The 57,671-nt window shown below is 75.6% G+C and carries 24 protein-coding genes and 1 pseudogene (1 of these 25 running past the window's edge); 21 read left to right on the top strand and 4 right to left on the bottom strand.

Going from position 1 to position 57,671, the window contains the following annotated elements; translation table 11 throughout:
• From Srubr_RS00130 to Srubr_RS00105, 5 genes are all read left to right on the top strand, one after another.
• Positions 1–367, top strand: partial view of a 5-carboxymethyl-2-hydroxymuconate Delta-isomerase gene (locus Srubr_RS00130; RefSeq protein WP_189991583.1) — the 3' portion only. Its footprint begins 2 nt before the window's first position; 367 of the gene's 369 nt are visible here — the last part of the coding sequence; only part of the start codon is in view: it crosses the left edge, with 1 base visible at position 1; the stop codon is at positions 365–367.
• A gap of 200 nt (positions 368–567) precedes the next feature.
• Positions 568–6,003 (top strand): type I polyketide synthase, encoded by a 5,436-nt coding sequence (locus Srubr_RS00125; protein ID WP_189991581.1) that lies wholly within the window; start codon positions 568–570, stop codon positions 6,001–6,003.
• Positions 6,003–10,754, top strand: a complete 4,752-nt coding sequence (locus tag Srubr_RS00120; protein WP_189991579.1) for a type I polyketide synthase — start codon at positions 6,003–6,005, stop codon at positions 10,752–10,754. The genes Srubr_RS00125 and Srubr_RS00120 overlap by 1 nt, the downstream gene beginning before the upstream one ends.
• A 69-nt stretch (positions 10,755–10,823) precedes the next feature.
• A complete protein-coding gene (locus Srubr_RS40085) occupies positions 10,824–26,591 on the top strand; it encodes a type I polyketide synthase (RefSeq protein ID WP_229926524.1) in 15,768 nt (5,255 codons plus the stop codon).
• A complete protein-coding gene (locus Srubr_RS00105) occupies positions 26,588–30,478 on the top strand; it encodes a type I polyketide synthase (RefSeq protein WP_461792053.1) in 3,891 nt (1,296 codons plus the stop codon). The genes Srubr_RS40085 and Srubr_RS00105 overlap by 4 nt, the downstream gene beginning before the upstream one ends.
• Positions 30,479–30,572: 94 nt before the next feature.
• Here Srubr_RS00105 and Srubr_RS00100 read toward each other — a convergent pair whose 3' ends face one another.
• Positions 30,573–30,827, bottom strand: a complete 255-nt coding sequence (locus Srubr_RS00100; RefSeq protein ID WP_189991575.1) for a hypothetical protein — start codon at positions 30,825–30,827, stop codon at positions 30,573–30,575.
• Positions 30,828–31,160: 333 nt separating this feature from the next.
• Here Srubr_RS00100 and Srubr_RS00095 point away from each other — a divergent pair, with 333 nt between their 5' ends.
• The 6 genes from Srubr_RS00095 (at position 31,161) to Srubr_RS00070 (ending at position 38,212) form a co-directional block, all read left to right on the top strand.
• Complete coding sequence (locus Srubr_RS00095; protein WP_189991573.1) at positions 31,161–31,964, top strand: ABC transporter ATP-binding protein; 804 nt, start codon at positions 31,161–31,163, stop codon at positions 31,962–31,964.
• Positions 31,964–34,474, top strand: coding sequence for an FtsX-like permease family protein (locus Srubr_RS00090; RefSeq protein WP_189991571.1), 2,511 nt, complete (start codon positions 31,964–31,966; stop codon positions 34,472–34,474). The genes Srubr_RS00095 and Srubr_RS00090 overlap by 1 nt, the downstream gene beginning before the upstream one ends.
• An 86-nt stretch (positions 34,475–34,560) precedes the next feature.
• Positions 34,561–35,859, top strand: a complete 1,299-nt coding sequence (locus Srubr_RS00085; RefSeq protein WP_189991569.1) for a sensor histidine kinase — start codon at positions 34,561–34,563, stop codon at positions 35,857–35,859.
• Positions 35,823–36,467 carry a response regulator gene (locus tag Srubr_RS00080; RefSeq protein WP_030613371.1) on the top strand — a complete coding sequence of 215 codons (645 nt, stop codon included), beginning with the start codon at positions 35,823–35,825 and terminating at the stop codon, positions 36,465–36,467. The genes Srubr_RS00085 and Srubr_RS00080 overlap by 37 nt, the downstream gene beginning before the upstream one ends.
• 123 nt (positions 36,468–36,590) lie before the next feature.
• Positions 36,591–37,346, top strand: coding sequence for a thioesterase II family protein (locus tag Srubr_RS00075; protein ID WP_189991567.1), 756 nt, complete (start codon positions 36,591–36,593; stop codon positions 37,344–37,346).
• The gene (locus Srubr_RS00070; protein ID WP_189991565.1) at positions 37,343–38,212 is read left to right on the top strand and encodes an SDR family oxidoreductase; all 870 of its coding nucleotides are present in this window, start codon (positions 37,343–37,345) and stop codon (positions 38,210–38,212) included. The genes Srubr_RS00075 and Srubr_RS00070 overlap by 4 nt, the downstream gene beginning before the upstream one ends.
• Before the next feature lie 54 nt (positions 38,213–38,266).
• On the opposite strand, the gene Srubr_RS00065 is transcribed toward Srubr_RS00070, so the two are convergent.
• The 3 genes from Srubr_RS00065 to Srubr_RS00055 are packed head-to-tail and all read right to left on the bottom strand — an operon-like array spanning position 38,267 to position 41,003.
• Positions 38,267–38,488, bottom strand: a complete 222-nt coding sequence (locus Srubr_RS00065; protein WP_373313386.1) for a ferredoxin — start codon at positions 38,486–38,488, stop codon at positions 38,267–38,269.
• Positions 38,485–39,720, bottom strand: a complete 1,236-nt coding sequence (locus Srubr_RS00060; protein ID WP_189991563.1) for a cytochrome P450 — start codon at positions 39,718–39,720, stop codon at positions 38,485–38,487. The genes Srubr_RS00065 and Srubr_RS00060 overlap by 4 nt, the downstream gene beginning before the upstream one ends.
• Before the next feature lie 50 nt (positions 39,721–39,770).
• Positions 39,771–41,003, bottom strand: coding sequence for a cytochrome P450 (locus Srubr_RS00055; RefSeq protein WP_189991561.1), 1,233 nt, complete (start codon positions 41,001–41,003; stop codon positions 39,771–39,773).
• Between the two features lie 298 nt (positions 41,004–41,301).
• On the opposite strand from Srubr_RS00055, the pseudogene Srubr_RS00050 reads away from it, so the two are divergent.
• The 10 genes and pseudogenes from Srubr_RS00050 to Srubr_RS00005 all read left to right on the top strand — a co-directional run.
• A pseudogene (locus tag Srubr_RS00050) lies at positions 41,302–41,472 on the top strand (MmyB family transcriptional regulator); the annotation flags it as partial.
• Between the two features lie 192 nt (positions 41,473–41,664).
• On the top strand, positions 41,665–42,561 hold the full coding sequence (locus Srubr_RS00045) for a proline iminopeptidase-family hydrolase (RefSeq protein WP_189991559.1): 897 nt from the start codon (positions 41,665–41,667) through the stop codon (positions 42,559–42,561).
• Positions 42,562–42,596: 35 nt separating this feature from the next.
• On the top strand, positions 42,597–43,535 hold the full coding sequence (locus tag Srubr_RS00040) for an ACP S-malonyltransferase (RefSeq protein ID WP_189991557.1): 939 nt from the start codon (positions 42,597–42,599) through the stop codon (positions 43,533–43,535).
• A gap of 79 nt (positions 43,536–43,614) precedes the next feature.
• The gene (locus tag Srubr_RS00035) at positions 43,615–43,866 is read left to right on the top strand and encodes a phosphopantetheine-binding protein (RefSeq protein WP_189991555.1); all 252 of its coding nucleotides are present in this window, start codon (positions 43,615–43,617) and stop codon (positions 43,864–43,866) included.
• A gap of 13 nt (positions 43,867–43,879) precedes the next feature.
• Positions 43,880–45,448: an AMP-binding protein gene (locus Srubr_RS00030; protein WP_373313384.1), complete on the top strand. Its 1,569-nt coding sequence runs from the start codon at positions 43,880–43,882 to the stop codon at positions 45,446–45,448.
• A complete protein-coding gene (locus Srubr_RS00025; protein ID WP_189991553.1) occupies positions 45,445–46,971 on the top strand; it encodes a class I adenylate-forming enzyme family protein in 1,527 nt (508 codons plus the stop codon). Before Srubr_RS00030 ends, Srubr_RS00025 begins: the two co-directional genes overlap by 4 nt.
• Positions 46,972–47,258: 287 nt before the next feature.
• The gene (locus tag Srubr_RS00020; protein ID WP_189991854.1) at positions 47,259–48,485 is read left to right on the top strand and encodes a type III PLP-dependent enzyme domain-containing protein; all 1,227 of its coding nucleotides are present in this window, start codon (positions 47,259–47,261) and stop codon (positions 48,483–48,485) included.
• Entirely contained in the window at positions 48,485–48,937 is a 453-nt protein-coding gene (locus Srubr_RS00015) for a cobalamin B12-binding domain-containing protein (protein ID WP_189991551.1), read from the top strand. The genes Srubr_RS00020 and Srubr_RS00015 overlap by 1 nt, the downstream gene beginning before the upstream one ends.
• On the top strand, positions 48,934–50,214 hold the full coding sequence (locus Srubr_RS00010; protein ID WP_189991549.1) for a methylaspartate mutase: 1,281 nt from the start codon (positions 48,934–48,936) through the stop codon (positions 50,212–50,214). The genes Srubr_RS00015 and Srubr_RS00010 overlap by 4 nt, the downstream gene beginning before the upstream one ends.
• A 92-nt stretch (positions 50,215–50,306) precedes the next feature.
• On the top strand, positions 50,307–57,671 hold a 7,365-nt coding region (locus Srubr_RS00005), incomplete at its 3' end, for a type I polyketide synthase (RefSeq protein WP_203854899.1).

The raw sequence follows: 57,671 nt of genomic DNA, 5'->3' as shown, positions 1-57,671 counted from the left end.
GCCGCACCTCACCATCGACTACTCCTCCCGTCTGGCCGGAGTCCTCGACGCGGGCGTCCTCGTGAAGGAGCTGCATCCGCTGGTCCTGGAGGAATCCGGATCCACGGGCGTGTGCAAGACGCTCGTCCGGCCGGTGGACACGTATGTCGGGGACACGTCGGGCGGGGAGACCGCGTTCCTGCACATCGAGGTGGGCCTCCTGGCCGGCCGTCCCGCGCACCAGCGGGCCCGCCTGTCGGAGCGCGTACTGGCCCTGGCCGAGGCACATCTGCGCGCGGCCGGCGTGCCCGAGGCGGTCGTCTCAACGGAGGTCAGGGAACTGGCCGGCAGCTACCGGCTGGCCACCGTGACCACGGCCGGCGGATGACCCCGCCGCGGCCCCGCGCCGGCCGTCGCCACCGGGGGACCCCTTAGCCGTCGCGGGGGCCCCTGGGGGCCCTAGGGGTGTCCCGCGTCACCACCCCCTGCCTAGCCTCCGACAGCGAAAGGGGAAGCGGACCGGCAACCGTCCGGAGGCGATCCGCACGGCCCAGGCCCTCACTTCGATCCCGATCGGATGGCGCGCTGGTGAACAACGAAGAGCAACTGCTCGACTATCTCAGGCGGACGACGGCGGACCTGCGGGAGGCGCGGCGACGGCTGCGCGAGAACGAGCGACGCGCACACGGCCCCGTCGCCGTCGTCGGCATCGGCTGCCGCTACCCCGGCGGCGTCACCACCCCCGAGGACCTGTGGGACCTCGTCGCGACCGGCACCGACGCGGTGACCGGCTTCCCCGCCGACCGCGGCTGGGACGTGGACGCCCTGTACGACCCCGACCCGGGCCGACCCGGCAAGACCTACGCCCGCACCGGCGGATTCCTGCACGACGCCGCCGACTTCGACCCCGGCTTCTTCGGCATCAGCCCCCGCGAGGCCCTCGCCATGGACCCGCAGCAGCGGCTGCTGCTGGAGATCTCCTACGAGGCATGCGAACGGGCCGGCATCGACCCCGCCTCCCTGCGCGGCGGCCGCACCGGCGTGTTCGCCGGCGTCATGTACAACGACTACGCCACCCGCCTCGGCTCCGTACCCGACGACCTCGACGGCTACCTGGCCAACGGAAGCGCCGCCAGCATCGCCTCCGGCCGCGTCGCCTACACCTTCGGGCTCGAAGGGCCCGTCGTCACCGTCGACACCGCCTGCTCCTCCTCCCTGGTCGCCCTGCACTGGGCGGTACGGGCACTGCAGTCCGACGAGTGCTCCCTCGCCCTGGCCGGCGGGGTCACCGTGATGTCCACCCCGGAGACCTTCGTCGACTTCAGCCGGCAGCGCGGGCTCGCCCCGGACGGCCGCTGCAAGGCGTTCGCCGCCGCGGCCGACGGCACCGGCTGGGGCGAGGGCGCGGGCATCCTGCTGCTGGAACGGCTCGCCGACGCCCGCCGCAACGGCCACCCGGTGCTCGCCGTCATCCGGGGCAGCGCGGTCAACTCCGACGGCGCCAGCAGCCGGCTGACCGCGCCCAACGGCCCCTCCCAGCAGCGGGTCATCCGACAGGCCCTGGCCGGCGCCGGGCTCACCCCCGCCGACGTCGACGTGGTCGAGGCCCACGGCACCGGCACCGCCCTCGGCGACCCCATCGAGGCCCAGGCGCTGCTCGCCACCTACGGCCAGGACCGCGACCGGCCGCTGCTGCTGGGCTCGGTCAAGTCCAACCTCGGGCACACCCAGGCCGCCGCGGGCGTCGCCGGCGTCATCAAGACGGTGCTGGCCATGCGGCACGGCGAGGTCCCGCCCACCCTCCACGTCGACGCGCCCACCGACCAGGTGGACTGGAGCGCCGGAGCCGTCGAACTGGCCCTCCGGCGGCGTCCCTGGCCCGCCACCGGACGGCCCCGCCGCGCCGCCGTCTCCTCCTTCGGCATCAGCGGCACCAACGCCCACGTGGTCCTGGAACAGGCGCCCGCCGACCCCGAACCGGCCGAGGACACCCCCGACTCGCCCGCGCGGGAAGGCGGTTGCGTCCCCTGGATCGTCTCCGGCCGCACCCCCCAGGCCCTCACCGCGCAGATCGCCCGGCTGCGCGACCACCTCGCCGCCCACCCCGGCGCCCGCCCGGCCGACCTCGCCCTGTCGCTCGCCACCACCCGCGCCCGCCACGAACACCGCGCCGTCGCCGCCGGCCGGGACACCGCCGAACTGCTCGCCGCGCTCACCGCCGCCACCCCGCTCACCCGGACCGGCGGCCGGACCGCGTTCCTGTTCACCGGGCAGGGAGCCCAGCGCACCGGCATGGGCCGCGCCCTGTACCGGGCCTTCCCGGTGTACGCCGACACCTTCGACGCGGTGTGCGCCCTCGCCGACCCGGGCCTGGACCGGCCCCTCGCCGACGTGCTCGACGACGACACCGGCCCGCTGAACCGCACCGACTACGCCCAACTCGCCCTCTTCGCCACCGAAGTGGCCCTCTACCGCCTCCTGGAGTCCTGGGGCGTCACCCCCGACTACCTGGCCGGGCACTCCGTCGGCGAGATCGCCGCCGCCCACGCCGCCGGGGTGCTGTCCCTGCCCGACGCCGTACGGCTCGTCCTCGCCCGCGGCACCCTGATGGCGGCCCTGCCCCAAGGCGGCGCCATGGCCGCGCTGCGCGCCACCGAGGAGGAGATCGCCCCCCACCTGGACGCGACGGTCGGCCTCGCCGCCGTCAACGGCCCGCGCTCGGTGGTGATCTCCGGCGCCGAGGACGCCGTCACCGCCCTCGCCGCCCGCTTCGGCACCGGAAAGCGGCTGACCGTCTCGCACGCCTTCCACTCGCCGCTGATGGAGCCGATGCTCGCCGGCTTCGCCGAGGCCGCCGCCCGCTGCTCCTACGCCGAGCCCCGCATCCCCCTCGTGTCCACGCTCACCGGCGCCCTCGCCGACCCCGCGCACCTCGCCACCCCCGGCTACTGGGTCGACCACGTCCGCCGGACCGTACGCTTCGCCCCCGCCCTGACCACCCTGCACGAGCTGGGCGTCCGCACCTTCCTCGAAGTCGGCCCGGACGCCGCCCTCACCGCGCTCGCCGCCGACTGCCTGCCCGAGGACAGCGTGACCATCGCCGCGCTGCGCCGCGCCGGCGACGAGGAACGCGACCTGGTCACGGCCGTGGCCCGGCTGCACGCGGCCGGCACCGACGTCGACTGGGCGGCCTTCTTCGCCCCGCACCGGGCCCGGCCCACCGCCCTGCCCACCTACGCCTTCCAGCGCAGCCGCCTCTGGCTGGACGCCGGCACCGGCGGCAGCGGCGACGCCGACGGGCTCGGGCAGAGCGCCACCGGCCACCCCCTGCTGACCGCCGTGACCGACCTGCCCGACAGCGGGGGAGCGGTCCTGACCGGACGGCTCTCCCGCGCCTCGCACCCCTGGCTCGCCGACCACGCCGTGCACGGCACCGTACTGCTGCCCGGCACCGCCTTCGTGGAACTGGCGCTCCAGGCCGCGGAGCGCACCGGCTGCGACACCGTCGGCGAACTCACCCTGCACGCCCCGCTGATCCTGCCCGAGCAGGGCGCCCTCGCCGTCCAGGCCGCCGTCGGCCCCGACCGGGACGGACAGCGGGAGCTGACCATCTGGTCCCGCCGCGCCGACACCCCCGACGCCCCCTGGACCCGCCACGCCGCCGGCGTCCTCACCTCCGCCGACGGCACGGACCCGGCCGGGCTCACCGACTGGCCGCCCCCGGACGCCGAACCCGTCGACCTGGCCGGCCTCTACCCCGCGCTGGCCCGCACCGGCTACGGCTACGGCGAGGTCTTCCAGGGCCTGCGCGCCATGTGGCGGCGCGGGGACGAGCTGTTCGCCGAGGCGGCCCTGCCCGACAGCGCCCGCGCCACCGCCGCCGGGTACGGGATACACCCGGCCCTGCTGGACGCCGTGCTGCACGTCAACCTGCTGGACCTGCCCGGCGGCCAGGCGGTCCTGCCGTTCGCCTGGGGCGGCGTCACCCTCCACGCGCCGGGCACCGACACCCTGCGCCTGCGCCTGACCCCGTCCGGCCCCGACTCCGTCGCCCTCACCCTGGCCGACGCCGCCGGCGCGCCCGTCGCCACTGTGCGCGGCCTCGTGGCCCGCCCCGTCACCGCCGACCAGCTCGCCGGGGACGGCGACGACCCGCTGTACCGGGTGGAACTCCTCCCGGCGCCCGCCGCGACGGCCCCGGCCCTGCCCGCGACGGCCGTGTGCGGCCTCGGACCCGACAACCCCGGCCCCGGGGACGCCGGTCCGGACCGTGTTCCCCTGACCGGCGCCGACGTCCCGCACCACCCCGGTCTCGCCGCGCTCACCGCCGCCGGTCCCGTCCCCGACCTGGTCCTGCTGGCCGTACCGCCCGCCCCCGACGCCGTACCGGACCTGCCCGCCCTGGTGCGGGCGCGGGTGCACGCGGTCCTGGACGTGCTGCGCTCCTGGCCCGCCGACGAGCGGTACGCCGGGCGCCGGCTCGCCGTGCTGCTGCGCACCGGCGACCTCGCGCACGCCGCCCTGTACGGGCTGGTCCGCGCGGCGCAGGCCGAGCATCCCGGGCGGTTCCTGCTTCTCGACAGCGACGGCAGCGCCGGCCCCGGACCGGCCCTCGCCACCGCGCTCGCCGCCGGGGAACCGGAGGTCGCGGTGCGGGACGGCGAGGTGCGGCTGCCCCGGCTGGCCCGCGCCAAGCCCGGCGGCCCGCCCGCCTGGGACCCGGACGGCACCGTCCTGATCACCGGCGGCACCGGCGGCCTCGGCGCGCTGATCGCCCGTCACCTGGTCACCGCGCACGGCGTACGGCACCTGCTGCTCGCCGGGCGGCGCGGCGCGGACGCCCCCGGGGCCGCCGAACTCGCCGACGCCCTGCACGACTCGGGCGCGGAGGTGACCCTCGCTCGGTGCGACGCCGCCGACCGGACCCAACTGGCCGCGCTGCTCGCCGGACACGACGTACGGGCCGTGGTGCACGCCGCCGGCGTCGTCGACAACGGCGTACTGGCCGGCCTGGACGAGGGCCAGGTGGACCGGGTGCTGCGGCCCAAGGTGGACGCCGCCTGGAACCTGCACGAACTGACCCGCGAGCAGGACCTGTCGGCGTTCGTGCTGCTGTCCTCCACCGCCGGGCTGCTGGTCGGCGGCGGCCAGGCCAACTACGCCGCCGCCAACACCTTCCTCGACGGCCTCGCCGCCCACCGCCGCTCGCTCGGCCTGCCCGCCGTCTCCCTCGCCTACGGCCTGTGGTCCGGCGCCGGCGGCCTCGGCTCCGGCATCGACGTCGCCGACCTGGAACGGCTGCGCCGGCTCGGCCTGCCGCCCCTGCCCCCCGCCCAGGGCCTGCGCGCCCTCGACGCGGGCCCCGGCGGCGAGGACGCCGTGCTGGTGCCCGTACGCCTGGACACCGCCGCGCTGCGCGCCCGGACCGACGGCGTGCCCGCGCTGCTGCGCGGCCTGGTCCGGCCCGCCCGGCGGCGCGGCTCCGAGGGCGGCACCCCGGCGGGGTCCTGGCGCGACCGGCTGGCCCCGCTGGCCGACTCCGAACGCGACCGTGCCCTGCTGGAACTGGTGCGCACCCATGTCGCCGCCGTGCTCGGGCACCCCTCGCCCGAGTCGGTGGACCCGGGGCGCGCCTTCCAGGAGATGGGCTTCGACTCGCTCGCCGCCGTGGAACTGCGCAACCTCCTTGCGGGCGCCACCGGGCTGACCCTGCCCGCCACGCTCGTCTTCGACCAGCCCACGCCCGCCACCCTCGCCGCCCACCTCAAGACCGCGCTGGTGCCCGGCCCCGCGGACCGGGCCCGGTCCGCGCTGGCCGAGCTGGACCGACTGGAAGCCGCGCTGCACGCCCTGCCCGACGAGGACGGCAGCCACGCCCGGGTCACCGCCCGCCTCGAAGCGCTGCTGCGTGACTGGCAGGACACCCACACCCGGCACTCCGCGCCCGCTGCGCCCGAGGACTTCGGCGACGCCAGCGACGACGAACTCTTCGCCAGGATCGACAACGAACTGGGAGCCCTGTGATGGAAGACTCGGCCACGGCCGGCAAGCTCCGTGACTACCTCAAGCGGGCCACGACCGAGCTGGAGCGCAGCCGCCGCCGCGTACGCGAGCTGGAGGACCGCGAGCGCGAGCCCGTCGCCGTCATCGGCATGGGCTGCCGCTACCCGGGCGGTGTGCGCACCCCCGAGGACCTGTGGCGGATCGTCGACGAGGGCATCGACGTCGTCACCGGCTTCCCCACCGACCGGGGCTGGGACACCGAGGCGATCTACGACCCCGAGCCCGGCGCCCCCGGCAAGACCTACGTCCGCCAGGGCGGCTTCCTGCACGACGCCGCCGAGTGCGACCCCGCCTTCTTCGGCATCAGCCCCAAGGACGCGCCCGGCACCGACCCGCAGCAGCGGCTGCTGCTGGAGGTCACCTGGGAGGCCTTCGAACGGGCCGGCATCGACCCCACCACCGTCAAGGGCACCCCGACCGGCGTCTTCGTCGGCCTGATGCACCACGACTACCTCGGCGGCACCATCTCCGGCAGCATCGTCTCCGGCCGCATCGCCTACACCCTGGGCCTGGAGGGCCCCGCGGTCACCATGGACACCGCCTGCTCCTCCTCCCTGGTGGCGCTGCACCAGGCCATCCAGTCGCTGCGCAAGGGCGAGTGCTCCCTGGCGCTCGCGGGCGGTGCCGCCGTCATGGCCAGCCCCGAGATGTTCATCGAGTTCAGCGAGCGCCGCGCGCTGTCCCCCGACGGCCGCTGCCACTCCTTCTCCGATGACGCCGCCGGCGCCGCCTGGGCCGAGGGCGCCGGCATGCTGCTGGTGGAGCGGCTGTCCGACGCGCTGCGCAACGGCCACGAGGTGCTCGCCGTGGTCCGTGGCTCGGCCGTCAACCAGGACGGCGCCTCCAACGGCCTGACCGCGCCCAGCGGACCCGCGCAGATCCGCGTCATCCGGCAGGCCCTTGCCGACGCCCGGCTCGCCCCGCACCACATCGACGCGGTCGAGGCGCACGGCACCGGTACCACCCTCGGCGACCCCATCGAGGCCCAGGCCGTCATCGCCGCCTACGGGCAGGACCGGCCGGAGAACCGGCCGGTGTGGCTCGGCTCCCTGAAGTCCAACATGGGCCACCCGCAGGCCGCGGCCGGGGTCGGCGCCGTCATCAAGATGGTCATGGCGATGCGCCACGGCACCCTGCCCCGCACCCTGCACGTCGAGCAGCCCTCCACCGCCGTCGACTGGAGCGCCGGAGACGTCCGGCTGCTCACCGAGGCCCGCCCCTGGGACACCCCCGACGGCCGCCCGCGCCGGGCCGGCGTGTCCTCCTTCGGCATCTCCGGCACCAACGCCCACACCATCCTGGAGGAGGCGCCGCCCGCCGCCGCGGAACCGGCCGCGTCCGAGCGCACCGCGCTGCCCGTGATCCCCTGGGTGCTGTCCGGCAAGGGCCCCGACGCGGTGCGCCGGCAGGCGGAGCGGCTGCTCGCCGCGGCCGGCGGCCTCGACCCGTACGACGTCGGCTACTCGCTGGCCACCACCCGGACCGTGTTCACCCACCGGGCCGCCGTCACCGGCCGCGACCGGGACGAGCTGCTGGCCGGCCTGCGCGCCGTCGCCGACGGCAGCCGCCCCGCCGAGACGGCCCCGGAACCCGGCCGGCTCGCCGTGCTGTTCTCCGGGCAGGGCTCCCAGCGGCCCGGCATGGGCCGCACCCTGCACGCCGCGTTCCCGGTGTTCGCCGCCGCCCTCGACGAGATCTGCGCCGCGTTCGACACCCACCTGGACCGGCCGCTGCGCGAGGTGATGTGGGAGCAGGACACCGACCCCGCGCCCCTGCACCGGACCGTGTACACCCAGGCGGCCCTGTTCACCTTCGAAACCGCCCTGTACCGGCTGCTGGAGCACTGGGGCGTCCGCCCCGACCTGCTCGCCGGGCACTCCGTCGGCGAGGTCGTCGCCGCGCACGTCGCCGGCGTGCTGGACCTGAAGGACGCCGTCGCCCTGGTCGCCGCCCGCGGCCGGCTCATGCAGGAACTGCCCGCCGGCGGCGCGATGGTGTCCCTGCTCGCCACCGAGGCGGAGGTCGCCGGGCTGCTCACCGACGGCGTCGGCATCGCCGCCGTCAACGGCCCGCGCGCCGTGGTGGTCTCCGGCGACGAGGACGCCGTACTCGCCGTCGCCGCCCGGGTGGAGAAGTCCACCCGGCTGAAGGTGTCGCACGCCTTCCACTCCCACCGCATGGACCCCATGCTGGAGGCGTTCCGCGAGGTGCTGGCGGGACTGACCTTCCGCGAGCCCGCCCTGCCGGTCGTCTCCAACGTCACCGGCCGCCTCGCCGACCGGCTCGACTCGCCCGAGTACTGGGTCCGGCACGTCCGCGAGGCGGTCCGCTTCCACGACGGGGTCACCACCCTGGCCGCCGAGGGCGCCACCCGCTTCCTGGAGGTCGGCCCCGACGCGGTGCTCAGCAACCTGGCCCAGGACTCGGCGCCCGTCGTCATCGCCGCCCAGCGCCGCGACCGCGCCGAGGACGCCGCCCTCCTCGACGCCGTCTGCCGGCTGCACCTGACCGGCACCGGCCCCGACTGGACGGCGCTGTTCGCCGGCGGCCGCAGGGTCGGCCTGCCCACCTACCCCTTCCGCCGCGACCGGCACTGGGAGGACGCCCCCATCCTCCAGGCCGAGCGCTCGGCGGCGGCCCGCGGGGGCGACGCCGCCGACCCGTTCTGGGACCTGGTCCGCGACCAGGACGTCACCGCCGTGGCCGCCACCCTCGGCGTCGCCGACGAGACCTCCGTCGCCGCCGTCGTACCGGCCCTCGCCGCCTGGCACGAGCGGCGGCAGGCCGACGCCGCGGCCGACGGCTGGCGCTACCGCGTCGCCTGGGAGCCGCTGGCCCCCGCCGCCACCCCGGCGCGCGGCGGCCACTGGCTCGCCGTCGTCCCCGCCGCCGACGACCCGTGGACCACCGCCGTCCTGACCGGGCTCACCGAACGGGGCCTCACCCTCGACACCCTCACCGTGCCCGCCACGGCCGACCGCGCCGAACTCGCCGCGCTGCTCGCCGGGCGGAACGGCGCCGACGGCGTGCTGTCCCTGCTGGCGCCCGCCACCGCGCCGGCCGTCACCGCCGCCCTTGTCCAGGCCCTCGGGGACGCGCGGGTCACCGCCCCGCTGTGGTGCGTCACCCGCGACGCCGTCGCCCACGGGCCGGGCGCCGCCGTCACCGGCCTCGACCAGGCCCCGGTGTGGGGCCTCGGCCGGGTCGCCGCGCTGGAACACCCCGAACGCTGGGGCGGACTGGCCGACCTGCCCGCCGAACCCGGCCCCGACACCCTCGCCCGGCTGGCCGCCCTGCTCGGCGACCCCGGCGGTGAGGACCAGCTCGTGCTGCGCGACACCGGCGCCTACGGCCGGCGCCTGGAGCCCGCCCCCGCCCGCACCGGCGCCCCCTGGACGCCGTCCGGCACCGTGCTGGTCACCGGGGCCACCGGCGCCATAGGCGGCGCCGTCGCCCGCCGGCTCGCCGCCGAGGGCGCCGACCACCTGCTGCTGACCTCCCGCCGCGGCATGGACGCCCCCGGTGCCGCCGACCTGGTCCGCGAACTCACCGACGCCGGCACCCGGGTCACCCTCACCGCCTGCGACGTCAGCGACCGCCGGTCCGTGGCCGCCCTGCTGGACTCCGTACCGGCCGAACACCCCCTGACCGCCGTGCTGCACCTGGCCGGCGTCCTCGACGACGGCGTCCTGGACGCCCTCACCCCCCAGCGCTTCGACCGCGTCCTCGCCGCGAAGGCCGACGCCGCCCGCCACCTGCACGAACTCACCGCGGACCGGGACCTGACGGCATTCGTGCTGTTCTCCTCCCTGACCGCCACCGTCGGCGGCGCCGGCCAGGCCAACTACGCCGCCGCCAACGCCTACCTCGACGCCCTCGCCGAACACCGCCGCGCCGCCGGACTGCCCGCCACCTCGATCGCCTGGGGACCCTGGGGCGGCGACGGCATGGCCGCCCACGGCACCGTCCGCTCCGCCGCCCGCGCCATGGGCATGTCCCTCCTCGACCCCGGCCGCGCGCTCACCGCGCTGCACCGCGCCCTGGCCGGCGGCGACACCACCGTCACCGTCGCCGACGTCGACTGGGCGGTGTTCGCGCCCGCCTTCACCGCGACCCGGCCCAGCCCCCTGCTGTCCACGCTGCCCGGGGCCCGCCCCGGCACCGGCGGACCCGGACAGGCCGGTGCCGCCGACGGCTTCGCCGCGAAACTCGCCGGCCTCACCGGCGGCGAACGCGACCGCGCCCTGCGGGAGCTGGTGTGCGGCCAGGCCGCCGCCGTCCTCGGCTACGCCGACGCCGACGCGGTCGAGCCGACCACCGCCTTCCGCGACCTCGGCTTCGACTCCCTCACCTCCGTCGACCTGCGCAACCGGATCAGCGCCGCCGCCGGGGTGCCGCTGCCCGCCACGCTCATCTTCGACTACGCCACCCCCGCCGCCCTCGCCCAGCACCTGGGCACCGAGATCGCCGGCGCCGACACCTCCTCCGTGGACTCCGTCCTCGCCGACCTCGACCGGCTCGCCGCCCGGCTCGGCGGCCTGAGCGCCGAGGACATCGAAGAGGGCCGGATCGCCGGCCGCCTGCGGTCGCTGCTCGGCGACCTGGACCAGGCCCTCGGCCAGGAGGGGGCCGACGCCGTCGCCGGACGGCTTCAGGACGCCTCCGCCGACGATGTCTTCGCGTTCATCGACAACGAACTCGGCTCGGCCTGAGGCGACCCCTCCCCCGACACCCCGGCCGCACCGCGGTCCCCCCTCTTCGCACAGGAGTGGCGACACCCGATGACCAACGACGAAAAGCTGCTCTCCTACCTCAAGCGGGTCTCCGCCGACCTGGCCCAGACCCGCCGGCGGCTGCGCGAGGTGGAGACCCAGGACCGGGAACCCATCGCCATCGTCGGGATGAGCTGCCGCTTCCCCGGCGGCGTGACCACCCCGGAGGAGTTCTGGCGGCTCGTCCACGACGGCACCGACGCCATCGGCGACTTCCCCGACGACCGGGGCTGGGACCTCGACGCGCTCTACGACCCCGACCCGGACGCCACCGGCAAGAGCTACGTCACCCGCGGCGGCTTCCTCGACGGCGCGGCCGGGTTCGAGCCGGACTTCTTCGGCATCAGCCCCCGCGAGGCGCTCGCGATGGACCCCCAGCAGCGGCTGCTGCTGGAGGTGTCCTGGGAGGCCCTGGAACGCGCCCGGATCGCCCCCGACGCGGTGCACGGCACCCGCGTCGGGGTGTTCGCCGGCACCAACGGCCAGGACTACAAGGACCTGCTGGCCAAGATGCCCGACGACAGCGAGGCCGCGCTCGGCACCGGCGTGCTGGCCGCCGTCATCTCCGGCCGCATCTCCTACACGCTCGGCCTGGAGGGTCCGGCCGTCACCATCGACACCGCCTGCTCCTCTGCGCTCGTCGCCGTGCACCTCGCCGTACAGGCCCTGCGCAACAAGGAGTGCACCCTCGCCCTGGCGGGCGGCGCCACCGTGATGTCCACCCCGGGCAACTTCATCGCCTTCAGCCGGCAGCGCGGCCTCGCCGCCGACGGCCGCTGCAAGTCCTTCGCCGACGGCGCCGACGGCACCGGCTGGAGCGAGGGCGCCGGCATGCTGGTGCTGGAACGGCTCTCCGACGCCCGGCGTAACGGCCACGAGGTACTGGCCGTGGTCCGCGGCTCGGCCGTCAACCAGGACGGCGCCTCCAACGGCCTGACCGCCCCCAACGGCCCCTCCCAGCAGCGCGTCATCCGCGCCGCCCTGGCCTCCGCGGACCTCGGCCCGGCCGACGTGGACCTGCTGGAGGCACACGGCACCGGCACCACCCTCGGCGACCCCATCGAGGCCCAGGCGCTGCTCGCCACCTACGGACAGGGCCGCGAACAGCCGCTGTGGCTGGGCTCGGTGAAGTCCAACATCGGACACACCCAGGCCGCGGCCGGCGTCGCCGGCATCATCAAGGCGGTCATGGCGATGCGGCACCGGGTCCTGCCCCGGACCCTGCACGCCGAGCGGCCCTCCACCAAGGTCGACTGGGCACAGGGCGACATCCGGCTGCTGACCGAGAACCGGCCCTGGACCGACCCGGGCCGCCCCCGTCGGGCCGCGGTGTCCTCCTTCGGCGCCAGCGGCACCAACGCGCACACCATCCTGGAGGAGGCCCCCGCCGCGGAGACCGGGGAAGCCGGGGAAGCGGGTGAACCGGGGGAGGCGGAGCCGCGTACGGCACTGCCGCTGGTGCCCTGGGTGGTCTCCGGCCGCACCGAACGCGCCCTGCGCGAGCAGGCCGCCCGGCTCGCCGCCGCCGTCGGCGAACTGGACCCGGTGGACGTGGCGCACTCCCTGGCCGCCACCCGCACCGCCCACCCGTACCGGGCCGTGGTTCTCGGCGCCGGCCGCGACGCACTGCTGACCGCCCTGACCGGCGTGGCCGAGGGCGGCCGGGGCGCCGCCTCGGGCCGGGTCCGCAAGGGCCAGACCGCCTTCCTGTTCACCGGCCAGGGCGCCCAGCGCGCCGGCATGGGCCGCGAACTGCACGCCCGTTTCCCGGTGTTCGCCCGCGCCTTCGACGAGATCTGCGCGCTCACCGGGGACGACGCGCTGCGCGACCTCGTCCTCGGCGACGACCCCGCGCCGTTGCACCGCACCGCCCGCACCCAGACCGCGCTGTTCGCCTTCGAAGTCGCCCTGTACCGGCTGCTGGAGTCCTGGGGAGTCACCCCCGACTACCTGGCCGGGCACTCCGTCGGCGAGATCGCCGCCGCCCACGTGGCGGGCGTCCTCGACCTGAGGGACGCGACCGCCCTGGTGGCCGCGCGCGGCCGGCTCATGCAGGCGCTGCCCGAAGGCGGCGCCATGATCGCCGTACGCGCCACCGAGGAGGAGGTCCGCCCGCTGCTCACCGGCCGGGTCGGCATCGCCGCCGTCAACGGCCCCCGCTCCGTGGTGATCTCCGGCGACGCCGCCGAGGCCGAGGCGGTGGCCGCCCGCTTCGGCAAGAGCCGCCGGCTGACGGTCTCGCACGCCTTCCACTCGCCCCTGATGGAACCGATGCTGGCCGCCTTCCGGACGGTCGCCGAGTCCCTGACCTACCACCGGGCCGCCCTCCCCGTCGTCTCCAACGTCACCGGCGCGCTCGCCACCCAGGACATCGCCTCCCCCGGCTACTGGGTGCGGCACGTGCGCGAGGCGGTCCGCTTCCACGAAGGCATCCGCGCCCTCGCCGCCGAGGGCGTCACCCGTTACCTCGAGGTCGGCCCGGACGCCGTGCTGACCGCCATGGCCCGCGACTGCCTGACCGCCGACGACACCGGCACCGGCACCGACACCGGCACCGGCACCGACACGGACACCGACACGGACACCGACACGGACACCGGCACCGGTCAGGACACCGACGCCGTCCTGGCCGCCGCCTCCCGCCGCGACCGCGACGAGACCGAGACCCTGCTCACCGCCGTCGCCCGGCTGTACACCGGCGGCGCCGCCGTGGACTGGACCGCGCTGTTCACCGGCGCCCGCACCGTCGACCTGCCCACCACCGCCTTCCAGCGCGAGAGGTTCTGGCCCGAGACCACCGCGACCGCCGGCGACGTCGGCTCCGCCGGACTCGACTCCGCCGACCACCCGCTGCTCGGCGCCGCCACCGTCCTCGCCGACACCGACGGCGCCGTGCTCACCGGCCGACTGTCGGCCCGCACCCACCCCTGGCTCGCCGACCACGTCGTCGCCGGCCGGATCGTCGTCCCCGGCACTGCCATGGTCGAACTCGCCGTCCGCGCCGGCGACCAGGTCGGCTGCGCCCACCTGGACGAACTCGCCCTGGAGACCCCGCTGGTGCTGCCCTGGGACGACGGGGTACGGGTCCAGGTCGCCGTCGGCGCGCCCGACGCCTTGGGCGCCCGTACGGTGCACGTGTACGCCCGCGCCGAGAGCCTGCCCGCCGACGCCCCGTGGACCGCGCACGCCTCCGGCCTCCTCACCGCCGGCCCCGCCGCCCCCGGCACCCGCCTGGACGACTGGCCCCCCGAGGACGCCGAAGCGCTCGACACCAGCGGCCTGTACGAGCGGCACGCCGCCGCCGGACTGGAGTACGGACCCGTCTTCCGGGCGCTGACGGCCGCCTGGCGACGCGACGGGGAGGTGTTCGCCGAGGTACGGCTGCCCGAGCGGCCCGCCGCCGACGCGCCCCGCTTCGGGCTGCACCCGGCCGCGTTCGACGCCGCCCTGCACTCCCTCGCCCTGCTCGGCGACGGCTCCGCCGATGACACCGCCCGGCTGCCGTTCGCGTTCGCGGGCGTCACCCTGCACGCCACCGGCGCCTCGGTGCTGCGTGCCCGGCTCACCCCCGCCGGTGACCACGTCTTCACCGTCGACCTGGCCGACGCCGACGGCGCCCCCGTCGCCACGGTCGCCTCGCTGACCTCCCGCCCGCTCACCCACCTCGCCGGCCACGACCCGGCCGCCGACGCCCTGTTCACCCTCGACTGGCAGCCCCTGCCCCTGGACACCGACGCCCCCGAACCCGGCCACCGGGTGCTGCACAGCGCCCCCGGGTCCACCCCCGACGCCGTCCGCCAGGCCCTGCGCACCGCGCTCGCCGCCCTCCAGGACGACGACCCCCGCCCGCTCGCCGTGGTCACCCGGGGCGCGGTGAGCACCGCAGGCGAGGACGTGCCCGACCTGGCCGGCGCCGCCGTATGGGGCCTGGTGCGGTCCGCGCAGTCCGAGCACCCCGACCGGTTCACCCTGCTCGACCTCGAACCCGGCGCGGACGCCGCCACCGTCCTGCCCGGCGCCCTCGCCACCGGTGAACCCCAGCTCGCCGTGCGCGCGGGCACCGCCCGCGCCGCCCGCCTGGTACGCGCCGAACTCCCCGCCGAACCAACCGACTTCACCTTCGACCCGGAGGGCACCGTCCTGCTGACCGGCGCCACCGGCGGCCTCGGCCGGGTCCTCGCCCGCCATCTGGTCACCGCGCACGGCGTACGGCACCTCGCGCTGCTCAGCCGCTCCGGCACCGCCGACGACCTGATCGCCGAACTGGCCGCTCTCGGCGCCACCGCGACCGCCCACGCCTGCGACGTGGCGGACCGCGAGCGCCTCGCCGCCGTCCTGGCCGGCCTCCCCGCCGACCGCCCCCTCACCGCGGTCGTGCACGCCGCCGGCGTCCTGGACGACGGCGTGGTCTCCTCCCTCACCCCCGAACGCGTCGACACCGTCCTCGCCCCGAAGGCCCTCGGCGCCCTCCACCTCCACGAACTGACCGGCGAGCGCGTCAAGCTGGTGCTGTTCTCCTCCGTCGCCGGCACCGTCGGCGCCCCCGGCCAGGGCAACTACGCCGCCGCCAACGCCCTCCTTGACGCCCTCGCCGCGCACCGCCACACCCACGGCGCCCCCGCCCTCTCGCTGGCCTGGGGCCCCTGGGCCCCGGCCGGCGGCATGACCGGCACCCTCGACGAGACCGACCGGGCCCGGATGACCCGCGGCGGCATGACCGCCCTGACCGCCGCGGAAGGCACCGCGCTGTTCGACCGGGCCCTGCGCGCGGGCCGCCCCGCCCTGGCACCGGTACGGCTCGCGTTGCCCGCGCTGCGCGCCCAGGGCCCCGGCCTCGCGCCCGTCTTCCGCGCCCTCGCGGGCCGCCCGGTACGCCGGGAGGCCGCCGCCGAGGGCACCGGCGCCGGACTCGTCGAGCGGCTGGCCGCCCTGGGCGCCGAGGAGCGCGCCGAGGCGCTGCTGCACACGGTCCGCGCCCATGTCGCCGCCGTCCTCGGGCACGCCGACCCCGGCGGCGTGGAGACCGACCGGGCCTTCAAGGACCTCGGCTTCGACTCGCTCGCCGCCATCGAACTGCGCAACTCCCTCTCCGCCGAACTGGGCCGGCGGCTGAGCGCCACCCTGGTCTTCGACCACCCCTCGCCCGACGCCCTCGCCGCCCACCTCGGCACCCTGGTCGGCGACGCCCCGGCCGCGGCCCGCGGCGCCCGGCGCAACCGCGCCGCCCACGCCGGCGAGCCGCTGGCGATCGTCGGCCTTGCCTGCCGCTACCCGGGCGACGTACGCACCCCTGAGGACCTGTGGCGTCTCGTCGCCGACGGCACCGACGCCATCACCGCCTTCCCCGCCGACCGCGGCTGGGACGTGGACCGGATCGTCGACCCCACCCGCAGCCGCCCCGACACCTCCTACGTCGGCGAGGGCGGATTCCTGCACGACGCGGGCGACTTCGACGCCGCCTTCTTCGGCATCAGCCCCAAGGAGGCCCTCGTCATGGACCCCCAGCAGCGGCTGCTGCTGGAGACGTCCTGGGAGGCGCTGGAGAGCGCCGGCATCGACCCGCACACCCTCAAGGGCAGCCGCACCGGCGTGTTCGCCGGCGTCCAGTACCACGACTACTTCGGCAGCTTCGGCTCCGGCAGCATCATCTCCGGCCGCGTCGCCTACACCCTCGGCCTGGAGGGGCCCTCCCTGTCCGTCGACACCGCCTGCTCCTCGTCCCTGGTGGCGCTGCACCTGGCCGCCCAGTCGCTCAGGCAGGGGGAGTCCAGCCTGGCACTGGTCGGCGGGGTCGCCGTCATGGCCACCCCGGAGACGTTCGTCGAGTTCAGCCGGCAGGGCGCGCTCGCCCCCGACGCCCGCACCCGCGCCTTCGCCGACGCGGCGGGCGGCACGGTGTGGGGCGAGGGCGTCGGCGTCCTCGTCGTGGAACGCCTCTCCGACGCCCGGCGCAACGGCCATCCGGTGCTGGCCCTGGTCCGCGGCACCGCCGTCAACCAGGACGGTGCCTCCAACGGCCTGACCGCCCCCAACGGCCCCGCCCAGGAACGCGTCATCCGCGAGGCCCTGGACAACGCCCGCCTCACCACCGCCGATGTGGACGTGGTGGAGGCGCACGGTACGGGGACGACGCTGGGTGACCCGATCGAGGCGCAGGCGCTGCTGGCCACCTACGGGCAGGACCGGGAGCGGCCGTTGTGGCTGGGGTCGGTGAAGTCGAACATCGGGCACACCCAGGCAGCGGCAGGCGTCGCCGGTGTCATCAAGATGGTGATGGCGATGCGGCACGGGGTGTTGCCCAGGACGCTGCACGTGGACAAGCCGTCCACGAAGGTCGACTGGGGCGCGGGGGACGTACGGCTGCTCACCGAGGAGCGGGACTGGCCGGCCACCGGCCGGCCGCGCCGGGCGGGGGTGTCCTCCTTCGGGATCAGCGGCACCAACGCCCACGTCATCCTCGAACAGGCCCCGCCCGCTCCCGCCGAGCCCGCACCCCCCGCACCCGAGGGTCTCGCCGTGCCGTGGCTGCTCACCGCCAAGACCCCCGCCGCGCTCGCCGGACAGGCCGCCGCCCTCCTCGGCCACCTCGACACCCACCCCGGCCTCGACCCGTCCGACATCGGCTGGTCGCTCGCCACCACCCGCGCCCGCTTCCCCCACCGCGCCTCGATCACCGGCCCCGACCCGGCCGCACTGCGCGCCACGCTGGCCGCGCTGGCCGACGGCACCACCGCCCGCACCCTCGTCCAGGGCACCGCCCCCGGCCGCGCCCGCCCCGTGTTCGTCTTCCCCGGCCAGGGCTCCCAGTGGTCCGGCATGGCCACCGAACTCCTCGAACAGTCACCGGTGTTCGCCGCCCGCATGGCCGAGTGCGCCACCGCCCTGGCCCCCTGGACCGACTGGGACTTCGCCACCGAGCTGCGCGGCACCCTGGACCGGGTGGACGTCGTCCAGCCGCTGCTGTGGGCCGTGATGGTGTCCCTCGCGCACACCTGGAGCGCCTACGGCGTCACCCCGGCCGCCGTCATCGGCCACTCCCAGGGCGAGATCGCCGCCGCCTGCGCCACCGGCGCGCTGTCCCTCGCCGACGGCGCCCGCGTCGTCGCCCTGCGCTCCCAGGCCATCGCCGAGCTGCTGTCCGGCACCGGCGGCATGATGTCGGTCGGCGAGGGCGCCGACGCGGTCCGCGCCCGGCTCGCCGCCTTCGACGGCCGGCTGTCGGTCGCCGCCGTCAACGGCGCCGCCTCCACCGTGGTCTCCGGCGACCCCGGAGCCCTCGACGAACTCCTCACCCTGCTGCGCGCCGAGAAGGTCCGCGCCAAGCGCCTGCCCGTGGACTACGCCTCGCACAGCGCCCACGTCGAGACCCTGCGCGCCCGCCTCGCCGAGGTCCTCGACGGCATCGAGCCGCGCTCCACCCGGGTGCCGTTCTACTCCACCGTCACCGGCGGGCCCCTCGACACCACCGAGCTCGGCGCCGAGTACTGGTACACCAACCTGCGCGGTACCGTGCTGTTCGAACAGGCGGTACGGGCCGCCGTGGCCGACGGACACCAGCTGTTCATCGAGGCCAGCGCGCACCCGGTGCTCACCGTCGGCATCCAGGAGACCGACGACGCCGTGGCCGCCGTCGGCTCCCTGCGCCGCGACGAGGGCGGCCGGGACCGGCTGCTGGCCGCGCTGGGCGAGGCGTTCACCCACGGCGCCGCCGTCGACTGGGCCGCCGTCGCCGAGGGCCGCCGGCCCCGCCGGGTGCCGCTGCCCGGCTACGCCTTCCAGCGCGAACGGTACTGGCTCGACAGCACCGCCGGCGGCGCCGACGTCACCTCCGCCGGCCTCGCCCCTACCGACCACGCCCTGCTCGGCGCCGCGATGGTACGCGCCGACACCGAGGGCGCCGTGCTCACCGGCCGGCTGTCCGAGGCGACCCAGCCCTGGCTGGCGGACCACCGGGTGGGCGGCCGGCTGCTCTTCCCCGGCACCGGGCACCTGGAACTCGCGCTGCGCGCCGGCGACCAGGTCGGCTGCGGGGACCTCGCCGAACTCACCCTGCACGCGCCGCTCGTCCTGCCCGACCACGGCGCCGTACAGCTCCAGGTCACCGTCGGCGCGCCCGAGGGCGACACCCGGCCGGTCACCATCTGGTCGCGCCCGGAGAGCCCGGACGAGGAACTGCCCTGGACCCGGCACGCCGACGGCCTGCTCGCCCCCACCGGCACCCTGCCCGGCCCCGCCGAGCCGCTCACCGACTGGCCGCCCCGGGACGCCGAACCCGTCCCGCTCGACGGCCTCTACGACGACCTGGCCGGCCTCGGCCTCGGCTACGGGCCGCTGTTCCAGGGCCTGCGCGCCGCCTGGCGCACCGCCGACGGCCTGTACGCGGAGGTCGCCACCGACGCCGCGCCCGACGGGTTCGCCCTGCACCCGGCGCTCTCGGACGCCACGCTGCACACCGTCGGCCTCACCGACGCGGCCGGCGAGGAGGCCCTGCTGCCGTTCGCCTGGTCCGGGGTACGGCTGCACGCCACCGGCGCGACCGCGCTGCGCGTCCGCGTCCGGCCCACCGGAGAGGGCACCGTCGCCCTCGCGCTCGCCGATCCCACGGGCGCCCCCGTCGCCACCGTCGACGCCCTCACCCTGCGGCCCCTGCGCACCGAGGCGCCGGCCGCCGGGTCCGGGACGCCCCGCGCGGGCGCGCTGTACCGGGTCGAGTGGGTCCCGGCCCCGTCGGTCACGGCGGCCACCGGCCCGGTGGAGGTGGTGCGGGCCCCGGCCGGGGTGAGCGCCGCCGACACCCGGGCGGCGGTCGGCGCGATTCTGGACGGGCTGCGTGCCGGGCTGGCCGACGACCGCCTCGCCGACACCCCGCTCGTCGTCGTCACCGGCACCGACCCGGCGGGCGCCGCGGCCGGCGGCCTGGTCCGCTCGGCCCAGTCGGAGAACCCCGGCCGGATCGTCCTGGTCGAGTCCGACACGCCCCCGGCCCCCGAACGCCTCCCCGAGGCGGCGTCCCTCGGCGAACCCCACGTGGCATTCCACGAGGACACGTGGAAACTGCCGCGCCTGGTCCGGGTCACCACGGGAACCCCGGCCGCCGACGGCCCGGCGGTGGCTGACGGCGGACCCGTTCCGGCCGCCACCGGGCCTCGGGCCGCCGACGGGTCGCCTGTGGTCCGGGCTGCTGCCGGGTCTCGGGTCGTCGGCGGGTCGCCTGTGGTTCGGGCTGCTGCCGGGTCTCGGGTCGTCGGCGGGTCGCCCGCGGTTCCGGTTGCCGCCGGGTCCACTTCGGCCACCGAGGGTTCCGCCGGGGACGCCGACGCTCTTCCCCCGGCGACCACCGACCCCACGCCGGCCGAGGGCGAGACCGCCGTCCCGGGCGGTGGTTTCGGCGGCGGTACCGTCCTGCTCACCGGTGCCACCGGTGCGCTCGGGCGGATCGTGGCCCGGCACCTGGTCGCCGAGCGGGGGGTGCGGAGTCTGCTGCTGGTGAGCCGGAGCGGCGGCGCCGAGGACCTGGTCGGTGAACTCACCGCGCTCGGTGCCGAGGTGACGAGCGTCGCCTGCGATGTCGCCGACCGCGCCGCGCTCGCCGCCGTACTGGACGCCGTACCCGCCGGCCGGCCGCTGACCGCCGTGATCCACGCGGCCGGTGTCCTCGCCGACGGGGTGCTCTCCTCGCTCACCCCGGAGCGGCTCGACACCGTCTTCCGGCCCAAGGTCGACGCCGCCTGGAACCTGCACGAACTCACCGCCGGCCTGGACCTGTCGGCGTTCGTGCTGTTCTCCTCCTCCGCCGCCACGCTCGGTTCGCCCGGCCAGGCCAACTACGCCGCCGCCAACGCCTACCTCGACGCCCTCGCCGTACACCGCAGGGCTCTCGGGCTGCCCGCGCACTCCCTGGCCTGGGGCCTGTGGGCGCGGGCCGGCGGCATGACCGGCACCCTCGGCGACAGCGACCTCGGCCGGATCGCCCGCGGCGGTGTCGCCCCGCTGGAGACCGAGGAGGGCGTCGCCCTGTTCGACGCGGCCGTGCGCGGCGCCGGCCCCGCCGTGCTGCCGGTCCGGCTGGACCTGGCCGCGCTGCGCGCCCAGGGCCCCGAGGCGGCCCCGCTGTTCCGCGCCCTGGTGCCCGTACGCCGGGCCCGAGCGGCAGGTGCGCGGGGCGCGGCCGGCGGCGCCGACGCGCTGCGCGAGAGGCTCGCCGCACTGCCGGCGGCCGAACGCGAGCCGTTCCTCACCGACCTCGTGCGCGACCACGTGGCCACCATCCTCGGCTACCGCTCCGCCCAGGACGTCGGCCGCGCCCTGGCCTTCCGGGAACTCGGCTTCGACTCCCTGGCCGCCGTCGAACTGCGCAACCGGCTCACCACGGCGACCGGCCTGAAGCTGCCCGCGACCCTGGTCTTCGACCACCCCACCCCGGCCGTCCTCGCCGGCCACCTGCTCGGCGAACTCACCGGCACCCTCGCCCCGGCACCCGCCCGCACCGCCCCGCGCGCCGCCGCCGACGAGCCGATCGCCGTCGTCGGCATGGCCTGCCGCTTCCCCGGCGGCATCGCCTCCCCGGAGGACCTGTGGCGGCTGGTCGCCGAAGGCCGGGACACGATCGGCGAGTTCCCCACCGACCGCGGCTGGGACCTCGACCGCCTCTACGACCCCACCCTGGACCGCCCCGGCACCAGCTACACCCGGCACGGCGCCTTCCTGTACGACGCGGCCGGCTTCGACCCCGCGTTCTTCGCCATGGACGACGAGGAGGCCCTGGTCACCGACCCCCAGCAGCGGCTGCTGCTGGAGACCTCCTGGGAGGCGCTGGAGCGCGCCTCCATCGACCCCGCGACCCTGCGCGGTTCCGACACCGGTGTGTTCGCGGGCGTCATGTACCACGACTACTTCGGCAGTTACGGCTCCGGCAGCGTGGTCTCCGGCCGGGTCGCCTACACCCTCGGCCTGGAGGGGCCCACGCTCAGCGTCGACACCGCCTGCTCTTCCTCCCTGGTCGCGCTGCACCTGGCCGCGCAGGCGCTGCGGCAGGGCGACTGCTCGCTGGCGCTGGCCGGGGGAGTGACCGTCATGGCCACCCCGGGCACCTTCGTGGAGTTCAGCCGGCACCGGGGCCTGTCCCGGGACGGCCGCTGCAAGCCGTTCGCGGACGCCGCCGACGGCACCGGCTTCGGCGAGGGCGTCGGCGTGCTGCTGCTGGAGCGGCTCTCCGACGCCCGCCGCAACGGCCGCCGTGTTCTCGCGGTGCTGCGCGGCACCGCCGTCAACCAGGACGGCGCCTCCAACGGCATCAGCGCCCCCAACGGGCCCGCCCAGCAGCGCGTCATCCGGCGCGCCCTCGAAGCGGCCGGTGTCTCCGCGGCCGACGTCGACGTGGTCGAGGCGCACGGCACCGGCACCGCCCTCGGCGACCCCATCGAGGCCCAGGCGCTGATCGCCACCTACGGCGGCGAACACACCGACGACCGCCCGCTGTGGCTCGGCTCGGTCAAGTCCAACCTGGGCCACACCCAGGCCGCCGCCGGAGTCGCCGGCGTCATCAAGATGATCGAGGCGCTGCGCCACGAGACCCTGCCCGCCAGCCTCGGAGTGGACCGGCCCACCCGGCACGTGGAGTGGGAGGGAAGCAACGTCCGGCTGCTCACCGAGAACCGTCCCTGGCCGGACCCGGGCCGCCCGCGCCGCGCGGGCGTCTCCTCCTTCGGCATCTCCGGCACCAACGCCCACGTCATCATCGAGGCCGCACCCGCCGGGGCAGCCGCCGCAGAGGCCGCCGGAGCGCCCGCGGCCCCGGCCGGCGGCACCGTGCCGTGGCTGCTGTCCGGACACACCCCCGACGCCCTGCGCGCCCAGGCCGCCCGGCTGCTGGACCACCTCTCCGCCGCCCCGGACACCGACCCGCACCGGCTCGCCGGAGCGCTCGCCCACGCCCGGACCCGGCTCGGCCACCGGGCCGCGGTCCTCGGCCGCACCCGGGACGAACTGACCGCCGGACTGCGGGCCGTGGCCGAAGGCCGCACGCCCCCGGCCGGGGTGCTCGGCACCGCCACCGACGGCCGGCTCGCCTTCCTCTTCTGTGGCCAGGGCTCGCAACTGCCCGGCATGGGCACCCGCCTCGCCGCGGCCTTCCCCGCCTTCGCCACCGCCTTCGACGAGGTCCGCGCCCACCTCGACCCGCTGCTGGACCGGCCGCTCGCCGAGGTGCTCGACTCCGCCGGGCTGCTGGAGCGCACCGAGTACACCCAGCCCGCCCTGTTCGCCGTCGAAGTGGCCCTGTACCGGCTGCTGGAGTCCTTCGGCGTGCGGCCCGACCTGCTCGCCGGGCACTCCGTCGGCGAGTTCGCCGCCGCCCACGTGGCGGGCGTGCTCGGCCTGAAGGACGCCTGCGTGCTCGTCGCCGCCCGGGGCCGCCTGATGCAGGCCCTGCCCGAAGGCGGCGCGATGATCGCCGTACGCGCCACCGAGGAGGAGGTTCTGCCGCTGCTCGGCGACGGCGTCGGCATCGCCGCCGTCAACGGGCCCGCCTCCCTCGTCCTCTCCGGGCCCGCCGGACCGGCCCGCGCGCTCGCCGCCCGCTTCGCCCGCACCAGGGAACTCGCCGTCAGCCACGCCTTCCACTCGGCCCTGATGGAGCCGATGCTGGACGAGTTCCGCGAGATCGCCGCCACCGTGTCGTACGGCACCGCGCGCATCCCGCTGGTGTCCACCCTCACCGGCGCCCCCGCCGCCCCCGACGAGCTGTCCGGCCCCGACTACTGGGTGCGGCACGCCCGCGAGGCCGTCCGCTTCGCCGACGCCGTCACCGCCCTGCACGACGCCGGGGTGCGGCACTTCGCCGAGATCGGCCCCGGCGGCGCGCTGACCGCCGCGGCCGGCGAGTGCCTGCCCGACCAGGCGGCCGTCGTACCGCTGCTGCGCAAGGACCGCGAGGAGACCGACGCGCTGATCACCGGGCTCGCCGCGCTGCACGCGCACGGCACGGCCGTCGACTGGACGGGCCTGCTGCCCCACCGCGACGGCTCGGACCTGCCCACCTACGCCTTCCAGCGCACCCGCTACTGGATGACCGGCGACCCGATCCCGGCGCGCCCGGCCGACGGGCACCCGCTGCTCGGCACCGCCGTCGAACTCGCCGGCGCCGACGGCATCCTGTACACCGGGCACCTGTCCCTGGCCGGACAGCCCTGGCTGGCCGGCCACCGCGTGGGCGGGGCGGCGCTGCTGCCGGGCACCGCCTTCGTCGAGATGGCCCTGGCCGCCGGGGCCCGCGCCGGCTGCCCCGCGGTGGAGGAACTGACCGTCACCGAACCGCTGATCCTGCCCGAGGACGGCGCCGTCCGCCTCCAGTGCACGGTCGGCGAACCCGACGCCGGCGGCGACCGCGCCTTCCGGGTGTACGCCGCCCACGGCGACGGCGACCCCTGGACCACCCACGCCACCGGTGTGCTGCGGCCCGCCGGGCAACGGCCCGCACCCGGCACCGCCGCCTGGCCGCCGCCCGGCGCCGAACCCGTCGGCCTGGACGGCGTGTACGAGCGGCTGGCCGAGCTGGGCGCCGAGTACGGGCCCGGCTTCCAGGGACTCAAGGCGGCCTGGCGGCTCGGCGAGGAGGTCTGCGCCGAAGTCGCCGTGCCCGGCGGCGCCGAGGGGTTCGGTCTGCACCCGGCGCTGACCGACGCCGCCCTGCACGCCATCGCGCTGCGCGCGGGCACCGAGGAGCGCATGACGCTGCCGTTCGCCTGGAGCGGCGTGGAACTGTACGCGCCGGGCGCGACCGCCCTCCGGGTGCGGATCGCCCCGGCCGGCGCGGGCGCGGTACGCGTCGAGGCCGCCGACGCCGCCGGACGGCCGGTGCTGCGGGTGGCATCGCTGGCGCTGCGGGCGGTGGACCCGGAGCGGATCGCGGCCGCCGCCGCGGGCGGCCACGACGACCTGTTCGCCCCGGACTGGGCGCCCGTCACCGTGCCCGCGGCCCCGCAGGCCGGGCGGTGGACCGTCTGCGGCGAAGGCCGCGAGGACCTGGCCGCCGCCCTGGCGGGCGAGGTCGCCGAAGTCACCGTCGCCGCCGATCCGGCCGAGGCCGCCGCCCACCGCCCCGACACCCTGCTCCTCGTCCACCCCGGCGGCGCGGACCCGGACGCGGTCCGGGCCGGCCTGCGCCGCCTGCTCACCCAGGTGCGCGACTGGCTGGCCGACCCCCGGACAGCCGACGCCACCCTGGTCGTGGCGACGCACGGGGCGACGGGCCCCGGGGACGTCACCGACCCCGGTGCCGGCGGCGTGTGGGGCCTGGTCCGCTCCGCCCAGTCCGAGCACCCCGGCCGCCTCGTCCTCGCCGACCTGGACGGCACCGACGGCTCCCGCCGGCTGCTGCCCGCCGCCGTCGCCTCCGGCGAACCCCAACTGGCCCTGCGCGACGGCACGGTGCACGTCCCCCGGCTGGTGCGCGCCCCGCGCCTGCCCGAGACCGCCCCGGCCGGCTTCTCCGGCGGCGTCCTGGTCACCGGCGGCACCGGCGCCCTGGGCCGGCTGGTCGCCCGGCACCTGGTCACCGCGCACGGCGCCGACCGGCTGGTGCTGCTCAGCCGCAGCGGGCCCGAGGCGCCCGGCGCGCCCGGGCTGCACCGGGAACTGACCGCGCTCGGCGCCCGGGTGACGCTCGTCGCCTGCGACGCCGCCGACCGCGCCGCCCTCGCCCGGGTCCTGGACGAGCACCCGGTCACCGCGGTCGTGCACACCGCGGGCGTCCTCGCCGACGCCGTGCTGACCTCGCTCACCCCCGAACGGCTGGACACGGTGCTGCGGCCCAAGCTGGACGCCGCCTGGCACCTGCACGAACTCACCCGCGAACGGCCCCTGACGGCGTTCGTGCTGTTCTCCTCCGCGGCCGGTCTGCTCGGCAGCCCCGGCCAGTCCGGGTACGCCGCCGGCAACGCCTTCCTCGACGCCCTCGCCGCCCACCGCAGGGCGCTCGGCCTGCCCGCCGTCTCGCTCGCCTGGGGCGCCTGGGCGGGCAGCGGCGGCATGGCCGACCGGCTCACCGGCACCGACGCCCGGCGCGTCGCCGCCGGCGGGGTGCTCGCCCTGGACGCGGAGAGCGGGCTCGCCCTGTTCGACACGGCGACCGGCCGCCCGGAACCGGTGCTGCTGCCGGCCCGCCTGGACCTCGCCCCGCGCGAGCCCGACCGCGTCGCCCCGCTGCTGCGCTCCCTGGTGCGGGCGCCCCGCCAGGGAGGCCCGGCCGCGCCGGCCGCCGCGACGGGACTGCGCCGCGAACTGGCCGCCCTCGCCCCCGAGGACCGCGCCGAACGGCTGCTGCGGCTGGTCCGGGACGAGGCCCGTACGGTCCTCGGCACCGAGGAGTTCGAGGACGGACTGCCCTTCAAGGACCTGGGGTTCGACTCGCTGACCGCGGTGGAGTTCCGCAACCGGCTCAACGAGGCCACCGGCCTCAGGCTGACCGCCACCCTCGTCTTCGACCACCCCACCCCGGCCGCGCTCGCCGCCCACCTGGACGCCGGACTGGCCCCGGCCGCCCAGGACGGCCCGCGCGCCGAGGAGGACACGGTACGGGCCGCGCTCGCCGCGATCCCGGTGGCCCGGCTGCGGGAGGCCGGTCTGCTGGACGGCCTGCTCGAACTGGCCGGACTGCGGCCCGCGCCGCACCCGGACGGCGAGGACGCGGCCGGCCCCGCCCCGATCGACGCGATGGACGCCGAGAGCCTGATCAGCATGGCGCTCGACGGCCTCGGCGGGGACGACGACGCCCTGTGACGACGCCCGCGACAAGGAAGAGGACCATGGCCGAGTCCGAGATGCCGGACACCAGGATGGTCGAGGCGCTGCGCGCCTCGCTGAAGGAGATCGAACGGCTGCGGGAACGCAACCGCGCGCTGACCGCGGCGGCCCGGGAACCGGTCGCGATCGTCGGTATGGCCTGCCGCTACCCGGGCGGTGTCCGCTCCCCGCAGGACCTGTGGCGGCTGGTCGCGGACGGCGGCGAGGGCATCACCGCCTTCCCCGCCGACCGGGGCTGGGACCCCGGCCTGTACGACCCGGCCCCGGGCACACCGGGCCGCTCGTACACCCGGCAGGGCGGATTCCTGCACGACGCGGGCGACTTCGACGCCGCCTTCTTCGGCATCGCCCCGAACGAGGCCCTCGTGATGGACCCGCAGCAGCGGCTGCTGCTCGAAGGTTCCTGGGAGGCCCTGGAGGACGCGGGGATCGACCCCGCGACCCTGCGCGGCTCCCGCACCGGCGTGTTCGCCGGCGTCATGTACCACGACTACTTCGGCAGCTTCGGCTCCGGCAGCATCGTCTCCGGCCGGGTCGCCTACACCCTCGGCCTGGAGGGGCCCACCCTCAGCGTCGACACCGCCTGCTCCTCCTCCCTGGTCACGCTGCACCTGGCCGCGCAGGCGCTCAGGCAGGGGGAGTGCGCGCTGGCGCTGGCCGGGGGAGTGACGGTGATGGCCTCGCCGGGCACGTACGTGGAGTTCAGCCGGCAGGGCGCGCTCTCCCCGGACGGGCGGTGCCGCTCCTTCGCCGACGACGCGGCCGGCACCGGGTTCTCCGAGGGCCTCGGCGTCCTCGTGCTGGAACGGCTGAGCGACGCCCGGCGCAACGGCCACGAGGTACTGGCCGTCCTGCGTGGTTCGGCGGTGAACCAGGACGGTGCCTCCAACGGGCTGACGGCGCCGAACGGTCCGTCGCAGCAGCGGGTGATCCGGCAGGCGCTGGCCGCCGCCCGGCTGAGCACGGCCGATGTGGACATGGTGGAGGCGCACGGTACGGGGACGACGCTGGGTGACCCGATCGAGGCGCAGGCGCTGCTGGCCACCTACGGGCAGGAGCGGGAGCGGCCGTTGTGGCTGGGCTCGGTGAAGTCGAACCTCGGGCACACGCAGGCCGCGGCCGGGGTCGCGGGTGTCATCAAGATGGTGATGGCGATGCGGCACGGGGTGCTGCCCAGGACGCTGCACGTGGACAAGCCGTCCACGAAGGTGGACTGGGAGGCGGGGAACGTACGGCTGCTCACCGAGGAACAACAGTGGCCGGCCACCGGCCGGCCGCGCCGGGCCGGGGTGTCCTCCTTCGGGATCAGCGGCACCAACGCCCACGTGATCATCGAGGACGTGCCCGCCGAGGACCCGGCGGACGACGAACCGGACGCCCCCGTCGTCGTCTGGCCGCTGTCCGCCCGCTCCGCACCGGCCCTGCCCGCCCAGGCCGAACGGCTGCACGCCTTCCTCGCCGGCCGGCCCGGACTGCACCCGGCGGCCGTCGCCCGCGCCCTCGGCACTCGGCGCACCGCCTTCGACCACCGGGCGGCCGTCACCGGCACCGGCCGGGAGGAACTGCTGGCCGGGCTGCGCGCCCTCGCCACCGGGACGCCTGCGCCCGGCGCCGTCACCGGCCGGGCGCGCTCCGGCACCCGCACCGCGTTCCTGTTCACCGGGCAGGGCGCCCAGCGCCCCGGCATGGGCCTGGAACTCCGCGCCCACTACCCGGTGTTCGCCGACGCCTTCGACGCGGCCGAGACCCGGCTCGGCCTGGACCTGACCGGAGTGCTCGCGGGCGACGACCCCGACGCCGTCCACCGCACCGAGTACGCGCAGCCCGCCCTGTTCGCGTTCGAGGTCGCCCTGTTCCGGCTGCTGGAGTCCCTCGGCGTCAGGCCCGACCTGCTCGCCGGGCACTCCGTCGGGGAGATCGCCGCCGCCCATGTGGCCGGCGTCCTCGACCTGGACGACGCCTGCGCCCTGGTCGCCGCGCGCGGCCGGCTGATGCAGGCCCTGCCGGAGGGCGGCGCGATGGTCGCCGTACGCGCCACCGAACAGGACGTACGGCCGCTGCTGGACGACCGGGTCGCCCTCGCCGCGGTCAACGGCCCTGACTCGGTGGTCCTCTCGGGCGAGGAGGACGCGGTGCTCGCCGCCGCCGGGACCTTCCCCAGGGCCAGGCGGCTCACCGTCTCGCACGCCTTCCACTCGCCCCTGATGGACGGCATGCTCGACGAGTTCCGGGCCGTGGCCGGGAAACTCACCTTCCACCCGGCGCGCATCCCGCTGGTGTCCACCCTCACCGGCCGCCTCGCCGAGGACGAGGGCCTGCGCGACCCCGGCTACTGGGTGCGGCACGCCCGGGAGACCGTCCGGTTCGCCGACGCCGTCACCGCCCTCGCCGCCGCGGGCGCCGGCCGCTTCGTGGAACTCGGCCCCGACGCCCACCTCACCGGCCTCGCCCGCGCCTGCCCGGCGGCCGACGGAGCCGTCCTCGTCGCGCTCGGCCGCCGTCACGGCGGCGAACCCGCCGCGCTGGCCTCCGGCCTGGCCCGCCTGCACACCGACGGCCTCGCCCCCGACTGGGCCGCCCTGTTCCCCGGCACGGCCCGCGCCGAACTGCCCACCTACGCCTTCCGGCACGCGCGCTACTGGCTGAACGCCGACGTGCCCCTCACCGCCGGCCCCCTGGCCGAACCCGCCCCGCCCGCCCAGGTCACCGCGCCCGGGGACACCGCGCCGGTGCGGCGACGGCTGGCCGGTGCCGGGCCGGCCGAACAGGAGGCCCTGCTCACCGACCTGGTCCGGGCCCAGACCGCCGCCGTCCTCGGCCACACCGGGCCGGAGGCCGTCGAGCCCGACGCCGTCTTCCTGGAGATCGGCCTGGACTCCGTCACCGCCGCCGAACTCCGCGCCGCCCTCGCCGCCGCCCTGGGCGCCACCGTGCCCGCCGGGGCCGTCTTCGACCACCGCACCCCGGCCGCCCTCGCCGCCGCCCTGCGCGCCCACCTGGCCGGACCACCGGCGGCCGCGGACGGCACCGGCGACGACCTCGAATCGGTCGGCGGCCTGGTGCGGCGGGCGGCGGCCGGCGGACACATGGACCAGGCCATCGAGCTGCTGCGCACCGTCGCCGGAATCCTCCCCGGCTTCTCCCGCCTGGCCGAACTCGGCGACCTCACCGACCCGGTGCGGCTGGCCACCGGCCCTGCCCCCCACCGGCTGGTCTGCCTGCCCTCGCCGATGGCCCTGGGCGGCGCCCACCAGTACGCCCGCCTCGCCCGGCACTTCGAGGGCCGCCGCGACCTGCTGGTGCCCGCGATGCCCGGCTTCGGCCCCGGCGAACCGCTGCCGCGCTCGGTGGACGCGGTGCTGGAAGCCGTCGTCGAGGGCGTCCGCCGGGCCTGCCCGGACGAGCGGCCGTACGTGCTCGTCGGCTACTCCTCCGGCGGCCAGTTCGCCCACGCGGCGGCCGAGATCATGGAGAAGGCCGGACGGCCGGCCGCGGGCGTGGTGCTGCTGGACACCTATCTGCCCGGGGACGACGGCAAGGACGAGCTGTGGCGGCAGATGTTCGACGGCATGCTGGCCCGCGAGTCCGCCCTCGGCGGTTTCGGCACCGCCCGCCTCGCCGCGATGAGCCGCTACAGCGACCTCATCCAGCACTGCGAGCCGGGCGTGCTGACGGCGCCGGTGCTGTTCGTGCGGCCCACCGAGTCCTTCGCCACCGGACCCGGCACCGGGGACTGGCGGGCGCTCTGGCCCGCCGAGCACCGGCCGGCCGACGTGCCCGGCACCCACTTCACGATCCTGGAGGACCACGCGCGGACCACCGCCGATGCGGTCGAGGCATGGCTGACCGCCGAGTTGTGCTGAGCCCGCGCCGCCGCGAAAGCGGCGGACGGCGGACGAGGTGGGTACATCGTCCCGCGCGGGCGGCCGAAAGGCCGCCCGCGCCCGCATATCTCCCTTATTCGGCGACCTCGCGGAAATGCGACGCCCATGCCTCGATATCGCAGCGGATACTGTCCGGGTCGACCCCTGATCGCGCGGCGATTTCGTCCGCCGCCAATTCCGGCTGCCAGTCGCCGCGCTGAAGCGCGAGCCACATCGTCGTACCGCGCGGACCGCACCGGTGGCGCTTCCCGGTGCGCCGGCAGAACAGCTCCAGATAACCATCGGGCCGGACGCTCGCGGTCAGCTCATGATCAGGCCTCCTGGCCATGGGACGTCCCATCTATCGTGGATTTATCCGGTCGGTTCCGACCGTACCCGCAGTCACGCCCCGGGACACGGGTGGCAATCGGCCCTTTCCCGGGGGAGCCAGATATGCGGGCAAGGTGGTGACAGCTCTGCACAAAAATGGCGTCACCCCTGCACAAAAATGGAGAGACCGCCGTACACAGGTCACCGGAATCCTGATGAAACCTGGACCGGGAAGGTAGAGAAACCTCTACCTCGAACCGGGCGGACAATGCCAATGTGCCGCGGCCTCGCCGTTCCTAATCTGGTCCCCAGACAACGCGTGAGAGACGCGTCATCCCCCGAGGGAGCCCCAGTGCACACTTCACACGACCTCCGCCGGACGGAGGCGGTACGGCTGGACGCCGTGTCGAAGACCTACGGCCGGGGAGACGGCCAGGTGGCCGCGCTGCGCGGGCTCACCATGAGCTTCGCCGACGGCACCTTCACCGCCGTGATGGGCCCCTCCGGATCGGGCAAGTCCACCTTCCTGCACTGCGCCGCGGGACTGGTCCGGCCCAGCTCCGGCACGGTCACCGTCGGCGGCACCGACCTCGCCGGACTGGACGACACCCACCTGACCAAGCTGCGCCGGGACCGGATCGGCTTCATCTTCCAGTCCTTCAACCTGCTGCCCGCGCTGACGGTGATGCAGAACATCACGCTGCCGCTGCAACTGGCCGGACAGCGGCCCGACAGGGCCCTGATCCGCACCGTCGTCCAGCGCGTGGGCCTCGCCGAACGGCTCGGTCACCTGCCGGCCCAGCTGTCCGGCGGCCAGCAGCAGCGCGTCGCCATCGCCCGCGCCCTGGTGACCCGCCCCGCCGTCGTCTTCGCCGACGAGCCCACCGGCGCCCTGGACACCCGCACCGCCGCCGCCGTGCTCGGCCTGCTGCGCGAATCCGTCGACACCGCCCGCCAGACCCTGGTCATGGTCACCCACGACCCGGTCGCCGCCTCCTACGCCGACCGCGTGGTCTTCCTCGCCGACGGCGCCTTCGCCGGCGAACTGCACCGGCCCACGGCCGACGCCGTCGCCGCCCGGATGACCAGGCTCGGCGCCTGGGAGGACGACACCCAGCGGCAGAGCGCGCCGCAGCACTCGGGAGGACGGTACTGATGTGGCGCCTGGCACTGCGCACCCTGAAGTTCCGCCGGACGAGCTTCGTCGCGACCTTCCTCGCCATGTTCCTCGGCGCCGCCATCGTCATCGGCTGCGGCGGCCTGATGGAGACCGGCGTCCGCATGGCCGCGGCGCCGCAGCGCCTGCGCGAGGCCCCGGTCGTCGTCACCGGTGAACAGACCTACGAATCCGGCGCGCTGACCGAACGGCACCGCATCGACGCCGCCCTGACCGGCGAGGTGGCCCGGGCCGACGGAGTGCGCGCGGCCGTGCCCGACGTGACGTTCCCGGCCACCGTCCTCAAGGACGGCAAGCCGCTGACGGAGAGGTCCGCGTCGTACGGCCACGGCTGGGCGAGCGCCCGGCTCACCCCCTATACCCTCGCCGCCGGGAGATCCCCCGTCACCGGCGGCGAGGCCGTACTCGACGCCGGACTGGCCCGGCGGGCCGGCGTGCGACCCGGCTCCCAGGTGGACATCGTCGTCCAGGGCACCGCCCGCACGTTCCGGGTCAGCGGCATCGCCGAACAGCGCGGCGACCACAACCCCGACGCGGCCGTGTTCTTCACGGACGACCGGGCCCGCGCCCTCGCGGGCGGCCGGATCGACTCCGTCGCCGTGCTGCCCGAGTCCGGCACGAGCGCCGCCGCCGTCGCGGACGCGGTGCGCGCCGAGGTCGGCGACCGCGCCGAGGTCCTCACCGGCGAGCGCCGCGGACTGGCCGAGCTGCCCGGCACCCTCTCCAGCCGGCGCACCGTCGTCATCCTCTCGGCGGTCTTCGGCTCCTCGGTCGTCCTGATCGTCATGTTCGGCGTCGCCTCCACCCTCGGCCTCTCCCTCCAGCAGCGCGCCCGCGAGATGGCCCTGCTGCGTGCCGTCGGCTCCACCCCGAAGCAACTGCGCCGCATGATCCTCACCGAGACGGCTGTGCTGTCGGTGGCCTCCGTCCTGCTCGCCCTGGCGCCCGGATACGCCATCGGGCGGCTGCTGTTCAAGGTGCTGACCTCCAGCGGCGTGGTGGCACCCGCCATCACCTACCACGCCGGCCCGCTGCCGATGGCCGTCGGCGCCGCCGTCACCGTGCTCGCCGCGGCCGGCGCCACCCGGTTCGCCGGCCGGCGCGCCGCCCGCACCGAACCGGTCGCCGCCCTCGCCGAAGCCACCGCCGCCGGCCGCTGGTTCAGCCTGCCCCGGCTGCTGCTCGCGCTGTTCTTCCTCGCCAACGGCATCGGCCTGGCCATCGCCACCGCCACCGTGATGGAGGACGGCCCCACCCTCGCCAGTACCGCCGGACCCGCCTCCGTGCTGTTCTGCGTCGGCCTCGCCCTGCTCGCGCCCGGCCTCACCAAGGCCATGGTGGCGCTGCTGCGACCGCCCGTACGGGCCCTGTCCGGGCTCTCCGGCCAACTGGCGCTGCGCAACGCCGCCACCGCCCACGTCCGCATGGCGGGCGCCGTCGCACCGATCGTCCTGCTCATCGGCATCGCCACGGGCACCCTGTACATGCAGTCCACCGAGAACCACGTCTCGCGGACCTCCTACGACGCGAACATCCTCGCCGACTACGTCCTCGACTCCACCACCGGCGGCTTCGCGCCCGGCGTCGTCGCCACGGTACGGGCCACGCCCGGGGTGGCAGCGGCCTCCGAGTTCGTCACCAGCCGGGGCTTCGTGGACCGCCCCGGCGGCCCGGTGGACACCGATCTGCGCGGAGTCTCCGCGGAAGGGGTGCGCCAGAGCCTCGACCTGCCCGTCGTCGCCGGCTCCCTGGGCGGCTTGCGCGGCGACACCGTGGCCCTGTCCGAGAAGAAGGCCCGGGAGTACGGGGTACGGGTCGGCGACCGGCTGCCGCTGCGCCTCGGCGACGGCACTCCGCTACGGCCCACCGTCGTGGCCCTCTACACCGACAATCCCAAGCAGCAGTACCTGACCCTGCCCGCGGCCACCCTCGCCCCGCACACCGGTGACGGGCTGCCGCACCAGATCCTGGTCCGTGCCGCGCGGGGCACCGGCACCGAGGTCCACGACCGGCTGGCCGCGCTGGCCGCCCGGGTGCCCGGCACCGAACTGGACGACAGCTCCTCCCTGGCCGGCCGGAACAACCAGATCCAGCAGATCCTGGTGTCCGCCAACTACACCATCGTCGCCATGATCGTCGGCTACGCGGCCATCACCGTCGTCAACACCCTGGTGTCCGTCACCCGTAAACGGCGCGCGGAGTTCGGCCTCCAGCGGCTCACCGGCGCCACCCGCGCCCAGGTGATCGGCATGCTGACCGTGGAGGGCGTACTGATCGGTGTCGTCGCCACCGTCCTCGGCACCCTCGCCTCCGCGACGACCATCGTCCCCTACAGCCTCGTCAAGAGCGGCTCGTACCTGCCCTCCGGATCCCTCGGCATCTACCTCGCCATCGTCGGCGGGTCCCTGCTGCTGGTGTTCGGCGCCACGCTGCTGCCCTCCTGGCGCGGCATGCGCAGCCCCGCCGTGGACACGGTGAAGGCCGCGTGAGCCACGCCCACGCCGGGCCGTCCCCGCTCCCCCCGGGCGGGGACGGCCCCGGCACGACCGGCGGCCGGGGATGGGAACATGAGCGCATGAAGACTGTGCCGGTCGCGTGGCGCGGCCGTCTCGGCCGGGCCGCCCTGGACACCCTGGTCGGCGTGGCCATCGCCACCGGAGCCCTGCTGTCGGTCGTCCTCTTCGTCACCACCACCTACTTCGTCATCATCTGCGTGATCGGCATCGGGTTCCTCGCGCTGCCGTACCTCACCCGGGCCGTGCGGTGGCTGTGCGACCTCAACCGGCGCGCCGCCGCCCGCTCCGGCGTCCCGGTGGAGCGGCCCTACCGGCCCGAACCCCAGGAGATCGAGCGGGACATCGTCGGTTGGACGCGCCGCTGCAAGTGGATCCTGGCCGACCCCGCGACCTGGCGGGACCTGCTGTGGCTGCTGCTCAACTCCGTCGTCGGGCTCGCCGGTTTCGTACCGGCCGCCCTGCTCTACTACGCGGGGGAGGGGCTGTTCCTGGCCTGCGGGCTGTGGCGGCCGCTCGCGGACGGGGGAACGGCCCGCTGGTACGCCTTCGTCACCGTCGGCAGCCAGCCGGCCGCGCTCGCCGCCGGCCTGCTCGCGCTCGTCGTGCTCACCGGCTGGCTGCTGCTCTCCCCGCTGGTGCTCAAGGGGTACGCCTACTTCGTCAAGTTCCTGCTCGGCCCGACCCGGGGCTCGCAACTGGCCTTACGCGTGCGGCACTTGTCGGAGACCCGGTCGGGCGCGCTGGACATCCAGGCCGCCGAACTGCGCCGCATCGAACGCGACCTGCACGACGGTGCACAGGCCCGGCTCGTCAGCCTCGGGCTCCAACTCGGCGCCGTCGACCGGAAGCTGGGCCAGGACCCGGAGGAGGCCCGCCGGCTGCTGCGGCAGGCCCGCAGCTCCTCCGTGCAGGCCCTGCGCGAACTGCGCGACCTGGTCCACGGCATCCACCCGCCGGTCCTCGCCGAACGCGGCCTGGCCGACGCCCTGCGCGCCCTGGGCCTGGCCAGCCCGCTGGAGGTGACCGTGGTGGTGGACCTGCCGGGCCGGCTGCCCGACCCGGTCGAGTCCGCCGTCTACTTCGCCGTGTCCGAACTGCTCACCAACGCCCTCAAACACGCCGACGCCCAGCGGGTCGAGGTCGTCGCCTGGCGCGCGGACGACACCCTGCACGCCCGGGTCACCGACGACGGCCGCGGTGGCGCCGACGCCTCGGCCGGGAGCGGTCTGGAGGGCATCCGCAGGCGGCTGGCATCCTTTGACGGCGTCCTGGAGATCAACAGCCCTCCGGGCGGACCGACCGTGATCAAGCTGGAGCTGCCGTGCGCGTTGTCCTCGCCGAAGACCTCTTCCTCCTGAGGCAGGGAATCATCCAATTACTGGAGGCGTACGGCTTCGAGGTCGCCGCCGCCGTCGACAACGGCACGGACCTCGCCGCCGCGATCGCCGACCACCGGCCCGACGTGGCCATCGTGGACGTACGCCTGCCGCCCACCTTCACCACCGAGGGCCTCCAGGCCGCCCTGCGGGCCCGGCGCGAACGCCCCGGCCTGCCGATCCTCGTCCTGTCCCAGCACGTGGAGCAGATGTACGCCCGCGAACTGCTGGCCGACGGCACCGGCGGCATCGGCTATCTGCTCAAGGACAGCGTCCTGGACGACGAGCAGTTCATCGACGCCGTACGCCGGGTCGCGGCCGGCGGCACCGCCATGGACCCCGCCGTCGTCGCCCAGCTGATGACCAGTCACTCCCGGGACGAACCGCTGGCCGCCCTCACCGCCCGCGAACGCGAGGTGCTGGAACTCATGGCCGAGGGCTGCTCCAACACCGCGATCGCCCAGCGGCTCACCATCACCGAGGGCGCGGCGGCGAAACACATCTCGAACATCTTCACCAAGCTGATGCTCCCGCCGTCCAGCGACAGCAACCGCCGGGTCCTCGCGGTGCTCGCCTATCTCAACGCCTGAGCGGGAGCGGGGAGGTGGGGCGGGTAGGGGTGGCCGGGGGTGCCCCGCCCGCGTGAGACTGCTGGGGCCCGTCCGCGCCCCTCGCGCGGCGCAGCCGCCCCCCAGGAAGGGAACGCCCGCCCCATGACCACGCTCGCCGAGCAGGACCGTCTCTGGATACGCCGCTACCATCCCCGCCCGGACGCGGCGGCCAGGCTGGTGTGCCTGCCGCACGCGGGTGGCTCGGCGACCTTCTACCACCCCGTCTCGGCGGGCATGCCGGAATCCGTGGACGTGCTCGCCGTGCAGTACCCCGGCCGCCAGGACCGCCGCCAGGAGCCCTGCGCGACGAGCATCCAGGAACTGGCCGACCGCCTCACCCCCGTACTGCTGCCGTGGACCGACCGCCCCCTGGTCCTGTTCGGCCACAGCATGGGCGCCACCCTCGGCTTCGAGGTCGCCCGCCGGCTGGAAGGCGACCACGGCGTGGTGGCGCGGGCGCTGGTCGTCTCCGCCCGCCGCGCCCCCTCCTGCCCGCGCGCCGAGTCCGTCCACCTGCGCGACGACGACGGGCTCATCGAGGAGATGCGGCTGCTCAGCGGCACGGACTCGGCCATCCTGGACGACATCGAACTGATCCGCATGGCCCTGCCCGCCATCCGCGCCGACTACCGGGCCGCCGAGACCTACCTCTACGAGCCCGGACCGGACCTGCGCTGCCCCGTCGTCGCCCTGGTCGGCGACGACGACCCCAAGGTCACCGTGGAGGAGGCGCGCGCCTGGTCCCGGCACACCGAAGCGGCCTTCGAGTGCCGGGTGTTCCCCGGCGGCCACTTCTACCTGACGAACCATCAGAAGCAGGTGCTCGGCCTGCTCGCGGAGAAGACGGTACGGGCATGAGGTCGGTCCTCGTCACCGGATGCGGCAGCGGCATCGGCCTGGAGACGGCGCTGGCGTTCGCCCGGCGCGGCGACCGGATCCACGCCTGCGTACGCGACCCCGCCACCGCCGGGGAGCTGCTGCGGCGCGCCCGCGCGGAGGAACTCACCCTGGACGTCCCGCAATTGGACGTCACCGACGACGCCTCCGTCACCGCCGCCGTCACCGCGGTGCAGGACCGGCACGGACCCCTGGACATCCTGGTGAACAACGCCGGTGTCGACCGCACCGGACCGGCCGAGACCATGCCCCTGGACCGGGCCCGCACCGTGTCCGAGACCAACTTCTGGGGTCCGCTGCGGCTGGCCCGCGCCGTGCTGCCCGGGATGCGCGCCCGGGGCTCCGGCGTCATCGTCAACGTCTCCTCGCTCGCCGCCCGCACCTTCGCCGTGCCGCACGGCGGGTTCTACGCGGCGAGCAAGGCCGCCCTGGGCGCCCTCAGCGAGGCACTGTACGCGGAGGTCCAGCCGTTCGGCATCCGTGTGGTGTGCCTCGAACCGGGCAGCTTCGCCACCGCCGTCCAGCGCGCGTCCCGGGCCGGTGCGGCCGACGGGCAGCCGCCCGGGACCGGCCCGTACGCGGCGGACCACGCCTGGCTGGACCGGTTCCTCGCCCGGGTCGCGGAGGGCGCCGCCGACAGCGCCGAGGCGGCCCGTGCGGTGCTCGCCGCCGCCGACGACCCCGCGACCCCCCTGCACACCGTGGTCGGCGCGGACGCGCGGGCGGCGCTGGAGTTCCTCGACGGGGTCTCCTACGAGCAGTGGCTGCCCCGCTTCCTGGAGCAGGCCGGGTCGCTGGCGGGCCCCCGCCCCGCCGGCCCCCGGTAGAACGACGACGGCGGCGGGACCGGGTCGTCCGGTCCCGCCGCCGACACGCGGGTTTCAGTCGTGCACGCGGATCGAGCGCGACGGGCACAGGTCCGCGGCCTGGACGACCTGCTCGCGCAGCTCCTCGGCCGGTTCCCCGGTCAGCAGCGTGACCAGGCCGTCGGCGTCCTGGTCGAACACCTCTGGGCTCGAAAGCGTGCACTGGCCGGAGCCCACGCACCGGTCGCGTTCGGCGGAGACACGCATCAGGGGCAGTCCGTTCGGGTCGGCCGTCACCAGGTGACGGGGAGTTCGTAGACGCCGTAGACCATGGCGTCGTCCTTGAACCGCAGCTCCTCCGGCTCGGCGGCCAGCCGCAGGCCGGGGACGCGGCGCAGCAGCGTGCCGTAGACCGCCTCCAGTTCCACCCGGGCGAGGGTGGCGCCGATGCACTGGTGGACGCCGTAGCCGAACGCCAGGTGGGAGCGGGCCTCCTTGCGGTGGATGTCGAGGGTGTCCGGGTCCGGGAAGACCGACTCGTCGTGGTTGGCCGCGTTGTTCAGGGCGAGGATGCCCTCGCCCGCGCGGATGGTGACGTCGCCGACCTCGATGTCCGCCACCGCGACCCGGGCGGTGCCGGAGTCGGAGATGGAGAAGACACGCAGCAACTCCTCCACGGCGTTCGGCAGCAGGCCCGGATCGGCCCGCAGCTCGGCCATCTGCTCCGGGTGCCGCAGCAGCGCCAGCACCCCGAGGCCGATCATGTTGGCGGTCGTCTCGTGGCCGCCGACCAGCATCAGCCGGGCCATCGTCACCACATCGGTGTGGTCGGCGACCCGCTCGGTGCGGTTCTTCTCCAGGAAGCGGCTGATGAGGTCGTCGCCCGGCTCGTTCTCCTTCAGGGTGACGAGCTGGTCGAGGTACGTGTCCAGGGCCTGCACGGCCGCCCCGTACTCCTGTGGGCTCAGGTCGTGGTTCATCAGCGCCGCCGACCACTCCTCGAACCGCGCGTGGTCCTCGTAGGGCACACCGAGCAGTTCGCAGATCACCAGCGAGGGCACCGGCAGCGCGAGGGCGGTGACCAGGTCCACCGGGCCGCCCGCGGCCAGCATCGCGTCCACGTGCTCGTCCACGATCTGCTGGATCCGCGGCCGCAGCTCCCGCACCCGCCGGGCGGTGAACTCCGGTATCAGCATGCGCCGGTGGGCGGTGTGCTCCGGCGGGTCCATGTTCAGCATCATCAGCCGGACCCGCGCCAGCAGTTCCTCGGGGATGTGGAACTGGTGCGGATAGCCCGGCAGTTTGAGGTTGGAGCTCACCCGGCTGTCGCCCAGCACCTGCCGGACGTGCTCGTGCCGGGTGACCAGCCAGGCCGGCTTGCCGTTGACTTTCAGGGCGGCGCGGGAGACGGGGGCGTCGGCGCGCAGCCCGGCGTACTCGGGCGGCTCGGCGAACGGACAGGTGCGCCGCAACGGGAACTGCGCCGGCGGCGCTTGTGTCCCGGGCAGGGCGTCGGCGGACTGGGTCATGACTGCCTTTCGGACGTCGGTGACGACAGGAGGGGCGGGGCGGTGGGGCGTCACCAGGTGACGGGCAGCTCGTACAGGCCGTAGACGATCGCGTCGTCCTTGAACCGCAGCTCCTCCACCGGGGTGGCCAGGCGCAGCGTCGGGATCCGGTCGAACAGCGCGGAGTAGACGACCTCCAGCTCCATGCGGGCCAGGTTCTGGCCGATGCACTGGTGCACGCCGTAGCCGAACGCCAGCTGGCTGCGGGCCTCGCGGCGCACGTCCAGGCGGTCGGGGTCGGGGAAGACACGGGGGTCGTGGTTGGCCGCGTTGTTCAGCGGCAGGATTCCCTCGCCGGCCCGGATGGTGACCCCGCCCAGCTCGATGTCCTCCAGGGCGACCCGCGCGGTGCCCGCGTCGGAGATGGAGAAGAAGCGCAGCAGCTCCTCCACCGCGCGCGGCATCAGCTCCGGCTCCGCGCGGACGGCGGCCAGCTGGTCCGGGTGCTCCAGCAGGGCCAGCACGCCGAGCGCGATCATGTTGGCGGTCGTCTCGTGCCCGGTGACCAGCATCAGCTTGGACATGCTGACGATGTCGGAGTGCTCCACGGCCGGCGTCCGCCGGTTGAACTCGATCAGCCGGCTGATCATGTCGTCGCCGGGCTCGCTCTCCTTGGCGGTGACCAGCCCGTCCACGTACTGGTCCAGCTCGTAGTGGGCGCGGCCGCGGTCCTCCTCGCTGATGTCGTGGTTCATGATGGCCCACGCCCACTCCTCGAACCGGCCGTGGTCCTCGTAGGGCACACCGAGCAGTTCGCAGATCACCAGGGAGGGCACCGGCAGGGCGAGGGCGGTGACCAGGTCGACCGGGCCGTCCGCGCCCTTCCGGAGCATGTGGTCGATCTGCTGGTCCACGATCTGCCGCACCCGGCCGCGCAGCTCGCGCATCCGGCGCACGCTGAACTCCGGTGCCAGCATGCGCCGTTGCACGGTGTGGTCCGGCGGGTCCATGGACAGGAAGGTCAGCGGCACCGACTGGAGGATCTCGTCCGGCACCGGCACCTGGAGGGGGTAACCGGGCAGCTTCAGGTTCGCGCTGACCCGTTCGTCGCCCAGCAGCTTCTTGTACAGGTCGTGCCGGGTGACGAGCCAGGCGGGCTTGCCGTTGACCTTCAGCCGGGCCCGGGAGACGGGGGCGGTCTCGCGCAGCTCGGCGTAGGCGGCCGGCGGGCTGAAGGGACAGGCCCGCCGCATCGGGAAGTCCGGCGGCGCGGCCTGGTCGGCCGGTTCGGCAGGTGCAGTCATCAGGTCCTCTTCGCACGGGAGGGAGCGGGACGCGCCGGCGCCGGATGCTCCGGACGCGGCGCCGTGCGGCGCTGTCGGCCGTCCCTGGCACGCTAGGCACCCACCCCGGCGGGGCCCAACCCCTAGCCGCCCCTAGGGGGCGGGCCGTCCCGGGTGCGGGGGTACGCCCGGTGTCCCGGGCGGGGCCGGGCGGGCGTGGCGCCTTTCGCGGCGATCGCCGTCGTAGCCGGCCGGTGGCGAGCAACTCCCGGACGGGCGCCCGCCTCGCGTCGATCCGTGGAGCGGCCCGGCCCCGCCCCGCGCGTTCGTCGCCGACCTGCGGGCCGCCGCGGCACGCCGGGACGCGAAGGATGCCGAGGCCCGCACCCTGAGCGCCGACCTGACCGCCCGCTCACCCGAGTTCGCCGCCCTGTGGGCCCGGCACGAGGTCAGGGTCCCCCGGGGCGACCGCAAGCGCGTCGACCACCCCACCCCCGTACGCCCCCAGCCCCCCTGTCCACTGCCTAGGGGCGGTTAGGGGTCCGGTGGCGGGGTGGGGGCCGTTAGCGTCGGCTGCGGAGTGCGGGGGAGGCGGTGACGGCACCGTGCCCCCCTCTTCCGGTCCCGGCCGGTGTCCGCGCCCGGTCGCCGTTCCGTCCCGCAGCGAGCAGAGGTGATCAGCGTGTCCCCGGAAGCCAGCGCGAAGGGCACCGTCCCCTTCGGGGAGTACCGGACCTGGTACCGGGTGACCGGTGAACTCGGCGCGGGACGGCCTGCGGTCGTCGCCGTGCACGGCGGTCCCGGCAGCACCCACGACTACCTGCTGCCGCTCGCCCGGCTCGCCGAGGACGGCTGGCCCGTCGTCCACTACGACCAGCTCGGCAACGGCGGCTCGACCCATCTCCCGGGCAGGGAACCCGAATTCTGGACCGTCGAGCTGTTCGAGGACGAACTGGCCAACCTCATCGAGCGGTTGGGGATCGCCGACGACTACGTGCTGTTCGGCCAGAGCTGGGGCGGCCCGCTGTGCGCCCGGCACGCCATGACCGCCCCGCCCGGCCTGCGCGGCCTGGTCGTCGCCAACGCGCCCGCCTCGTACCCGATGTGGCTGGAGGAGATGGCCCGGCTGCGGGCCGCGCTCCCGCCGGAGGTGGACGACACCCTGCGGCGGCACGAGGCGGCCGGCACCTACGACAGCGAGGAGTACCTCGCCGCGATGCGGGTCTTCTACGACCGCCATGTGTGCCGGGTGACGCCCTGGCCCCGGGACTTCCTGTCCTCCTTCATGGAGATCTACAACGACCCCACGGTCTACTACGCGATGAACGGCCCGAATGAGTTCCATGTCATCGGCTCCTTGAAGGACTGGTCGATCGTCGGCGACCTGCACCGCATCCGCACCCCGACCCTGGTGATCAGCGGCCGCCACGACGAGGCCACCCCGGCCGTCGTCCAGCCGTACCACGACGAGATCCCCGGAGCCCGCTGGGAGATCTTCGAGGAGTCCAGCCACCTTCCGCACCTGGAGGAGCCCGAGCGGTTCCGCGCGGTGCTGACCGACTTCCTCAAGTGCCTGTGAATCGACAGTTCGTGAAAGTGAAAGGGGAACCGGCCATGGCACACGACACCGCCCTCGTCTTCCCCGGCATGGGACCCGTGCCGTTCGCCGAGGTGGGCAGGTTCATGGTGGCCAACCCCATCGCCCGGGACCTGGTCGCCGTGGCCGACGACGCCCTCGGCTACTCCCTCGTGGACGCCTTCCGCACCTCCCCGGGCGACTACTCGGAGGCCGCCCAGGTCGCTTTCTTCGTCAACTGCCTGGCCTGCGCCCACTGGGCCGAGGAACACCTCGGGGTGGAACCCGGCGTCGTCGCCGGGCCCAGCTTCGGCGAGAAGGCGGCCCTCGCCTACACCGGCGCGCTGGAACTGCCCGACGCCGTCCGCCTCACCGCCGAGATCGCCCGCTGCCTGGAGGAGTACTTCGCCACCGAGCACCGGGACATCGTCACCCTGTCCTTCGTCCGCGCCCCGCGCGACGGCCTCGACGCGATCCTCGCCGAACTGGACGAGGCGGGGGAGTGGCACGAGATCTCCTGCCGCATCGACGACGGCTTCTTCATGGTGTCCCTCGCCGAACACCGGGTGAGCTGGATGGAGGAGCGGCTGCGCGCCATCGGCAGCCTCCCCCTGTACACCATGCGGCCCCCCATGCACGCCTCGGCGTTCCGGCCGCTGCGCGAGAAGGCCGCCCGCGAGGTGGTGTCCCGCTACGCCTTCGCCGACCCCAGGCTCCCCGTCGTCGCCGACCAGGACGGCCGGCTGCTGCGCACCGGCGAGGAACTGCGCACCATGCTCCTCGACGGCTTCGACCACCCGATGGACTGGCCGAGCGTCACCACGGCCCTGAAGGACGCCGGCGCCCGGCGGCTGTGTGTCGCCGGACCCGACAGCCTCTTCGGCCGGGTGCCCGGCACCGTCCGCCAGTTCGACGTCGTCGCGGCCCAGCCACGGCTGGCGATGACTCCCCGGCGCCGTACCCGCGCCGCCGCCTGACCCCCGGCGCCGTCTCGCGCCGCCCGACCCCGGCGCCGTCTCGCGCCGCCCGACCCCGCCCGACTCGTTGGAGGCCCCCATGTGGGACGACCGGTTCGAACAGATACTCCGCCCCTTCCTGCCGTTCCTGCCGCCGCAGGAGGAGCTGACGCCGGAGTCCGACCTGAAGGACCTCGGCCTGGACTCGCTCGGCACCGTCCAGCTCCTCGGCACCCTGGAGGAGGACTACCGGGTCCGCTTCCGCGACAGCGCGCTCACCATGGACACCTTCCGCACCGCCGGCGTGCTGTGGGACACCGTGCGGGGCATGCAGCAGAGCACCACGGGCTGACGGGACGGTCACCGTGGACCCCACCGTGGACGGCACGCTGTCCGGCCGGTTCGCGCGCGGCCTGGCCCTCGCCCCCGACCGGCCCGCGCTGCACGCCGACGGCGTCGACCTCACCTACCGCGAACTGCACGAACTCGCCCTCGTACGGGCCGGCTCGCTGCTCGCCCAGCTCCCCGGCCGCCCGCCCGCCGTGGGGGTGCTGGCCGGCAAGGGACCCACGGCGTACGCCGGCCTGCTGGCCGGCCTGTACAGCGGCGTCACCGTCGTCCCCCTCCAGCCGGCCTTCCCCGCCGCCCGCACCCGGCGGATGATCGAGGCCGCCGGGGTCGGCGCGCTGCTCGCCGACGACGACGCCCTGCCCGCCCTGACCGCGCTGCACGAGGAAGGGGTGCGGCTGCCGACACTTTTCGCGCCCGGCGGGCAGCCCATGCCGGCGCTCGCCCTCGACCCGGACAGCGCCCTGAAGGCACCCCAGCCCGCCCGGCCCGGCGACATCGCCTATGTGCTGTTCACCTCCGGCTCCACCGGCCGGCCCAAGGGCGTGCCGGTCACCCACGCCAACACCGCCCACTACTTCGGACTCCTCGACGAGCGCTACGACTTCGGGCCGCACGACGTCTTCTCGCAGACCTTCGACCTCAACTTCGACTGCGCCGTGTTCGACCTGTTCTGCGCCTGGGGCGCCGGGGCCGCCGTCGTCCCCGTCCCCGCCCGGGCGTACGCGCGCCTGCCGGAGTTCGTGGCCGAACGGGGCCTGACCGTGTGGTTCTCCACGCCCAGCGCGATCACCCTCGTACGCCGCACCGGCGGGCTCGCCCCGGGCGCGCTGGGCTCGCTGCGCTGGAGCTTCTTCGCCGGGGAGGCGCTCGGCTGCAAGGACGCCGAGGACTGGGCCGCCGCCGCGCCGGGCGCCGCGCTGGAGAACCTCTACGGCCCCACCGAGCTGACCATCACCATCACCGCGCACCGCTGGACACCGGGACGCCACCCGAACGACATGGTGCCCATCGGCGCCGTCCACCCCGGCCACGACACCCTGCTGCTCGACCCGTCCGGCGCGCCCGGTACCGCCGACGAGGGCGAACTGTGCGTTGCCGGGCCCCAGTTGACGCCCGGTTACCTCGACCCGGCCGACGACGCCGGACGGTTCCTGGAACACGACGGCCGACGCTACTACCGCACCGGCGACCGGGTCCGGCGCGCCGCCGACGGCGGCTGGCACTACCTGGGCCGCAAGGACGCACAGGTCCAGGTGCACGGCATCCGGGTGGAACTGGCCGAGGTGGACGCCGCCGCCCGCACCTGCCCCGGTGTCGAGGACGCCGTGACCGTGGCCGTACCCGTGGACGGCACCGTGGAACTCGCCGTCTTCCACACCGGCGCGCCCGTGCCGCCCGCCCGGCTCGCCCGCCGTCTGCGCGAGCTGCTGCCGGCCGCCGTCGTCCCGCGCGCCTACCACCACCTGGACACCCTCCCGCTCAACGCCAACCGCAAGACCGACCGCAGGAAGCTCGCCTCCCGGGCCGCGGCCATGCGGCAGCCGGCCGGAGGCACACACGAAAGGCGGCAGGAGTCGCAGTGAACGGTCAACCGACAGTGCCGGCCCGCACCGACGCCCGGGTGCACGACCTGCTCGACGAGGCCACCGCCGACCGCCCGGGCGCCTGGGCGGTGACCGACGGCACGGGCCGCTGGACGTACCGGGAACTGACCGCCCACAGCCACGCCGTGGACGCCTGGCTGCGAGCCAAGGGGGTCGGCCACGGCGACCGGGTCCTGGTCCAACTGCCCAGCACCCGCGAGCTGGTCGCGCTGCTGTACGGCACCGCGCGCCGGGGCGCGGTCCTCGTCCCCGTCAACACCGGCATGAAGGACTACCACCTGCGGGCGGTCGTGGAGAACGCCGAGCCCGCGCTGATCGTCGTCGCCGACCCGGCCGTGGACCGGATCGGCGCCCTGGCCGGCGAGGTGCCGGTCCTCGGACTCGGCCCGGCCTGGGCGGAGATCACCGAGCTGCGCGAGCGCGAGGTGCGCCCGGCCGAGGTCCCGGTCGGCGCCGACGACATCGCCGTCCTCGTCTACACCTCCGGCTCCACCGCCGCGCCCAAGGCGGTGATCTGCCCGCACGGCCGGATGGTGTTCGCCACCGAGGCCATCGGCCTGGAACTCGGCTACCGCCCCGACGACGTGGTGTTCTGCCGCTTCCCGATCTCCTGGGACTACGGCCTGTACAAGGTGCTGCTCACCGCCGCGGGCCGCAGCGAACTCGTCCTCGCCGACGGCGAGTCGGACCTGGTGCTGCTGCGCCGCATCCGGGAGACCGGCGCCACCATCGTCCCGATCGTGCCCTCCCTGGCCACCATGATCTGCGCCCTCGCCGCCCGCGAACCCGCCCGCGAGCCCCGGGTGCGCCTGTTCACCAACACCGGTGCCGCGCTGCCGAAGTCCACCGCCGACGCCCTGCGCACCGCGTTCCCCGGCGCCGAGGTGGTCGTCCAGTTCGGGCAGACCGAGTGCAAACGCGTCTCCGTGCTGCCGCCCGCCTTCCAGGACGCCAAACCCCACTCGGTCGGCCGCCCGCTGCCCGGCACCCGGGCCTTCGCCGTGGACGACGAGGGCCGGCCGCTGCCGCCCTGGCAGACCGGTGAGATCGTGGTCGAGGGACCGCATGTCATGCCCGGCTACTGGCGGGCCCCGGAGCAGACCGCCCGCGCCTTCCGGCCCGCTCCCGGCGGCGGACTGCGGCTGCACACCGGTGACTTCGGCCATGTGGACGAGGACGGCTTCCTCTACTACGAGGGCCGCCGCGACGACATGTTCAAGCACAAGGGCGTCCGCATGAGCACCACCGAGATCGAGGCCGCCGCCACCGACGTCCCCGGTGTCCGCGCCGCCGCCGTCCTGCCGCCCGCCGAGGATAGCCCCCTCGCGGTGTTCGCCGAGGGCGACATCGACCCGCACACCCTGCTGAAGGAACTGTCGCTGCGGCTGGAACCCGCCAAGGTGCCCACCGTGGCCCGGGTCGTCGCCGAGCTGCCGCTCACCCCGCACGGCAAGCACGACCGCAAGGCGCTCGCCCGCCTCCTGGAAGGAGCCACCGCGTGACCACCGCCGAGCCGTCCGGGCATGAGGGCCGGGCGCCTGCTGCCGAGCCGTCCGGCCGCGACCGTCGGACGACCGCCACCGAGGAACCGTCCGGCCGCGACCGTCGGTCGACCACCGCCGAGCCGCCCGGCCGCGATCACCGGACGATCGCCGCCGAGCCGTCCGGGCATGAGGGCCGGGCGCCTGCTGCCGAGCCGTCCGGCCGCGACCGTCGGTCGACCGCCACCGAGCCGTCCGGCCGCGACCACCGGTCGACCGCCGCCGAACCGGCCGGGCAAGACCGCCGCCTGCGGGCCGCCGAGTTCGCCGCGCGTTTCGGTACCCCGGCCTACGTCTACGACCTGGACCGGGTCGCGGCGGCCCGTGACGACCTGTTCGCCGCGCTGCCCGCCGAGGTCGAGGTGTTCTACGCGGCCAAGGCCAACCCCCATCCCGAGCTGCTGCGCGAGCTGCGCACCGGCGGCTGCCGCGCCGAGATCAGCTCCGTCGGCGAACTCGACGCCGCCCTGCGGGCCGGCTTCCCCGGCGACCGAATCCTGTACACCGGACCCGGCAAGACCACGGCCGAACTGGCCGAGGCGCTGACCCGGGGCGTGGGCCTGTTCTCCACCGAGTCCCCCGGCGACCTGCGCCGCGTCGGCGAGACCGCGCGGAAGCTGGGCCTCACCGCCGACTGCCTGCTCCGCGTCAACAACGCCACCGGCGCCGCGGCCACCGGCATCCGCATGACCGGCGTGCCCTCGCAGTTCGGCTTCGACAGCGAGACCCTGCCCGGTCTCGCCGCCGAGCTGCGCGAGGTCCCGGGCACCCGCGTCGCCGGACTGCACTTCTTCCCGCTGAGCAACGCCAAGGACGAGGCGAGCCTGATCGCCGAGTTCCGGCACACCGTGGCCACCGCCGCCGCCCTCCAGCAGGCCCTCGGCGTCACCTTCCGCTTCCTCGACATCGGCGGCGGATTCGCCGCGCCCTACGCCGTGCAGGGCGCCCGGCCCGTCTACCGGGACCTGCGCGACGCCCTCGCCCGGACGCTGGACGAGCACTTCCCTGGCTGGCGCGCGGGCGCCCCGCAGGTCGCCTGCGAGTCGGGCCGCTACCTGGTCGCCGACAGCGGCACCCTGCTCACCTCCGTCGTCAACGTCAAGGACAGCCGCGACCACCGCTACCTCGTCCTCGACGCCGGCATCAACACCTTCGGCGGTATGTCCGGGCTCGGCCGCATCCTGCCCGTGTCCGTCGAACCGCATGAGTCCGTCGGCGCCGACGGCACCCCCGCGAGCCTGGCCGGGCCGCTGTGCACCCCGGGCGACCTGCTCGGCCGGGGCGTGGTGCTGCCCGCGCTGGACCCGGGCGACCTGCTCACCGTCCCCAACGCCGGCGCCTACGGCCCCACCGCCAGCCTGCTGATGTTCCTCGGCCGGCCGGCGCCCGCCGAGATCGTCGTACGCGGCGACGACCTCGTGTCCGTCTCCCGCATCGAGCACACCCGCACCTACGACCACGGACAGGCCCTGTGATGAGCCCCTTCCCGAACGCCCCCGACCCCGGCGACTGGCCCGTACTGGTGGCCGGCGGCATCTCCGACTCCCACACCTGGAACCTCGTCTACCTCCAGCTCCTGCTGGAGGAGCACGGGCACCGCGTGGTCAACCTCGGCCCCTGCGTCCCCGAGGACCTGCTCATCGCCGAGGCCCTCGCGCACCGCCCCGCGCTCATCGTGGTCAGCAGCGTCAACGGCCACGGCTACCACGACGGCATGCGGACCGTCACCCGGCTGCGCGAACACCCCGCCCTCGCCGCGGTGCCCGCCGTCATCGGCGGCAAGCTCGGCATCGCCGGGCCCTGCGGCGCCGAGGAGGTGGCCGCGCTGCGCGCCGCCGGGTACGACGCGGTGTTCGACGACAGCGCCGAGGGCGTCGCCGCCTTCCGGCGCATGCTCGGCGCGCTGCCGCAGCGGGCCCTGGTGTGACCGGCGGCGGGTTCGGCGGGTTCGTGCGCCGGGCTCACGACGCCGGCCGGCTGGTCGTGCAGCCCCGGATGGGGATGAGCAGCCCTGGGCGGATGCGGGCCGGGCTGCTCGCCACCCGGGACGCCAGGGCGACCACCGTCGGCACGATCACCCTGGACAGCTACACCCGGGTCGGCGACCTGGAGTCGGCACGCCTGGCCGTCCTGGAGGACGTGGCCCTCAACGGCTACCCGATCGTGAGCCACGACCCGGCCACCACCGAGGGCGTTCTCGACGGAATCCACGGCCCCGGCTTCCCGGTCCAGGTCCGGCACGGCTCCGCCGCGCCCCAGGACATCTTCCGGGCGCTGACCGCCGTCGGGCTCGACGCCTCCGAGGGCGGCCCGGTCTCCTACTGCCTGCCCTACGGCCGGGTCCCGCTGCGCGAGTCCGTCGCCCACTGGGCAGACGCCTGCGAACTGCTCGCCGCCCGCCGCGAGTCGGGCGCCGAACCGCACCTGGAGACCTTCGGAGGCTGTGTCCTCGGCCAGTTGTGCCCGCCGAGCCTGCTCGTCGCCGTCAGCGTGCTGGAGGCGCTGTTCTTCCACCGGCACGGCATCCGCAGCATTTCCGTCAGTTACGCCCAGCAGACCCATCCCGGCCAGGACGCCGAAGCGGTGGCCGCGTTGCGCCGCCTGTGCGCACACCATCTGCCGGACGCCGAATGGCATGTCGTCGTCTACGCCTACATGGGGCTGTATCCGGAAACGGAACAGGGCGCCTACCGGCTGCTCGGGAAAGCCGCCGAACTCGCCGTCGCCAGCGGCTCGGAACGGCTCATCGTGAAAACCGTCGCGGAATCCCGCCGCATTCCCACGGTGGCCGAGAACGTCGCCGCCCTGGAATACGCGGCCGAGGTCGCCGCCCGCACCCCGCGCACCCCGCTGGACGCCACCGGCACCCAGACCTACGCCGAGGCGTCCGCCTTGGTCGACGCCGTACTGGACCTGGACGACGACCCCGGTACGGCCCTGCTGACGGCGTTCGCCGAGGGACGCCTCGACGTCCCCTACTGTCTGCATCCGGACAACGCCGGATTCAGCCGGAGTCACATCACCGCGGACGGCCGGCTGGCCTGGGCCGACATCGGCAGGATGCCGCTGAACGGCATCGCCGACGTACGCCCGGCGCACGCCGTCACCGCCGCGGAACTGCTCGATTCCCTGTCCTACGTACGCCGTTCGTTCGACGGACCCGGCCCCCGGAACACCCGGGCCGTCGAATCCGCCCGCTCCTAGGGGTGGTTAAGGGTGTGGCCTTTCCAGGGCCGTCACTACGGTGTGGAAAAAGGTGAGGAAAACCGGTGTCGGCCGAAAGTGGAGATGCGTGGATGAACGGGCCCGGATCCGACTCAGCTCTGGCACGACGGCTCGCCACGGCCGTACCGTCCCGGCACCGCGCGCTGGTGACCGACCTGGTGCGCACGGCCGTGACCGAGGCGATCGAGACGGCCCGGCCGGGCACGGCGGCCCCGCTCGATGTGGCCGCCCCCCTCGCCGCGCAGGGACTCGACTCGCTCGCCGCGGTCGACCTGCACCGGCGGCTGACCGCACGCACCGGCCTGGACCTGCCGGTCGGCCTCGCCTACGACTGCCCGACCGTCCAGGACCTCACGGCCCGGCTGCTCGCCGAGGTCCACGGCACACCGGACACCCCCGCCGAGCCGGCCGGTGACGCGGACCCCGGCGAACCGGTCGCCGTCGTCGGCATGGGCTGCCGCTTCCCCGGCGGCATCGCCTCGCCCGCCGACCTGTGGCGGCTGCTCACCGACGGCGGCGAGGTGCTGACCGGCTTCCCCCAGGACCGCGGCTGGGACCTGGACGCCCTCTACCACGAGGACCCCGAGGTGCCCGGCAGCACCTACGTGCGCAACGGCGGATTCCTCGACACCGCCGCCGAGTTCGACGCCGACTTCTTCGGCATCAGCCCGCGCGAGGCACTCGGCACGGACCCCCAGCAGCGGCTCGTCCTGGAGACCTCCTGGCAGGCCCTGGAGGACGCCGGCATCGACCCCACGGCGCTGCGCGGCACCCCGGCCGGGATGTTCCTCGGCGCCGAGATCCAGGAGTACGGCCCGCGGCTGCACGACGCCCCGGACGGCCTGGACGCCTATCTGCTCGCGGGAAACGCCAACAGCGTCATCTCCGGCCGCGTCGCCTACGTGCTGGGCACCGAGGGCCCCGCGGTCACCGTGGACACCGCCTGCTCCGCCGCCCTGGTCGCCGTGCACCTGGCGTGCCGCTCGCTGAGGCAGGGCGAGTCCTCGCTCGCGCTCGCCGGGGGCGTCGCCGTCATGGGCGGCCCCGGGGTGTTCACCGCGTTCAGCCGGCAGCGGGGCCTCGCCCCCGACGGCCGCTGCAAGGCGTTCTCCGCCGCCGCGGACGGCACCGGGTTCGCCGAGGGCGTCGGCGTGCTCGTCCTGGAACGGCTGTCCGACGCCCGCCGCAACGGGCACCGGGTGCTGGCCCTGATACGCGGCTCGGCCGTGAACCAGGACGGCGCCTCCAACGGCCTGACCGCGCCCAGCGGCACCGCCCAGCAGCGGCTGATCCGCCGGGCGCTCGCCGACGCCGGCCTCACCGCCGCCGACGTCGACGTGGTCGAGGCACACGGCACCGGCACCCGCCTCGGCGACCCCATCGAGGCCACCGCGCTGCTCGCCACCTACGGCCAGGACCGTCCCGCCGGCGCGCCGCTGCTGCTCGGCTCCGTCAAGTCCAACCTCGGGCACACCCAGGCCGCCGCCGGCGCCGCCGGACTGATCAAGACCATCCTCGCCATGCGGCACGGGCGGGTACCGGCCACCCTCCACGTCGACGCGCCCACCCCGCACGCCGACTGGTCGTCCGGGGCCGTGGAACTCGTCACCGCCGAGCGCCCCTGGCCCGACACCGGCCGGGCCCGGCGGGCCGGGGTGTCCTCGTTCGGCGTCAGCGGCACCAACGCGCACGTCATCCTCGAACACCCCGAGCCCCACCCCGGGTCCGGTCCCGAACCCCACCCCGATGCCACGCCCGAGGCATCCGGCCCGGACGCCCGCCCGGCCCCGCCCGCCGGGACGCCCCTGCCGTTCGCCCTGTCCGCCCGGGGCGAGGCCGCCCTGCGCGCCCGCGCCGCCGACCTGCTGCCCCTCGCGGACGAGGCCGATCTGCTGGACCTCGCCCACTCGCTGGCCACCACCCGGGCCGCGCTGCCCGACCGGGCCGTCCTCGTCGCCGCCGACCGCGCCGGACTGCGCGCCGCCCTGGAGGACCTGGCCTCCGGCACCACCGCGCCCACCGCCCGCGCCGACGGCGAACTCGGCTTCCTGTTCACCGGACAGGGCAGCCAACGCCCCGGCATGGGCCGCGAACTCGCCGCCGCCCACCCGGTGTTCGCCGACGCCCTGGACGACATCTGCGCCCACTTCGACCTCCAGCTCGCCCGCCCGCTGAAGGAGATCCTGTTCGCCGGCCCCGGCACCCCCGAGGCCGAACCGCTGCACCGCACCGAGTACGCGCAGCCCGCCCTGTTCGCCCTGGAAGTCGCCCTGTACCGGCTGCTGGAGAGCTGGGGACTCACCCCCGATCAGCTCGCCGGGCACTCCGTCGGCGAGATCGCCGCCGCCCATGTCGCGGGCGTCCTCACCCTCCAGGACGCCACGATCCTGGTCGCCGCCCGCGGCCGGCTCATGCAGGCCCTGCCCGAAGGCGGCGCCATGCTCGCCGTACGGGCCGCCGAGGACCGGGTGACCCCCCTGCTCACGGCGCGCACCGGCATCGCCGCCGTCAACGGGCCCGGCGCCGTCGTCGTCTCCGGGGACGCGGCCGACGTGGAGCTGATCGCCGCCGAACTCGCCGCGCGCGGCCACGACAGCAAGCGGCTGCGGGTCGGCCACGCCTTCCACTCGCCGCTGATGGAACCGATGCTGGCCGAGTTCCGCCGGATCGCGCACGTCCTGGACTACGCCGAACCGCGGCTGCCGGTCGTCTCCACCGTCACCGGCGGCCCCGTCACCGCCGAACTGTGCGACCCCGAGTACTGGGTGGAGCACGTCCGCGCCAAGGTCCGCTTCCACGACGCCGTCCGCTTTCTCGCCGACGCCGGGACCCGCACCTTCCTGGAGATCGGCCCGGACGCCGTGCTGTCCGCCCTGGGCCCGGACTGCACCGACGCACCCGGCACCGCGTTCCTGCCGGTGCTGCGGCGCGAGCGGCCCGAATCACGCGAGGCCCTCACCGCGCTCGCCACCGCCCACGCCCGGGGCGTCCCCGTCGACTGGCGGCGGCACTTCGCCGGCCTCGGCGGGCGCCGGATCGACCTGCCCGGCTACCCCTTCCAGCGGCGCCGCTTCTGGCTGGAGCAGCGCACCGGCACCGACGCCACCGGCCTCGGCCAGCTCCCCGCCGGGCACCCGCTGCTGGCCGCCGTGGTCGCCGTCGGCGCCGAGGGCGTCGTCCTCACCGGCCGCCTCTCCACCCGTGCCCAGCCCTGGCTCGCCGACCACGTCATCAACGGCCGCGTCCTCTTCCCCGGCACCGCCTTCGTGGAACTCGCCCTGCGCGCGGGCGACCACGCCGGCGCGAGCACCCTGGAGGAACTGACCCTCGGCGCACCGCTGGTGCTGCGCGCCGAGGAGGACATCGCCGTACAGGTCGCCGTCGGCGAACCCGACGCCACCGGCCGGCGCACCGTCACCGTGCACAGCCGCGCGGACCGGGCCGCACCCTGGACCCAGCACGCCACCGGCGTCCTCACCACCACCGCCCCGCCCGCCCCGGCCGCCCTGACCGAGTGGCCGCCGCAGGGCGCCCGGCCGCTGGACACCACCGGCGTCTACGCCCGACTCGCCGCCCAGGGCTACGACTACGGGCCCGCCTTCCAGGGCCTGCGCGCCGCCTGGCGGCACGGCGACGACGTCTACGCCGAGGTCGCCCTGCCCGAGGACGCCACCGCCGACGCCGGCGCGTTCGGCCTGCACCCGGCGCTGCTCGACGCCGCGCTGCACGCCGCCGACCTCGGCGCCCCGCAGCGGCCCGAGGTGCTGGTGCCGTTCGCCTGGACCGGCGTCACCCTGCACGCCGGCGGCGCCACCGCCCTGCGGGTACGGATCACCAGCCGGGGCGGCGACACCATCGCCGTGCACCTCGCCGACCCCACCGGCGCCCCGGTGGCCGCCGTCGAGGCCCTGACCTCCCGGCCCGTACCGGACCAGGACGTCCTGTACACCGTGCGCCGGCAGCCGTACCCCCGGCCCGCGACCACCGAGCCGCTGCGGACCGCCGTCCTCACCGACCCCGCCGGACCGCTGCCGGACGGGCCCGCCCCGGACGCCGTGGTGCACCGCGTCCCCGGCCCGGCGGACGCCGACGCCACCCGGGCCCGCGCCCATGTCCGCGACGTCCTCCGGCTGTTGCGCACCTGGCAGACGGACGAGCGCCTCGCGGACACCCGGCTGGTCGTCGTCACCCCGCCCGACAGCCCCGCCCACGCGGCCGTGCGCGGCCTGGTCCGCTCCGCCCAGGCCGAGAACCCCGGCCGGTACATCCTGATCGAGCACGAGGCGCTGCCCTCCGAGACCGGCCTGCGCCGCGCCCTCGCCACCGGCGAACCCGAACTCTCCCTCGCGCACGGCGCGTTCAGCGTGCCCCGGCTGGCCGCGCAGCCCGTCGGTGACGCCCCCGCCGCCGACTGGGGAACCGTGCTCGTCACCGGCGGCACCGGCGGCCTCGGCGCGCTCCTCGCCCGCCACCTGGTGACCGCCCACGGGGTACGCCGCCTGGTCCTCGCCGGCCGCCGCGGCACCGCACCGGACCTGCACGCCGAACTGACCGCGCTGGGCGCCGAGGTGACCGTGGCCGCCTGCGACACCGGCGACCGCGAGGCACTGCGCCGCCTGCTGGAGCGGCACCCGGTGGACTCCGTCGTCCACGCGGCGGGCACCGTCCACGACGGCACCGTGGACACCCTCACCGACGCCATGGTGGACGAGGTCTTCCACGCCAAGGCCCTGGGCGCCTGGCACCTGCACGAACTGACCCGGGACCGCGCCCTCTCCCGCTTCGTGCTGTTCTCCTCCCTCGCCGCCGTCCTCGACGGAGCCGGCCAGGGCAACTACGCCGCCGCCAACGCCTACCTGGACGCCCTCGCCGCCCACCGCGCCGCCCTCGGCCTGCCCGCCACCTCCCTCGGCTGGGGCCTGTGGGCCACCGACCGCGGCATGGGAGCCGCCCTGGACGAGGCCGCCCGGGACCGCGTCGCCGCCTACGGCGTGCCCGGACTGACCGCCGCCCGGTCCCTGGAACTGTTCGACGCAGCCGTGCGCTCCCGCGCCCCGCATCTGGTGCCCGTGGAGATCGACACCGCCGCCGTCCGCCGCCGCCCCGACGGCGTACCGCCGCTGCTGACCGGCCTCGTCCGCCCGGTCACCCGCCGGGCCACAGCGCGCACCGCCCCCACGCCGGCCACGGACGGAGAGCTCGCCGCGCTGCCCGCCGCCGACCGCGACCGCGCCCTGCTCGACCTCGTGCGCACCGAGGTCGCGGCCGTCCTGCGGCACGACGGGCCGGCCGCCGTCGACCCCGGCCGGGCCTTCACCGACCTCGGCTTCGACTCGCTCGCCGCCGTCGAACTGCGCAACCGGCTCAACACCGCCACCGGGCTGCGGCTGCCCGCCACCCTCGTCTTCGACCACCCCACCTCCCGCGCCCTGGCCGCCCACATCGGCGCCACCCTCTTCGGCACCGGAACGCAGGAGACCGCCGCGGCCCCCGCCCGCACCGCGACCGACGACGACCCGGTCGTCATCGTCGGCATGAGCTGCCGCTACCCCGGCGACGTCCGCTCCCCGGAGGACCTGTGGCGGCTCGTCGCCGACGGCGCCGACGCGGTCGGCGGCTTCCCCACGGACCGCGGCTGGGACACCGACGCCCTCTACGACCCCGAGCCCGGCACGCCCGGCCGCACCTACACCCGCGAGGGCGCCTTCCTGTACGACGCTGCCGCGTTCGACGCCGCCTTCTTCGGCATCGGCCCGCGCGAGGCCACCGCCATGGACCCCCAGCAGCGGCTCCTGCTGGAGGTGTCCTGGGAGGCCCTGGAGCGCTCCGCCATCGACCCGCACCGGCTGCGCGGCTCCCGCACCGGCGTGTTCGCGGGCGTCATGTACCACGACTACGGCACCCGGCTCGCCGAGGTCCCCGAGGACCTCGCCGCCTACCTGGGCAACGGCAGCCTCGGCAGCGTCGTCTCCGGCCGGGTCGCCTACGCCCTCGGCCTGGAGGGACCGGCCGTCACCGTCGACACCGCCTGCTCCTCCTCGCTGGTCACCCTGCACCTGGCGGCCCAGGCGCTGCGCCAGGGCGAGTGCGACCTCGCCCTGGTCGGCGGTGTCACCGTCATGTCGACACCGGACACCTTCGTCGACTTCGCCCGGCAGCGCGGACTGGCCGCCGACGGCCGCTGCAAGTCCTTCGCCGACGGCGCCGACGGCACCGGCTGGGGCGAGGGCGCCGGCGTGCTCGTCGTGGAACGCCTCTCCGACGCCCGCCGCCACGGGCACCGGGTCCTCGCCCTGGTGCGCGGCTCCGCCGTCAACTCCGACGGCGCCTCCAACGGCCTGACCGCCCCCAACGGCCCCTCCCAGCAACGCGTCATCCGCGCCGCGCTCACCGCCGCCGGGCTCACCCCGGCCGACGTGGACGCCGTGGAGGCGCACGGCACGGGCACGACGCTCGGCGACCCGATCGAGGCGCAGGCCCTGCTCGCCACCTACGGCCAGGACCGCGAACAGCCGCTGTGGCTGGGCTCGGTCAAGTCGAACATGGGCCACACCCAGGCCGCCGCCGGGGTCGCCGGAGTCATCAAGATGGTGATGGCGATGCGGCACGGGGTGCTGCCCAGGACCCTGCACGTGGACCAGCCCTCCACCCAGGTCGACTGGAGCGCCGGAGCCGTGGCACTGCTCACCGAGCCACGCCCGTGGCCCGCCACCGGCCGGGCCCGCCGGGCGGGCGTCTCCTCCTTCGGGATCAGCGGCACCAACGCCCATGTGATCCTTGAGGAGTTCGCCGAACCCGAGCCCGCCGAGCCGGACCCCGCCACCGCCCCGCCGGTGCTCGCCCTCCCGGTCTCCGCCCGCTCGCCCGAGGCCCTGCGCGGCCAGGCCCGGCGGCTGCTGGACCTGACCGGCACCGCCCCCGCCGACCTCGGCCGGGCCCTGGCCACCACCCGCGCCACCCACCCCCACCGGGCCGTCCTCCTCGCCACCGGCGACGACCAGGCCGCCACCGCCCTGCGCGCCCTCGCCCACGGCACCGAGGCACCCGGACTGCTCGTCACCGGCTCCGCCACCGACGGCGACCTCGCCTACCTGTTCTCCGGCCAGGGCGCCCAGCGCCCCGGCATGGGCCGCGACTGGTACGACGCCTTCCCCGTCTACGCCGAGCACTTCGACCGGATCGCCGCGCTCTTCGACAAGCACCTCGAACGGCCCCTCGCCGAGGTCGTCCTCGGCGACAACCCCGGCACCCTGGAGCAGACCGCGTACACCCAGGCCGCCCTGTTCACCACCCAGGTCGCCCTGTACCGGCTGCTGGAGTCCTTCGGGCTGCGCCCCGGCCGGCTGGCCGGGCACTCCGTCGGCGAGTTCGCCGCCGCGCACGTCGCGGGCGTGTGGTCGCTGGCGGACGCCGTCACCGCCGTCGCCGCCCGGGGC

The sequence above is a fragment of the Streptomyces rubradiris genome (genome assembly GCF_016860525.1).
GTDB classification, from domain to species: Bacteria; Actinomycetota; Actinomycetes; order Streptomycetales; family Streptomycetaceae; genus Streptomyces; species Streptomyces rubradiris.
This window is presented reverse-complemented; position numbering and strand designations above follow the sequence as displayed.

Coding starts and splice junctions, on each gene's coding strand:
- Srubr_RS00120 (WP_189991579.1), top strand. CDS start 6,003: ATGGAAGACTCGGCCACGGCCGGCAAGCTCCGTGACTACCTCAAGCGG.
- Srubr_RS40085 (WP_229926524.1), top strand. CDS start 10,824: ATGACCAACGACGAAAAGCTGCTCTCCTACCTCAAGCGGGTCTCCGCC.
- Srubr_RS00100 (WP_189991575.1), bottom strand. CDS start 30,827: ATGGCCAGGAGGCCTGATCATGAGCTGACCGCGAGCGTCCGGCCCGAT.
- Srubr_RS00090 (WP_189991571.1), top strand. CDS start 31,964: ATGTGGCGCCTGGCACTGCGCACCCTGAAGTTCCGCCGGACGAGCTTC.
- Srubr_RS00085 (WP_189991569.1), top strand. CDS start 34,561: ATGAAGACTGTGCCGGTCGCGTGGCGCGGCCGTCTCGGCCGGGCCGCC.
- Srubr_RS00075 (WP_189991567.1), top strand. CDS start 36,591: ATGACCACGCTCGCCGAGCAGGACCGTCTCTGGATACGCCGCTACCAT.
- Srubr_RS00070 (WP_189991565.1), top strand. CDS start 37,343: ATGAGGTCGGTCCTCGTCACCGGATGCGGCAGCGGCATCGGCCTGGAG.
- Srubr_RS00060 (WP_189991563.1), bottom strand. CDS start 39,720: ATGACCCAGTCCGCCGACGCCCTGCCCGGGACACAAGCGCCGCCGGCG.
- Srubr_RS00055 (WP_189991561.1), bottom strand. CDS start 41,003: ATGACTGCACCTGCCGAACCGGCCGACCAGGCCGCGCCGCCGGACTTC.
- Srubr_RS00040 (WP_189991557.1), top strand. CDS start 42,597: ATGGCACACGACACCGCCCTCGTCTTCCCCGGCATGGGACCCGTGCCG.
- Srubr_RS00035 (WP_189991555.1), top strand. CDS start 43,615: ATGTGGGACGACCGGTTCGAACAGATACTCCGCCCCTTCCTGCCGTTC.
- Srubr_RS00015 (WP_189991551.1), top strand. CDS start 48,485: ATGAGCCCCTTCCCGAACGCCCCCGACCCCGGCGACTGGCCCGTACTG.